The organism is Nakamurella flavida (assembly GCF_030811475.1).
Lineage (GTDB): Bacteria > Actinomycetota > Actinomycetes > Mycobacteriales > Nakamurellaceae > Nakamurella > Nakamurella flavida.
In genome coordinates this window covers 3,074,869-3,131,122 of sequence record NZ_JAUSQV010000001.1, presented here as the reverse complement: position 1 = coordinate 3,131,122, position 56,254 = coordinate 3,074,869, and the positions used below count along the sequence as shown (strand labels likewise).

The window sequence follows — 56,254 nt, the reverse complement described above, 5'->3', positions numbered from 1 at the left end:
CGGCGCAACGGCCTGGTGGACAGCCACCGCGGCAACGGCGGCGGGTTCTCCCTGGCCCGCGGCCCGGAACTGATCACCGTCGGCGAGATCATGCGGGCCATCGACGGTCCGCTGGTCAACGTGCGCGGGCAGCGCCCCAACGACATCGCCTACGACGGCTGCGCGGAACACCTGACGGAGGTGTGGATCGCCGCCCGGGCCGCCCTGCGCAGCGTGCTCGACACCGTCACCCTCCAGCAGATCCGCGACGGCGAACTCCCCGGGCCGGTCACCTCGTTCGCGGCACTCCCGGGAGCGTGGGACACCCGCTGAGCCCGTCCGGCCGAGCCGACGGAACCCGACAGCGCCCCTCGGCGCCACCCGGCACACCACGGAACATCGCGCAGCCCTGCAACACCGGCCCGGTCCACCACACAGACAGGGTGGTGGTGACGGCAGGACGACGAACGGGGTGCGCTGTGATGGTCGGTGCAGAGGTGGACGGCGTACAGGGGTGGACGAGGTGACCGCCCGTGACGAGCAGTGGTTCACCCGGCTGTTCGACGCCCATGCCGTGGCCGTGCACCGCTTCGTCGCCCGTCGGGCCGACCGCAGCGACGTCGAGGATCTCACCGCCGATGTCCTGACCGTGGCCTGGCGGCGACGGGCGGACATCCCGGCCGGCGCCGAGCTCCCGTGGCTCTACCGCACCGCCGGGTTCGTCGTGGCCAACCATCACCGCAAGGCCCGCCCGACACCGCTGGCCGTCGTCCCCGACGACGGCGATCCGGAGACCCCGCAGTGGTCCGACGGCGGCGACGACCTCCGCCGGGTGATGGCCGACCTGTCCCCCCGGGACCAGCGCATCCTGCTGCTGTCCGCCTGGGACGGGTTGTCCGGCGACGACCTGGCCGCCGTCCTGGAGATCTCCCGGGGCGGGGCCGCCGCCGCCCTGTCCCGCGCCCGGACCCGCCTGCAGCAGGCCTGGGACCGCGTCGACGCCGCGGGCTGATCCGCACCCGCCGCCCCGCCCCACCCGCGCTCTTCCCGACCCTCCACCTGATCCGCACCCGACGACAGGAGCCCCCGTGACCGACGACCGGACACCCGACCCGCAGTCCCCCGACACGCAGTCGGCCGACGCCTTCGACCGGCTCCGCGCGGCCGACCCGGTCGGTCCCGCCGCCCCCGATCTCGCCGCCCTGCGGCGCAGGGTCGACCGGCGGATCGCCGCTGGACCGACCCTGGAACCGGGCCCGGTACCCACCCCTCTGCCCCGGGACACCGCGCCCGGGGTCACCCCGCTGCGCGCACCGGCCCGCCGCTGGCAGCGGCTCGCGGCGGTGGCGGCCGCGGTGGCCGTGGTCGGTGGTGGCGCCTTCGTGGTCGGGCAGCAGACGGCCGGGCGGGACACACCCGTCGCCGCGGCCGGGTCGAACGCGGCCGTCCCGGAGTCCGCATCCGCCCTGCCCTCGGCCGCCACCGGAGGCCAGCAGAGCGCGTCCGCCGCGCCCGGGCTGCCGTCCGAGGCGGGTGCGATGTCCGCAGGCGCCGGCCAGGACAGTCGGTTGATCGGCTACGGCGGACGGCTGCACTTCGTCGACGGCGGGCTCCCCGCGGAAGGCAGCACCGGGAGCGCCTGGGTCTACGACGCCGCGGGGACCGGCGCGGCGGCGACCGCCGAGAGAATCGCTGGGGCGCTGGGTGTCCCGGGATCCGCGGTGGACGAGTACGGCGCGTTCACCGTCGGGCCGAACGACGGGACGGCGCCCTCGGTGAGCGTCGCACAGGACGGCACCGCGTCGTTCAGCTACACCGATCCGACCGTCGGCGGTGACTGCTCCGTCGCGGTGGAGCCGCTGCCGGCCCCGGCGGCCGAGGCGCCGGCGGGCAGCACCCCGTCGGTCGGCACGCCGCCCACCGGAACGTGCCCCGCGCCGATCACCGGCCAGGACGCCGTGGACCGCAGTACCGCGCTGCTGACCACCATCGGTCTCGACCCGGCCGCCTTCACCCTGACCTCGCCGGACGACCAGGTCAGTGGCGGCTACCGATCGGTGACCGCGTCCCCGCAGCTCGACGGGGTGAGCCTCGGGTACGCCTGGTCGTTCAGCTTCGTCGGGGATCGCCTCGCGTACTTCTCCGGACCGCTCGCACCGCTGGCGAGCCTGGGCGACTACGACCTGATCAGCCCGGCCCAGGCCGTCGCCCGGATGAACGACACCCGGTTCGGCGCCGCCGGCGGTGGGGCCATGCCCCTGGTCGCCACCGACACGGTCCGGTCTCCCGCTTCGGACGGAGCGGCGACGACTCCCGTCACCCCGCCGACCCCCGGCGCCCCGCTGCCCTGGTCCACCACCGAGATCACCCTCACCGCAGCCACTCCCGCCCTGACGACCGAGTACCGGGCCGACGGCACCGTGCTCGTGCTGCCCGCCTGGGCGATGACCGACAGCACCGGCGCGAGCTGGACGGTGCTGGCCGTGGTCGACGCGCAACTGGATCTCGCCGGCTGACACCGTTCCCCCGGGGCGCCCCGCCACCTCCACGCTACAGCGCACCGGGGGGCTTGCGGCAAGGCCGGGGAGCCCGCGCAGAATCGCGCACCGAGCCCCGGACCTGCGGCGATGCGCCCCGCGTCGGACCGGGTGGAGGGGGACGGGGGAAGCGTGATCGACGTCGTCATCGCCGGGGGTGGCCCGACCGGGCTGATGCTGGCCGCCGAGCTCCGCCTGCACCGACTGCACGTGGTGGTGCTGGAACGGCTCACCGGGCCGACGCCGATCGTCCGCTCGCTGGGCCTGCAGGCCCGCAGCCTGGAGGTGCTCGACCAGCGCGGCATGCTGGCGCCCTTCCTGGCGGTGGGCACCCGGCACCCGATCGGCGGCTTCGCCGGGGTGCCGGCACCGTGGCCGGCGGATCTGCCGAGCTCCCAGCCGTACGTCCTAGGCATCCCGCAGACCACGACCGACCGTCTGCTCGTCGAGCACGCGATCGAGGTCGGTGCCGAGATCCGTTGGGGGACCGAGCTGATCACCCTCGAGCAGGACGACCGAGGGGTGGACGTCGAACTGGCCGATGCCACCCGGCTGCGATGCCGCTTCCTGGTGGGATGCGACGGCGGACGCAGCACGGTGCGCAGACTGACCGGCATCGCCTTCCCCGGCGAACCCAGCCGGGTGGAGATGATCCTCGGCGAGGTCGAGGTGGCCGCGCCACCTGACGTCGTGGCCGCGGTGGTGGCCGAGGTGCGGCGGACGGAACTGCGGTTCGGGGTCGGGCCGTCGGATGACGGTGTGCACCGCATCGTCGTCCCCGCAGCAGATCTCGCGGCGGATCGCGACGTCCCCCCGACCCTGGCCGAGCTCCGGGAACGACTGCGGGCGGTCGCCGGTACCGACCTCGGGGTGCATTCCCCCCGCTGGCTCTCCCGCTTCGGCGACGCCACCCGCCTCGCCGAGCGCTACCGGCTGAGCCGGGTCCTGCTGGCCGGGGACGCCGCCCACGTCCACCCGCCCACCGGGGGGCAGGGCCTCAACCTGGGCATCCGGGACGCGGTCAACCTGGGGTGGAAGCTGGCCGCCGAGATCTCCGGATGGGCTCCGGCCGGGTTGCTCGACAGCTACCACGCGGAACGGCACCCGGTGGCCGCCGAAGTCCTGGAGACCACCCGGGCCGTCATGGCCCTGCTCTCCGCCGATCCGGGCCCCCGAGCGGTGCGCGGCCTGCTCGCCGAGCTCCTGCAGATCCCCGGGGTCAACCGGCATCTCACCGAGAAGGTGTCCGCGCTGGGCATCCGCTACGACACGGGTGACGGACACCCCCTGGTCGGTCGACGGATGCCGGATGTGCCGCTCGGCTCGGGCCGGCTGTACCACCACCTGCGCGACGCCCGGGGGGTCCTGATCGAGCGCGCCGGCGGCCTGTCGGTGGCCGGCTGGGCGGACCGCATCCACCACGTCACCGATCCCGGTGCCGATCTGGACGAGCCTGCCGTCCTCGTCCGACCCGACGGACACGTGGCCTGGGCGGGCGCCGAGCAGAGCGGTCTGGAGCTCGCCCTGCACCGGTGGTTCGGAGGTCCCACCCGGACCCCTCAGCGGCACCCGCCGGGTGCATGATCACCGGGTGGGCAACGAGGCACCCGGGACGATCGTCGGTCGCAGGCGCTCCCTGCCGCCCCGATCGCAGCGCTGGATGGCACTGGGAGCGGTGGCCGTGCTGGTCCTGCTGGTCTGGGACCTGTGGCGGGGCCGCGGCGGGTTTGCCGGGATGTGGCTGATCTATTTCGCCGGACTCTGGATCTACGCGCAACGCTCCCCCACCGTCGTCGACGCCGCCGGCATCCGCCGGCCGTGGCGGCTCCGTCGGTCGGTCACCTGGGCCGAGGTGGACGCCGTCGCCGCTCCCCAGCTCGGTGTCGAGCAGGTGCGCCTCGTGCTCACCACCGGCCGCACCCTCACCCTGGACGACATCCCCGCCGAGCACGCGGCCGAGGTCGCCGCCCTGGGCGGAAAGGAGTTGCGGCGCCCCGTCCCCCTGTCCCTCCCCCGCCCGGCTCCCCGCGAACCCACCGACGCCCAACGGGCCGCGGACCTGGACCGCCGTGCCCGGGCGCTGGCCGACCAGCGGGCCGAGCTGGACGCGCAGGCGCAGCTGCGGCCGCGGGGCATCCCCCGTCGACCGCCCCCGTCCTGACCGGGGGGCGGGGCCGGGTCGGTCAGTCCCGGCCGGTCCGCCCGGAGCGCTGTCCGATGACGGTGCCCTCGGCACGCTGCTCGTCCATCAGCAGGGCACTGACGTCCGCGTCGTCGACGGCGGCGTCCTCGTCCACATCGGCGTCCCGTCGGTCACCGCTCTCCCCGTCCGGGGACGGCTCCTGGTCGAGCTCGGGACGGCCGGACCCCTCCGGGTCCTCCTGGGCGGGGAGCTCGCCGAGGTGCCCGTCGACCGCCTGGCTGCGCCGTTCCAGCAGGGCCTCCTCCAGGTCCAGGTCGTGCTGCATGTCGTTCAGGACGTTCTCGGAGAGCTCACCGCTGTTGCGCAGACCCACGATGACCTCACGCTCGATGCCCAGCAGGGTGCGCCGCCAGTCCGACAGCACGGACAGCCGGCGGGCGAAGTCGCGGGACGCGTCGTCGTCCTCCCAGTTCCGCCAGTCGCGCAGCGAGGCCCACTTGCGCATCAGCTCGCCCTGCCGCTCGGACAGCTTGCCGTCGGAGCAGAGCGCGTCCACCCGGGCGTTGATCTCCTCGCTGACCTTGGTCAGCGCTGTGGTGCGTTCGGCGAGATCGTCGGCCCGGGTGTCCTCGACGATGCCCAGCCGCCGGATCACCCACGGCAGGCTCAGCCCCTGGAGCACCAGGGTGCCCAGGATGACGGTGATGGTGCAGACCAGCAGCAGGGAACGGAACGGGGTGTCCAGCGGGAGCGTCTGCGCGGCAGCCAGCGACACCACGCCGCGCATCCCGGCCCAGGAGACCGCCGCCACCCCCTTGCGGCCGACGTGCTCGTTCTCCTTCCCGGTGAGCCGACTGACGGCGTGGATCAGCCCGACCCAGATCGGCCGGCTCACGATGACCGTCAGCAGCACCGCGCCGATGGCCAGGAAGACGTTGTCGGTGCTGGTGTCCAGCCCCTGGATGATGCCGCGGAGCTCCAGTCCGATGAGCGCGAACACCCCGCCCTCCAGGACGAAGCGCAACGCCGCCCAGGTGGCCGTCTCGGTCAGCCGGACCGACGCCGCCACCTCCGTGGGCGACCGGTACCCGAGCACGAGCCCCGTCACCACGACGACGAGAACCCCGGAGGCGTGGGCCTCCTCACCGATCAGGTAGGCCGCGAACGGGGTGACCAGGGAGAGCGCGGTGATGGTCAGCGGTGACCCGGCGTGCCGACGGACGAACGAGAGGAACAGACCCAGCAGCACCCCGATGATCACGCCACCGCCCGAGGCCCAGGCGAACTCGCCGAGCGCCGGCGCCCACGCCACCGAGGTCGCCCCGATGGCCGCGATGGCCACCTTGAGGGTGACCAGGGAGGTCGCGTCGTTGAACAGCGACTCGCCCTCGAGCACGGTGAGCAGCCGGCGGGGCAGGCCGACCTTCCGGGCCACCGCGACCGCGGCCACCGCGTCCGGCGGGGCGACGATGGCCCCCAGGGCGAGCGCGGCGGCGAACGGCACGCCCGGCACGATCGCCGTCACCACGAAGGCGACGGTGAACGCGGTGAGCAGGACCAGCACCACGGCCAACTGCACGATCGGGCGGATCAGCCGGCGGATGGCCACCGCGGACGACTCGTAGGCCGCCCCGTAGAGCAGTGGCGGCAGCAGCACGTACAGCACGATCTCGGGGGAGACCTCGTAGCCGGGGATGCCGGGGATGAACGAGACGCCCAGGCCGATCAGCACCAGCAGGATCGGCGCGGGGAGGGAGAACCGGGTCGCCACCGAGGTGATCAGCAGGACCCCGACGATGAGTCCGATGGTCGGGAGGATTGCGGCCATGGCCTGATAGTGCCCCGCAGGGTCGTGCCCACCCGACCATCCGCGGCAATCTCACCCGATGGGACAGCCGTCCCGGCACCGGGAATGGACCGCACCGCAGCACGGTTGGTTCCGAATACGACATGCCGGACACCGCCCCAGCGGGTCCGATCCAGCGGGAACGATCCGCGCGGAGGTCCCCACGACGTCAGGAGCGCAGACACCATGCCCAAGGTCACCGTCGGCACCGAGGCCGGATCGCCGATCGAGTTGCACTACGAGGACTACGGCACCGGCAAGCCGGTCGTCCTCATCCACGGCTGGCCGCTGTCCGGCCGGTCCTGGGAGGCCCAGGTCCCCGCCCTCGTCGAGGCCGGTCACCGGGTCATCACCTACGACCGTCGCGGTTTCGGCCAGTCCACGCAGCCGTGGAACGGGTACGACTACGACACGTTCGCCGCGGACCTGAACACCCTGCTCACCGAGCTGGATCTCACCGAGGTCGCCCTGGTCGGCTTCTCGATGGGTGGCGGCGAGGTCGTCCGCTACATCGGTACCTACGGCAGCAGCCGGGTCAGCAAGGCCGTGCTCGCCGCCGCGGTCCCGCCGTACCTCTACCAGTCCGACGACAACCCGGACGGCGGCCTGGACGACGCCACCATCGGCGGCTTCGAGACCGGCGTGAAGACCGACCGGCCGAAGTTCCTCGACGGGTTCGTCAGCAACTTCTTCACCCCGGGCGGCGAGGGCTTCCTGTCCAAGCTGGTGACCGCGACCGGCGTGCGCGAGCTCGTCAGCGGGCCGACCCACGACTACGCCCTGTCCCTGGCGGAGGTCGCCTCGCCCAAGGGCACCCTGGACTGCATCGCCGCCTTCGGCCGCACCGACTTCCGCGGCGACGTGGCCAAGGTCGATGTGCCCACCCTGGTCATCCACGGCGACGCCGATCAGGTGGTGCCGTTCGAGGTCAGCGGCAAGCGGTCGCACGAACTGATCGCGAACAGCGAGCTGGTCCTCATCGAGGGCGGCCCGCACGGCATCAACACCACCCACGCCGAGGAGTTCAACGCGGCGCTGGTGAAGTTCCTGGCCGGCTGAGTCCCCCGCATTCCCGCCGGGCCCGGTGCGCAACTGCGCGCCGGGCCCGGCTGCGTCCGGGCCGCTCGTCGGGTAGGCAGGGCGGGTGAACGCCTTTCACCCCGATCTGCGCATCGCCCGGTTGCTCCCCCCGGTGTCCTTCGGCCCGGCGGTGGTGCGGCTCCTCCGGCACCTTCCCGAGCGGCCCGCCCCCGACCCGGGCCCCGACGTCCGGGCCCGGGAGATCACCGTCCCCGGGTACGACGGCGGGCCCGAGGTGTCGCTCCGCCTGCTCCGGCCCGCCGCCGCGAGCGGCCCGGTGCCACTGCTGCTGTGGATCCACGGCGGTGGGCTGATCATCGGCCGGCCGGAGCAGGACGAGCGCAGCAGCCTGGGCTTCGTCCGCGAACTGGGCATCGCGGTGGCCTCGGTCCGCTATCGCCTGGCCCCGGAACACCCGGCCCCCGCGGCCGTCGACGACGTGTTCGCCGGGCTGCGGGGCCTCCTGGATCGCGCCGACGAGCTCGGGATCGAAGCGTCCCGGGTCGCCGTCGGCGGGGCGAGCGCCGGTGGTGGGTTGGCCGCCGCCCTCGCCCATCGCATGCATGACACACGACGCGACGGCGAGCCGGCGGTGGCGTTCCAGCTGCTCGTCTACCCGATGCTGGACGACCGCACCGTCACCCGGCCCGGCCACCGCGTCCCGCACGTCCGGGCGTGGACGCCGCGGAGCAACCGGTTCGGCTGGACGTCCTATCTCGGACGGGAACCCGGCTCACCGGAGGTGCCGACGTACTCCGTCCCGGCCCGGCGCGAGGACCTCACCGGCCTGCCCCCGGCCTGGATCGGCGTCGGTTCGCTCGACCTGTTCCACGACGAGGACGTCGCCTACGCCCGGCGACTGCGGGACGCCGACGTGCCCTGCGCCCTGGACGTGGTCCCGGGAGCCTTCCACGGTTTCGACGCCCTGCTGCCGAGAGCCGCTGTCTCGCGGACCTTCTGGCGGTCGCAGGCCGATGCGCTGCGGGGTGCGCTGCTCCCGTGACCGCGTCCCGCCCGGATCAGACGGGCCGGTCCGCGAAGTCCGCCTCGACCAGGGCGCGGTCGTCGGGGTCGGCGATGGGGACGGCCACCGCGGCCACCCACTCCCACGCCGCTTCGTCCTCCCGGTCCAGTGCGGCCAGGGCGCGGGCCCGGATCTCGTGCGCGTACGCCAGGTCGAAATCGGCCAGCCCATGCTCCTCGCAGGCCCGCAGCGACCGGTCCGCCGAGCGCAGCGCCCCCTCCGGGTGACCGGTCAGCAGCAGGACCTTGGCCACGAGATAGGCGGCCCGGGCCTCGTTCTCGGGGCCGGCCCCGCGCGCGTGCTGCCAGTGGTGGGCGGCGGCGTAGGCGCTGCGCACCATGTCCTCGTCCTCGTCGGCCGATCTCGACGGCACCGTCAGGAGCGTCCAGGCGTGGTGGTTGGCGCTCACCGCCGCCCGCCGGTGCTCGTCCGGACCCGGTGTGGGCACATCGGCGGAGGACATGGCCGCAGTATGGCCGACCAGCCCCAGGGTTCGACGGGCAAGTCCGGTGGGCAGGGGGCTCGTTGCTCGGCGCGGGACGCGGTGCTCGCGACCGGTCGTGAGCACCGCACCCACGCGCGAGCAGTGCGCCCCCGGCCGAGCAACCGCCCGGCGTCACCCGGCGGCGAGCACGGCGCGACCCGCGGCCGCCAGCTCCGCGGCGGTGAACGGCAGCTGGGTCAGCGGGTCCAGGCCGGACAGGTTGGTCAGTTCCTGCTGCAGCAGCACCCAGCCCTGCGGTCCGGGCACGGCGACCTCCGTCCCGGTGGGGTCGTCCCGGAGCAGCACCGCACCGGATCCGTCCACCGCGGGACACCCCGCGGCGCACTCCGCGGGGGCGGAGCCGAGCAGCGCGACCTGCACCGACCCGGCCTGGGCGCCGGCGACGACGTCGAACGCCGTCCCGGACACCCCGCCCCGGGTGCACGGCAGGACGGCCGGCGCGACCTCCTGCACCACGCCCCCGCGGCCCGGGAGTGCGTCGACCACCGCCGCGGCGGCGGCGGGATCGAGCGAGGTCGACGCGCAGCGGTCCGAACCCGCAGCGGACCCTGTGGCAGCCGACGACGCGGCCGACGATGCCGCCGACGACGCCGCCGCGCTCCCGTTCGCGCCCGCCGGGGCCGAGCTGCTGCCGGCCGACGACTCCCCCAGGGACAACGCCCGCGCCCCCCCCTCGTCGGGCAGCTGGGCCTGGCCGGGAGCGGCCGCCGCGGCCGATCCGGCCGCGGAGCTCGCGGCCTCGACCAGCGTCCGGTCGGACGAGGCGGTGCTGGTGGTGGCCCCACCGGTGGCCCGCAGGGCGATCGGCACCAGCAACGCGACGACGGCGACCCCGGCGGCGGCCAGCAGGGTGGTGCGGAGCGTGCGGCGGCGGGCGTCCCGGCGCCGACCGGCCGCAGCGCGGACCCGCAGGGCGCTGACCGAGCTGGGCGGTGCGTCGGGATCGTCGGCGAGGTGGGTGAACAGCTGCCGCAGCGCCTCCTCGTCCGCGGCACCCGGCGGGGGCGTGGGGTCGGGCCCGGTCATCGCCCCTCCCCCTCGCGGCGCTCGGGGGTCGTCCCCGTCACGGCCAGCGCGGCCTTCAGCGCGGCCAGCCCGCGGGAGGTCTGCGACTTGACCGTCCCGTCCGAACACCCCAGCGCCTGCGCCACGGCCTTGACGTCCAATCCCTCGTAGTAGCGGAGCACCAGCACGGTGCGCTGCCCGGGCGGCACCTGCCGCAGCGCCTCCCGGACGGCGTCCCGATCGGCCAGGCCACCGGCGAAGTCGGCCAGATCGGCGGACCCGCCGGCCGACGGATGCGGTTCGGGCAGAAACTCCACCGCACGCTCCCGCCGCCAGGGTCGGCGTGACTCGTCGATCGTCGCCCGGACCAGGCACGACCGGACGTAGGCGTCCAGGGCGCCGCGATCCCGGATCCGACCCCAGGCGCCGTACAGCTTCACGAACGCCGTCTGGGTGAGGTCGTCGGCCTTGTGCCACTCCCCGCACAGCAGATAGGCCGTGCGTCGCACCGCATCGCGACGGGCGGTCATGTACTCGGCGAACGCCGCCTCCTCCTCGGTGCGCACTCAGCCCTCCTGCCTGCTCATCGGACGGAGGGGGGCCACCGAACGGTTGCACCGGCGGGCGATCCGGCTGCGCGGGGGCGGGGTCCGGCCCGTCGGCGGACGGACGCGGGCGTGCGGATGGGGCAGCATGACCTCTCGTGTCATCGACCGACTCCCCCCACCGTCCGCCCGGCCAGGGTGGAACCGTAGCGGCCACCGGGTCGCCCCGGACGGCGACCTGGGCCGTGCTCGTGCTGCTGGTCGTCGCGGTCGGCTGGGGATCCAGCTTCCCGCTCACCAAGGTCATGCTCGACTCGCTCGCGTCGCTGCCCTTCCTGACCACCCGGTTCACCCTCGCCGCGGTGGTCATGGTCGCGCTGTTCCTGCCGGCGCTGCGACGGCTGTCCCGGCGGGACCTGGGCCGGGGGGTCTGGCTGGGCCTGGCCTACGGCGGCGCGCAGATCGTCCAGACGTTCGGGCTGGAGACCACCCCGGCCAGCGTGTCCGGGTTCATCACCGGCCTGTACGTGGTGCTGACCCCGCTGTGGGCCGCGGTCCTGCTGCGGATCCGGATCCCGCCCCGGGTGTGGGTGGCCGCCGTCATCGCCACCGTCGGGCTGGCGCTGCTCGCGCTGAACGGGTTCTCGGTCGGCACCGGCGAGGCCCTGACCCTGGTGTCGGCCGCGCTCTACGCCCTGCACATCGTGGGTCTCGGCGTGTGGGCCACCGCCCGCAACGCGCTCGGTCTGGCCGTGGTCCAGGCGGTGGTCACCGCCGTGATCTGCGCCGCCGGGGCCGTCGTGCACGATCCCGGCGCGAACTTCCTGCCCAGCGGCGCGGTCGACTGGACGGTGCTGGTCTACCTGGCCGTCATCCCCGGGGCGGTGGCGCTGGTCGCGCAGTCCTGGGCCCAGGCCCATCTCGATCCGTCCCGGGCGGCGATCATCATGTCGACCGAACCGGTCTGGGCCGCGGTGCTGGCCATCACCTTCCTGGACGAGGAGCTCACCTGGCGGATCACCCTGGGCGGTCTGCTGATGCTGACCGCGATGGCCATCGTCGAGTCCGGGGCCCTGCGACTCGGCCGACGCCGGCACGGACGGGCCGGACGCGGAACGCCGTCAGGGGCACCACCGGACCGGTGATGCCCCTGACGGGCGGTGCGGACGGGTCGATCAGGCGCTGATCGGTGCCACGAAGACGATCTTGTCCTGCGTCGGGGCCACCGAACCGCCGGTGGGCTCCACCGAGACGGCGATCCCGGTCTCCCCGCCGGCCAACGAGGCCACCTGCTGCTGGGCCTCGCCCTTGGACGCGTCGACGAGCAGCCCCAACGACTTCGGCGCCGCATCCCCCTCCAACGCCCACAGCTGGTACTGGCTGCCCGCCGGGAGCTGCTCGAACGACGTCACGTCCAGCACCGCGCCGTTGCAGGCCCGGGACAGGATGACCTGGGCGCCCGCGCCGACCTGCGGGGTGATGACCTGCCGGCCCTGATCGGACAGCACGCAGTCGGACACCGCGACCAGCGGATCGGTGGGCGACGAGGACTGCTCGACGATGATCGTCGTCCCCGTCCCGATGACGATGGCCGCAGCGGCGGCGGCGATCCAGGTGGCCGGGCGCCGGAACCAGGGACGCAATGGGACGACCGGCGCCAGGTGGCCGTCGTCGTCCGTCCCGGCGGCCGGGGCCGGCGGGGTCGGGGCGACCGGTGCGGTGCTGGTGACGATCGGCTGGTGTGAGGTCAGCGGCGGCAGCTGCGGGGTCACCGCGATCTGGGCCATCACCTTGTCCCGCAGGCCGGCCGGCGGCGACTCGGCCGCGACCGATCCCAGCAGGGCGACGGTGGCCAGGAAGCTCTGGTACTCCGCGGCGACGGCCGGATCCTGCTCGGCGTACTCGCGGAAGTCGGCGGTCTCGTCCTCAGGGAGGGCGTCCAGCGCCATCGCCCCGGTGAGCAGGTAGAGGTCGTTGTTCATGGTCATGCTCCCACTCCCAGACAGTCGCGGAGCCGGATGAGTCCGTCCCGTAGGCGGGTCTTGATGGTCGGCAGCGGGGCTCCGAGAAGCTCGGACACCTCTCGGTAGGTGTAGCCGCTGTAGTACGCCAACGTGATGGATTCGCGCTGGAGGTCGGTCAGGGCGGTCAGACAGCGCTGGACCGCGCGACGCTCGAAGTTGGCCTCGACCGCCTCCACGACGGAATCGACATCGCGCTCGGTGGACGCCTGCGCGACCCGGATCTCCCGGTCGGTCGCCGCCTGGGCGGACCGCACCCGGTCGACCGACCGGGCATGGGTGAGCGTCATGATCCAGGAGGTCGCCGAGCCGCGGGAGGCGTCGAACCGGCTGGCCCGCCGCCAGATCTCCAGGAACACCTCCTGAGCCACCTCCTCGGCCTGCCCGGGATCGCGCACGATGCGTCGGGCGAGGCCGAACACGCGGGCGGAGTAGGCGGTGTAGAGCGCGGCGAACGCGTCCTGGTGGCCCAATGCCGTCTGCTGCAGCAGGTTCTCGTCCGACACCCGGGCGGTCGGTTCGGCGAAGCCGTCGGCCCCGCCCGCGGAGGAGGGGTCAGGGACGGCCGACAACCGTGGAGGCACCATCGGCCCATCCTTTCCTGTCCGCATCACGGGGAGGTCACCCGGTCGGGCGACCGTCCGGTCCGGCACACCCCCCGCTCACACGGAGATGGAGGATGGTGGTCGGTCGACGGACCCTTCCGGGCCCGCCATGAAGATGATTCGACCCAGGACCCGCGACGGATGGGCGCTATTCGGACATTTCGGAATCCTCTCGGAACCCGAGCGACGATCAGCACCACTCCGCACCGAACGGAGCAACGGCCCGTCCGACGGGGCCTTCGTCACGAAGCACATCTCAGCCGGCGTTCCCCCGACAGGGGGCCGTGCGGGCCTCAAGAAAAATTTCGATATATCCGGCCCACCGGGCCATCCGAGGAGAAGCCATGACCGAATCCCAGGGCGTGACCACAGGTCACCGGTCGACGCCGATCGCCGACCGTGAGAACGCGCCGCTGAGACCCCGACCTTGGCGGCCGGGCGTCGCGACGGCGGGACTGATGGGCCTGATCGCCATCGGTCTCGCCGTCGCGGTCGCTGAACTCGTCGCCGCGCTCGGTGTCTGGGTCGGCGTGCTGCACGTCAACTCCTCGCCGCTCGCCGCCCTGGGCGCCACCTTCATCCAGTTCACGCCGGAGTGGCTCAAGGAACAGGCCATCCAGGCGTTCGGCACCAACGACAAGCTGGCCCTGCGCGTCGGGATGATGATCACCCTGGCGATCCTGGCCGGACTGATCGGTGTCCTCGCCCGGCGCAGCCCGCGGCCGGCCGTCGTGCTCACCGTCGTCCTGCTCGCCGTGACCGCCGCCGCCGTGCTCACCCGCACCGGGACGGGCCCGATCGACGTGCTCCCGACCGCTGTCGGCGGCATCGTCGGGATCGTCTTCCTGGTCAGCGTGTTCCGCCGCACCGTCGTCCGCGACGACGTGTCGGTCGGCACCGTGACCGCGACCGCGGCGACCGCGGGGGGCACCACCACGGACACCGATCGCAGCGGCGCCGCCCACCCGATGCTGGCCGCCTCCCCCGCCCGTACCACCGATCGCCGCACCTTCTTCAGGATGGCCGGGGTCGGGGCCGTGGTCGCCGTCGCGGCCGGCGCCGTCGCCCGATGGATTCCCAGCACTGCCGAGGTCGCCGCCAGTCGCGACCGGGTCGCGCTGGGCGCAGCGTCGGACGTGCAGACCGTCGGCGACGTCGCCCTGCAGGTCGACGACCTCAGCCCGTTCGTCACCCCGAACGACGGCTTCTACCGCATCGACACCGCCTTCACCCTGCCCCGGATCACCGCCGAGGACTGGCAGTTGCGCATCCACGGCCTGGTCGACCGGGAGATCACCCTGAACTTCGCCGATCTGATGGCGCGGCCCATGCTGGAGCGCATGGTCACCCTGACCTGCGTCTCCAACGAGGTCGGCGGCAACCTGGTCGGCAACGCCCGCTGGCAGGGCATCCGGCTGGACGACCTGCTCGCCGAGGCCGGTCCGCAGGCCGGCGCCGATGCGGTGCTGTCCACCAGCGTCGACGGCATGACCATCGGCACGCCGCTGGCCGCGCTGACCGACGGCCGGGACGCCATCCTGGCCGTGGCCATGAACGGCGAGCCGCTCCCCGTCGAGCACGGCTTCCCCGTCCGCATGGTCGTCCCCGGCCTGTACGGATACGTCTCGGCGACGAAGTGGGTCGTCGATCTCGAGGTCACCCGGTTCGCCGACTTCTCCGCCTACTGGACCGACCGCGGCTGGTCGGCCCAGGGCCCCATCAAGACCGGGTCCCGCATCGACGTGCCGAAGAGCTTCGACCGGCTGCCCGCCGGCAAGGTGGCCGTCGCCGGCGTGGCCTGGGCCCAGCACCGCGGCATCTCCGCCGTCGAGGTGCAGGTCGACCAGGGCGACTGGGTGCAGGCCGAGCTCTCCGGGCTGGTCAGCGTGGACACCTGGCGCCAGTACGTCTACCAGTGGGACGCCACCCCCGGACTGCACACCGTGCGGGTCCGGGCGATCGACGACGCCGGCGAGGTGCAGACCGACCAGCTCGCAGGCGTCCTGCCCGACGGCGCCACCGGATGGGATTCCCGCACCGTCACCATCGTCTGACCGCCCCCGCCCGTCCTTCGTCCCCGCTGTTCCCGCGGTACCCACCGGCCCGGCCGATCCCGATCGGCCGGGCCGGCCGCGTTCCCCCGGCTGGACCGTGACCCGAACGGAAGTCGACATCCGCATCCGAAGACCGGCTCCGACCGGTAGCGGGATCACCGATTCCGCGTGATCAACCCCTGCGCCGCAGCGGATCTCACTCTGAGTCGATCTCGGCCCCCATCTGCTCCGTCGAGCGGTGTCGGCCGCGTCACCCGAATGGATTCAGATCTCGGCCCATCCGCCCGCCACGTACCGTCGAAGTACAGCTGTCAGACAGGGTCCACCACCTCACCGCCCCCGACACCACGGGCCGGCGCCGGGAAGTGGCCGGAACCGCGTCACGACGAATTCGATACCTGCTGCCAGACAACGGTTCTGCCCACGACGGGCGGACCCCACCGTCCGAGAGTCATCCCCCGTCGGCCCGAGATCCGGGCCGACACCCTCACAAGGAGATCCCCATGTTCACGAAGCGCGTCCTCTCCCTGGTCGCCGGGGCCGGCCTGGCCCTGACCCTGGCCGCCTGCGGCTCCTCCGCCGACACGGCCACCTCCGCGGTGTCCTCCGCCGCCGGTGCCGCCACCTCCGCTGCCGGTTCCGCCACCTCGGCCGCCGGTTCGGCCATGAGCTCGATGAGCTCCTCGGCCCCCATGTCCTCCTCGGCCATGTCCTCCTCCGCGCCGATGTCGTCCTCGGAGATGTCGAGCATGTCCGGCTCCTCCTCGGCCGCCTCCGGTGACGCCGCTGCCGCCACCCTCGTGGGCCCGGGCTGCGCCGACTACGCCGCCGCCGTCCCCTCGGGCGCCGGATCCGTCGACGGCATGGCCGCCGACAAGGTCGCCACCGCCGCCTCGAACAACCCCCTGCTGACCACGCTGGTCAAGGCCGTCTCCGGCCAGCTGAACCCGAACGTGGATCTGGTCAACACCCTGAACAACGGTGAGTTCACCGTCTTCGCCCCGGTCGACGCCGCCTTCGCCAAGCTCCCCGCGGAGACCGTCACCACCCTGGGCACCGACGCCGATCTGCTGACCAAGATCCTGACCTACCACGTCGTCCAGGGCCAGATCGCCCCCGACGCCATCGTGGGCACCCACACCACCGTCGAGGGCCAGGACCTCGAGGTCGCCGGCTCCGGTGACTCGCTGACCGTCAACGGCACCTCCGCCGTCATCTGCGGTGGCGTCAAGACCGCCAACGCCACGGTCTACCTGATCGACACCGTCCTCACCCCCCCGGCTTCCTGATCAACGCCCCCTGGAGGGGCTGATCGACCGGGAGAACCACAGAACCCGGGTCCGCGGCGGCGGACCCGGGTTCTGTGCTGTACGGCCCCGGCCGGGCGGAGGCCCGGCCCGGTGTGTCGTGCGCTGACAATCAGCGGCGGAGCTGGCCCTTGTCCTTGGCCTTCGCGATCACGTAGGTCACCCCGAACGCCACGGCGGCGACCACGGCCACCCAGAACAGCGCCTTGACCAGGAATCCCACGATGTTGCCGATCACGATCACCGCGATGATGATCAGGGCGATCGCCCCGACGATCTTGAGCGTGCGGTCCATGTCTTCTCCCTCTCCTCACGCGGCACCGTCGGCGCCGGCGGACGTCATCCCGTTCCCCACCACTGTGCACTCCCCGACAGGCCGCCGTCGTCCGGATCAACCCTGAACCCGCTCAGGGTCACCCGGGAGCGGCGCCCGTCACCAGCGTCGGCGGCCCAGGTGCCCGGCGAGGGCGTCCAACGCCCCGCGCACCGTGTCCGTCGAGCCGGCGAACGACATGCGCAGGAAGCTCGCCCCGTCCACCGGGTCGAAGTCGACCCCCGGCGCGGTCGCCACCCCGGTCCGGGCGAGCAGGTCCGCGCAGAACGCCTGCGAATCGTCGGTGAGCTGCGAGACGTCGGCGTAGACGTAGAACGCGCCGTCGGCCGGCGCCGTCCGGGTGATCCCCAGATCGGCCAGCCCGTCGAGCAGGATCCGCCGGTTCTCGGCGTACCGCACCACGTGCCCGTCGCACTCGGCGTAGGCGTCGAAGGCGCTCACCGCCGCGTACTGGGCCGGTGCCGGCGGGCAGATGGCCAGGTTGCCGGCCAGCGCGTCGACCGGGTCCAGCAGGTCTGCGGGCACCAACATCCACCCCAGGCGCCAGCCGGTCATCGAGAAGTACTTGCTGAACGAGTTGATCACGAACCCGGACCGGTCGGTGGCCCAGCTGCACGACTGCTCACCGGAATAGGTGATGCCGTGGTAGATCTCGTCCGAGATCAACCGGATGCCGCGCTGCGCGCAGGCCGTCGCCAGCGCCGCCAGCTCGGCGGGCTGGACCATGGTGCCGGTGGGGTTGGCCGGGCTCGCCAGCACGAGCCCGGCCAGACCCAGCCCGTCGAGCATCTCCACTGTCGGCTGGTACCGGGTCTCCGGTCCGCACGGCAGGTCGACCACCTCACATCCCAGGGCCTGCAGGATGTTCCGGTACGCGGGGTACCCCGGTCGGACGAGACCGACCCGGTCCCCGGCGTCGAACGCCGACAGGAACGCCAGCAGGAAGGCCCCGGAGGAGCCGGTGGTCACCACGACCTCCGCCGGATCGACGGCCAGGCCGTACCAGCGCGCGTAGTGGCCGGCGATGGCCTCCCGCAGCGGCAGGATGCCGGGGGTCTCGGTGTACCCGAGGACATGGGAGTCGAGCGCACGGCGGGCGGCATCCAGCACCGGTCGCGGCGCCGGGGTGGACGGCTGACCGGCGGTGAGGTTGTGCACCACCGCGCCGGTCTCCGCCCGCCGGGCCGCCGCGGCCAGCACCCGCATGACGTGGAACGGGGCCACCTGCGACCGGGCCGACGGCGCGAACGGGGCCGGGCGGTCGGTGGGGTCCGGACGGGGCGCAGGATCAGGGGTGGTGGTCACCGGGTCATCCTGCGCCGGGGCGGGGATCCCGCTGTGGTCGCGTCCGTCACGGGGTACCGGGGACGGCCACCAGCCCCTCCTGGGCGGCGAGCGCGATGTCGGTGCGGTGATGGGCGCCGTCCAGGCGGATCCGGTCGACCGCGGCGTACGCGGCGACGCGGGCCGCGGCCAGGTCGTCCCCGGTGCCCACCACCGACACCACCCGCCCCCCGGTCGACCGGACGGTGCCGTCCGCATCGCGTCGGGTGCCCGCGTGCAGGACGAGATCGCCGTCCAGACCGGTGACGGCGCCGCCCAGGGTGGGCGCCTGCGGATACCCCGGCGCCGCGACCACCACGGTGACCGCGGACCCGCCCCGCCACGCCAACGGTTCGGCGGTGTCCAGGCGACCCGTCGCCGCGGCCATCAGCAATGCGCCCAACGGGGTGTCGAGCAGTTCGAGGACGACCTGGGTCTCCGGGTCGCCGAAGCGGCAGTTGAACTCGATGACCTTCGGACCGTCCACCGTGAGGACCAGCCCGGCGTACAGCAGACCGACGAAAGGCGTTCCCCGGCGGCTCATCTCGGCCAGCACCGGGTCGACGACGTCCCGCATCACCGTGTCGACCAGCCCGACCGGCGCCCACGGCAGCGGAGCGTAGGCACCCATCCCGCCGGTGTTGGGGCCCGCGTCACCGTCGTCCCGGCGCTTGAAGTCCTGGGCCGGCAGCAGCGGGACCGCCCGCTCCCCGTCGCAGACCGCGAACAACGACACCTCCGGCCCGGCCAGGAACTCCTCGACGAGCACCGGATGCCCACCGTCCAGGACGGCCCGGGCGTGCTCGGTGGCGACATCGAGATCGGGGGTGACGACCACGCCCTTGCCTGCGGCCAGGCCGTCGTCCTTGACGACGTACGGAGCCCCGCAGGCGGCGAGCGCTCCCGACACCCCGTCCGGGTGCGTGACGGTGACCGCCTCGGCGGTGGCCACCCCGGCCGCGGCCATCACGTCCTTGGCGAAGGCCTTGGAACCCTCGATGCGGGCCGCCGCCGCGGACGGGCCGAACGCCGCGATCCCCCGGGCCGCGAGCGCGTCGGCGGCCCCGGCGACCAGGGGCACCTCCGGACCGATGACCACCAGATCGACGCCGAGCCGCACGGCGAGCTCGGTGATCGCCGTCGGATCCGCCACGTCGACGGGATGGGTGTCGGCGAGCACGGCCGTCCCGGCATTGCCCGGGGCCACGGCCAACGCGGTCACCGCCGGGTCACGTCGCAACGCCCGCAGCAGGGCGTGTTCGCGGGCTCCGGAACCGATGACGAGAATGCGCACAGGGCACCCTAACGCCCGCCCCACACCCGGTCGGCCGGCACCGGGACGGAGCAGGATGACCGGATGGATCCCCGCCGCGCCCGCGTCTTCGGTTCCTTCGCCGCCGACTACGACCGGTGGCGGCCCGGGTATCCGGACGCCGCGGTGGACTGGCTGGTGCCCCCGGGGGCGCACGAGGTCTCCGACGTCGGTGCGGGGACCGGGAAGCTGACCGGCAGCCTGCTGGCCCGTGGGCTCCGGGTGACGGCGGTGGAACCGGACCCGCAGATGCTCGCCGTGCTCGCCGATCGACATCCGGGCGCCCGCGCGGAGCGGTCCGACGCCGGTCGGCTGCCCCTGCCCGACGCCGCGGTGGATGCCGTCCTGGTGGCGCAGGCCTGGCACTGGTTCGGCAAGGAACAGGCGCTCGACGAAGCCCGGCGGGTCCTCCGGCCGGGCGGCTGGCTGGGTCTGGTCGGCAACGCCCCGGACCCGGACGACCCGTTCGAGGTGGCGCTGGACCGGCTGCGGCCGGACCACGACCGGCGGTCCGCCGGGCCCGACGAGGCCGACTGGGACCTGCCCGGCGTGCCCGCCGAGGACGTCGAGACGAGCCGGTTCGCCTGGACCGACCACACCACGGCCGCCGATCTCCGCGCCCTGTCGGCCACGTTCTCCATCTACGCGGTCATGCCCGAGGACGAGCGGGAACGCGAGCTGGATGCGGTGGTGGAGCTCGCCGGGCGGTACGCCGAACCGGACGGGACCGTGCGCCGCCGACAGGTCGCGCACTGCGCGCGGGTGGTCTTCCCGCGCCGCTGACCCGGCGCAGGCCCTCCCCGCACCGGCTCAGTGCCGGTGGGGGTGGTGGCTGTCCGGGTAGTGCGGGTGACTGTGGGTCTGCGCAGGATGGGTGTGCTCGTGGCGGTGCCGGACCGCCCGACCGCTCCCCGCCGCCGTCCCGACCCGCCCGTCCCAGGCCCCACCGTCTCCGGGCCCGTGCTCGTGGTCGTGATGGTCGTCGTGGGTGTGCCAGTGCTCGTGGGTCAGCACCTCGTGGGTGTGCGGGTGGTCGTGCCGTTCCTGCAGGTGCAGCCAGACCCCCACCGCCATCAGCAGTCCGGCGGCGACCAGCGCCCAGGTCACCGCCTCGCCGAGCACGACGGCCAACACCGCTCCGAAGAACGGGGCGACCGAGAAGTAGGCCCCGGCCCGGGCGGTGCCGACGTGCCGGAGACCCACGATGAACAGCACCAGGCTGACGCCGTAGGCGACGAGCCCGACCGCCATCGCCCCGACGGCCGCACCCACCGGCGGCAGGGCGGCACCGAGGGTGAACGCCAGCAGCAGGTTTACCGGCCCGGCGACCAGACCCTTGACCGCGGCGAGGAAGGACGCGTCGGTCAGGGCGACCCTGCGGGTCAGGTTGTTGTCGATCCCCCAGCACAGGCAGGCCCCGAGGACGGCCAGCGACGGGAGCAGCGACCCGACCTGCACCCCGCCGGCCACGGTCAGCACCACCGCCCCCGCGACGATCAGCAGCATGCCCAGGGCGACGCGGCGGTCGACGTTCTCCCGGAACACCACCCACGCCAGCACCGCAGTGAACACGCCCTCGGCGTTGAGCAGCAGGGATGCTCCGGTGGCCGGCAGCTGGGTCAACCCGACCATGAGCAGCACCGGGGCGAGCATCCCGCCGGCCACCACCGCGCCGGCCAGCGGCCACCGTTCCGCCCGGGTCAGCCGCACCTGCGGAGAGCGCCGGACGACGCGGTACAGGCCCAGCCCGATCCCGGATCCGGTGTAGAGCAGGCCGGCCAGCAGCCACGGGTCGACTGCGCCCAGCAGCTGCTTGGCCAGCGGGGTCCCGGCCCCGAACAGCACCGCGGCGACGAGGGCAGCCTGCACCCCGGGGTGCGTGAGGGCGCCCCGTCCGGCCGTCATCGGGCTGCGATCAGTTCTGGTCGAGGACGTCGTGCAGGACGATCGTCTGATCCCGCCCCGGTCCGACACCGATGGAGGAGATGCGTGCCCCGGAGATCTCCTCCAGGTACCGGACGTAGCTCTGCGCGTTGGCCGGCAGCTCGTCGAAGGTGCGGCAGCCGGAGATGTCCTCGAACCAGCCCGGCAGCTCCTCGTAGATCGGGGTGGCGTGGTGGAAACCGGTCTGGGTGAGCGGCATCTCGTCGACCCGCTCGCCGTCCACGTCGTAGGCCACGCAGACCGGGACCTTCTCCAACGAGGACAGCACGTCCAGTTTGGTCAGGAAGTAGTCGGTGATGCCGTTGACCCGCGAGGCGTAGCGGGCGATGACGGCGTCGAACCAGCCGCAGCGGCGCAACCGGCCGGTGGTCACGCCGATCTCGCCGCCGGTCTTGCGCAGGTACTCGCCCCACTCGTCGTGCAGCTCGGTCGGGAACGGACCCGAGCCCACCCGGGTCGTGTAGGCCTTGAGGATGCCGAGCACCGAGGTGATCGCCGTGGGTCCGAGCCCCGAGCCGACGGCGGCGCCGCCCGAGGTCGGGTTGGACGAGGTCACGAACGGATAGGTGCCGTGGTCGACGTCCAGCAGGGTGCCCTGGGAACCCTCGAGCAGGATGTTGTCGCCGCGCTTGACCGCCTCGCCCAGTTGCAGGCGGGTGTCGGCGATGCGGTGCCGGAAGCCCTCGGCCTGCTCGAGCACCTGGTCCACGATGCGCGCCGGGTCCAGGGCCTTGCGGTTGTAGATCTTCACCAGGATCTGGTTCTTGATGTCCAGGGCCGCCTCCACCTTCTGCCCGAGGATGGACGGGTCGAGCACGTCCTGCACGCGGACGCCGAGTCGGGCGACCTTGTCCTGGTAGGCCGGGCCGATGCCCCGCCCCGTGGTGCCGATCTTGGCCTTGCCCAGGTAGCGCTCGGAGACCCGGTCGATGGCCACGTGGTACGGCATGATCAGGTGCGCGTCCGCCGAGATCAGCAGGTTCTCCGTGTTCACGCCGCGCTCCTCGAGCCCGGCCAGTTCGGTGAGCAGCACACCCGGGTCGATGACGACGCCGTTGCCGATGACGTTGGTGACGCCGGGCGTGAGGATGCCCGAGGGGATCAGGTGCAGCGCGAAGGACTGCCCGTCGGGCAGCACCACGGTGTGCCCCGCGTTGTTCCCGCCCTGGTACCGCACCACCCACTGGACGCGTTCGCCGTACAGATCGGTGGCCTTGCCCTTGCCCTCGTCGCCCCACTGGGCTCCGATCAGGACCATCACCGCCATGACACACTCCCCACTGTCCGACGCCGCGAGACCATGATCGGCCGACGACCCTGCTGGCTGCGGCCCCGCGACGGGGCGGGGAGCGACGGCACGGCCGCCCGATCCCCGCACGACGCACCTGGTCGGCGCGCGTGCCGATGGAAGGGTAATGCGTGATCGAAGTCCTGGTGATGTCATGCCTAGCCGGAACGGGTGCTCCGACCGGACGCATCGACCTCGGGGACGCCCGGGCGGCGGAACTGGCGGCCCTGACGGCACGGACCGGGACGCCGGTCCATCCGGTGGGGCCCCGCCCCGGCAAGGACATCGATCCCCTGCTGCGCGGACGGGTGCTGGTCGTCGGGGACGACGCCGACCTGGCCGCCGTGGCCCTGCGGGTGCTGCGCCGGAACCTGCTGGGCTCGGTCGAACTGGCCTACGCGCCGGCCCGGCCCACCGCGCTGACCCGGCTGTGGAACCTGCCGGTGGGTCCCGACGCGGTCCGCACCGCCGCGACCGCTCCGGCGCACCCCGTTCCCCTCGTCCGCGACGACGTCGGCGGGGTGCTGCTCGCCGAAGGATCGCTGACCCCCCTGCTGGGCGCGACCTACGTCGACGAACACAAGGTGCTGGCGGGCCCGGCCCTGCGTCTGCAGGTACGACCCGACCGCGCCCGCGGACTGCTGGTCACCGTCGAGCGTCGAGGTGCCCTGCCGTGGACGCGGCGCCGCACCACGACCGCGGGCCGGGCGGTGCAGATCGGCAGTGCCGCACCGAGCCTGGTGACCAGCGACGGCGTGGAGCACCCCCGCCGGATGGACCGGTGGACCTTCTACCGGCACACCGAGGATCTCCTGCTGGTCGGCGCGGACCCGGCCGCGCCGGCCGGGCCGGCGGCGCGCTGAGACGGGGTCTCCCGCAGGGACCGAGCCTCAGGGCAGGAGGTCGGTGGGGATCTCCGGATCGGCATCGAGCAGGAACGCCCGGAGCCGCTCGACCTCATCGGTCTCCTCGAACAACACGGCGGCCTGGGCGAGCGCGGACAGGCAGCGCAGGAATCCGCGGTTGGGTTCGTGGGACCAGGGCACCGGCCCCGCCCCCTTCCACCCGTTGCGCCGCAACCGGTCCAGGCCGCGGTGGTATCCGACCCGGGCGTAGGCGTACCCGGCGACGTCGTCCCCACGGTCCAGCGCGGCCTCGGCGAGGACCGCCCAGGCCAGGCACGACGTCGGGTGGCGGCGGGCGACGTCCTGGGCGGTGTCACCGGCCGCGAGCTCACCCGCGGCGGGGTCGACGGGCAGATGGACCGGGGGCGGGCCGAGCAGATTGGGTCCGGGCATGGGCCCATCCTGCCCGCTCCGGCAGCAGCACCGAACCGGTCACCAGCACCGGCACCGGCACCGGCTCTTCACCCGCGCCGGCACCCCGCCCGCGCCGGCCGGGCGGTCCAGCCCGCCACCCCGCCGCCGCGTCGCCCCACCCACCACCCGGGCCGCCGGCCCCGTTCACATCGCGAACTGTGCCGCCATGGCCGCGTCGACCTGGCGGTACCGCTCACCCGCCGAGGCCACGGACTCGGCCAGCGAACGCAGCACGATCTGCCGCTCGGCGGCGGAGGCGTCCCAGCGGGCCTTGAGCGAGCGGTAGGCCAGCAGCGTGTCGGCCTGCATGTCGGCCGTCGCCCCGAGCGTGGCGTCCAGCTCGGCGAGGTGCTGCTCGATGCGACCCCAGGTGGCCACCAGAGAGTCGTACCCGTTGGTGAGAGCGGCGTAGTTGACCGCGATGGTGGCCATCAGGCGGACGCCGGGATGGCGGCGGCCGTGGCCGACTCGGCCTCGCCGAAACGCTGGGCGGAGGAGATCAGGGTGGTGCCCTGGCTCAGCAGAGCGTCCTTGAGGGTGACCGCGGTGGCCAGGTAGCCCTGCACCGCCGCCACGAACCGCGGCGCGGCCTCGCTGGACTGCCAACCGGCCTGGATGGACCCGAGCAGGCCGTCCATCGTGGCGATCTCGCGGGCGAGCGCCGACCCCGTGTCGCCGACCGCACCTCCGGCCGCGGCGATCCGCTCCGTGGTGATCGAGAACCCTTCCATCTGTTCGGTTCCTTCCGTCCGGCGACGGCCTCTCCGTCGTCCGGGCCCATCGTGCGCAGCGGAGGGCGGTGGCGGAACGGGCCGGCCGCGTCCGGGGACAGGAATCGGACAGGGGGACAACCTGCCCCCGGCGGCATCCGTGCCGGTCGTCGCGTCGGTACCCAGGGTTAGGCTGATCAGGGCAGCAACCGGTCCCCGCCGCGGCCACGGTCCTCCCGTGGACGCGGCACCGACCCGGGCGCACGTGCCGTGGTGAGCCCCGGCGCAGCAGCGCGGGGGTCCAGCTGCCCGACCACACCACCAGGAGCCCCATGACGTCGCCCGCCCCCCTCCGCGTCCTGGTCACCGGAGCCTCCGGCTTCGTCGGCTCGCACCTGGCCCGCGCGCTGGTGGCCGACGGCCACCACGTCCGGGCGATGACGCGCCGTCCCGAGAAGTACACCGGCGCCGGTGATCCGGTGCGGGCCGACGTCTCCGAGCCGGCCACCCTGGAACCGGTCCTGGACGGCGTCGACGTCGCCTACTACCTGGTGCACTCGCTCGGCTCGGCCGATTTCGAACGCGAGGACGCGGAGGCGGCCACCGACTTCGGCCACGCGGCCGCCCGGGCCGGTGTCCGGCAGATCGTCTACCTGGGCGGGCTGGGCGACCCGGGGGAGAACCTGTCCGCGCACCTGCGGTCGCGTCGCGACGTCGAGTCGTTGCTGGGCCTGGGCGGAGTGCCGGTGACGGTGCTGCGGGCGGCCGTCGTGGTCGGCCACGGCGGCATCTCCTGGGAGATCACCCGGCAGCTGGTCGACCACCTGCCGATGATGATCGCGCCGCGCTGGGTGGAGACCCGCACCCAACCCATCGCTCTGTCCGACGTCGTCCGCTACCTGGTCGGCGTGCTCGGCCGCCCGGAGGCGTTCGGCCGGGTGTACGACGTCGGGGGGCCGGAGATCATGCGGTACAGCGACATGATGCGGCGTGCGGCGCGCATCCAGAAGAAGCGGTCGCTGCCGATGATCCCGGTGCCCCTGCTGACCCCGCGCCTGTCGTCGGGCTGGCTGGCCCTGGTCACCGACGTCGACCTGGAGACCGCGCGCAACCTGATCGACTCGATGACCAACGAGGTCATCGCGCACGACACCAGCATCCGCGAGCTCGTCCCCGGTGAACCCGTCGGGTACGACGACGCCGTCCGGGCCGCCCTCGACGCGCGGGCCCGCGAGCAGGAGGACGCCCGCCCGGGCGCTCCAGCCACCCGGTCATGACCGGTCCCGCCGCACGCCGCCCACTGGTCGACCGGTTCGGTCGGCTGCTCCGCCCGGCCCTGGTGGACCGGGTGGAACGTGACCACCAGCAGAGCGCCCGGGCCTTCCTGCGCCGCCGGATCGTCGTGGCCGTCACCCTGGTCGTCGGCGCGACCCTGCTCGGCCTGTCCCTGTCCGTGGATCCCACCGATCCGCGCTTCTACCCGTTGACCATCGCGCTCGCCGCGACCTGGGTCATCGGTGGCGTGCTCAGCGGGCCGCTGCACCTGGGGTACATGCCGTTCCGGGGTCGGCTCCGCCGCCCGGTCATCACCCCGATCGCGTTCGGGCTCGCCACCGCGGTGCTCTTCATCGTCGGCGCGCTGATCGTGCGGCAGATCCCCCCGCTGGCCTCGCTGACGGACGCCGTCCTGGACCAGGCACGCGGGCGATCGCTCGTCCTGGTCGCCCTGATCACCCTGATCAACGGCATCGCCGAGGAGATCTTCTTCCGGGGTGCGCTCTTCGCGGCCATCGGAGTCCGGCATCCGGTCGTCATCTCCACCGTGGTGTACGGCCTGGCCACGGTGGCGTCCGGAAACCTGATGCTGGTGTTCGCCGCGCTCACCCTGGGTCTGCTGTTGGGCCTGCAACGTCGGGCCAGCGGCGGCATCCTCGGGCCGATCCTCACCCACGTCACCTGGTCGACGACGATGCTGTTCGTCCTCCCGCCGCTGTTCTCCGCGGTGGGCTGACCGGCCACCCGGCCCTGGCCGCCGTCGGACCTCCCGCGTACGTTTCCCAGGATGCGCACCGAGAACGCCCTGGAGGCGCGGGCGACCGACACCATCGGCCCGCTACGGATCCGCCTGCTGGCCGCGGCCAGCGCCAAGCAGGCCGTCGTCGTCCTCGGGGGCGACGCGGACGCGCCGGCGTTCCACGTGTTCACCGTGGCGGACGTCATGGGCGCTCTCGCCGGGCTCACCGGCGGCACCAGCCTGACCGAGGCGCTCGACCTGTCCGGTCGGCCGCCCGTCGCGGCGGTGTCGCTGCGGACGGCGACGGATGCCGACGTGGGTCGACCCGTGGTCGAGAACGGCCGGCTGCTCGGTGTCGTCGCCGGCGAGGTCCTGCGCGCCGAATCCACGGAGGACGAGATGGGCCGCACGATGACGCCGCCCGCCAGCACCCCGGCCGACACGGCGGCCGAGCCGGCGGACAAGCCCAGGCGCCGGTGGGGATTCCTGTCCCGGTCCGGCAGCCGCGACGACTGACCTCGTGGACGGGGCTGCGCGCTGGGTGGCGAGCGCGTTGATCGGTCACCCGGAGATCGCCGTGCTGCTGGCGGTCGGGTCGGGTTTCGCGCTCGGGCAGGTCCGGGTGCGATCGGTGAGCCTCGGGGCCGTCACCGGCACCCTGCTGGTGGGGGTGGCCCTGGGCGTCGTCGTGCGCCTTCCGGACACCGGCGCCGGCCGTACCACTCTGGTGGTCGACGGCCCGGCCCGGAACATCTTCTTCCTGTTGTTCCTCTTCGCGCTGGGCGTCCGGCTCGGGCCGCAGTTCGTCGCGGGTCTGCGCGGAACGGGAGCTCCGCAGGCCCTGTTCGCGGTGGTCCTCGCCGTGGTCGGGTTCGCCACCGTCCTGGGGGTGGCCGCCGCGTTCGGGTTGAACCCGGGTCTGGCCGCCGGTGTCGCCGGGGGCGCCCTCACCCAGTCCGCCATCGTCGGGGTGGCGCAGGGATCCATCGCCGGCCTCGGCGCGGACGCGTCGACACTCCAGGAATGGAGTGATCTGGTGCCCGTCGCCTACGCGGTCACCTACCTGTTCGGCACCGTCGGTACCGCGCTGTACTGCGCCAACATCGCCCCCCGCCTGCTGGGCATCACCGCGCTGCCCGCGGCGGCCGCCGCGCTGGAGGAACGCCTCGGCCTCGCCGGGTCGGCTCCCGACGTCCACTCGGCCTACCTGGACGTCACCCGGCGCGCGTATCTCCTCACCGCGCTCCCGGACGGGGTGCGCACCTGCGGCGACCTGGAGACCTACCTGGAGACGCGCGCCGGGGGCGGGCAGCGGGTCTACGTCGCCAGGGTGCGCACCGGGGACACGGTCCGGGACGCCGACCCGGGGACCGTCCTGGCCGCCGGCGGGACGGTGGCCCTCACCGCCCGGCGGATGGACCTGTTCGCGGACGCGCTCGCCCCCGTCGCGCACGAGACCGACGACCGCCGGCTCCTGGACTTCGGCATCGAGGACCTGTGGGTGATGGTCTCGCATCGCGGCGCGGCCGGTCGGACCGTCGGGGAGCTGCGGACGGACGGGCGGTTCCGGCGGATCTACGTGCGGGCCCTGCGCCGCGGCGGTCATGACGTCCCGCTGGCCGATCCCGTCACCCTGCACGCCGGGGACGAGGTCCGGGTCCAGGGACCGCAACCGTTGCTCGAGCAGACCATCCCCTCCATCGGGCACGCCGAGCGCAGCGACGACCGGTCGGGCATGGTCGCCATCGGGCTGGGGATCGCGGCCGGCGCTCTGGTCGGGGTACCCGCCCTGCACGCCGGCGGCATCCCCGTCGGTCTGTCGACCAGCGTCGGCGCACTGCTCGCCGGCCTCCTTCTCGGCTGGTTCCGCACCCGCCGGCCGATCACGGCACGGATCCCCGCCGCCACCGACTGGTTCCTGGAGTCGGCGGGCCTGGCGTTCTTCATCGCGATGGTCGGCATCTCGGCCGGGCCGTCGTTCCTGTCCGGCCTCACCCGGTACGGCGTGGGCATCCTGCTGGCCGGGGTGGTGGTGACCCTGGTGCCGCTGCTGGTGATGACCGCACTCTCTCGCTGGGTGTTCCGGTTCGACCCCGTGCTCACGCTGGGGATGCTGGCCGGGGCGCGGTCGTCGTCGGCCGCCGCCGGCGCCGTGCGGGACGCCGCCCGCAGCTCGGCGCCGATGCTCGGGTACACCGTCCCGTACGCCGTGGCCAATGTGGCGCTGACGATCGGGGGCGCGGTGGTCGTGGCGCTCACCGGATGAGAGTCGCGCGCGTCGAACCCGTCCGTCCCACCCCTGCGTGCTGCAGTGTTCACGCACAGTCCCGGAGAGCCGGAGGTCCCGTCCGATGCCCGACCGACCGTTGACCCGCGCGGAGATCCGCGCCCTGCAGACGCTCTCGCCGTTCGAGCTGCGGGAGAAGTTGCGGGAGATCGCCGGCGCGCACGAGGGCCGGACGGCCTTCCAGCAGCTCAACGCCGGTCGTGGCAACCCCAACTTCGTCGCGCCCACCCCGCGGGAGGCGTTCTTCCGCCTGGGCTTCTTCGCCCTGGAGGAGTGCCGGGCCGCCGTGTCCTGGGATGCCGAACTCGTCGGCGTCCCGCAGAAGACCGGCATCGCCGATCGGTTCCGGACCTGGTTGCGCGACCACACCGGCGAGTCCGGGGTCGATCTGCTCGCCCGCCTCCTGGACTGGGGAGTCCAGGAGTGCGGGTTCGACGACGACGCCTTCGTCTGGGAGATCGCCGACGCGGTCATCGGCGATCACTACCCGGCCCCGGACCGGATGCTCCACCACACGCAGGACGTCGTGCGGCGGTACCTGCTCCAGGAGATGGGCCCGGGCATCGGCCCGGTGGACCTGTTCGCCGTCGAGGGCGGTACCGCGGCGATCTGCTACGTCCTGGACTCCCTGCTGGCCAACCGGCTGGTGCGGCGCGGTGACCGGGTGGCCGTGATGACGCCCATCTTCACGCCCTACCTGGAGATCGCTCGGCTCGACCAGTACGACTTCGAACTCGTCCGGATCGGCGCCGACGCCCGCACCCCCGACGGGGAGCGGAGCTGGCAGTTCCCGGACGACGAGATCGACCGGCTGCGGGACCCGTCGGTGAAGGTCCTGCTCTGCGTCAACCCCACCAACCCGACATCGGTGTCGGTCGACCCGGCGACGCTGCAGCGGATCGCCGCGGTGGTCGCGGAGGACAACCCCGACCTGATCGTGGTCACCGACGACGTCTACGGCACCTTCATCGACGGTTTCACCTCGCTGGCCGCCCACCTGCCGCACAACACCCTGCTGATCTACTCGTTCTCGAAGTACTTCGGCGCGACGGGTTGGCGCCTCGGGGTGATCGGGCTGCACCCCGACAACGTCCTGGACCGCCTGCTCGATCGGCTGCCCGAGGCGGACAAGCAGGCACTGGACACCCGGTACGCCTCGCTCACCCTGGAGCCCCGCGCCATCCGGTTCGTGGACCGCCTCGTCGCCGATTCCCGCAACGTCGCCCTGAACCACACCGCCGGGCTGTCGCAGCCGCAGCAGCTGATGATGCTGCTGTTCTCGGCCTACTGCCTGCTCGACCGGGACGACCACTACAAGGCCCAGGCGCAGGCGCTGATCCGGCGCCGGCTGGCGGACCTGATGGCCGGCATGGACCTGACGATGGCGCCGGACCCGCTCCGGGTCGGCTACTACGTCGAGCTCGATCTCCTGCACCACGCCGAGCAGGAGCACGGCACCGACTTCACGGACTACCTGATCGCGAACCACGAGCCGACCGACATCCTGTTCCGGCTGGCCCGGGAGAGCGGGGTCATCGCCCTCAACGGTGGCGGGTTCGACGCGCCCCCGTGGTCGATCCGGCTCTCCATCGCCAATCTCCGCGACGACGAGTACCGGGAGATCGGGTCCGCCATCCGCACGGTGAACCAGGAGTACGTCGACGAATGGCGGGCGAGCGGTCGATGACGCCTCCCGCCCCGGCCCACCGGTGCCGGGGGTGAGCACCGTCATCGCGGTGGTGCTGGCCCTGATGTCCGCGGTGCTGGCCGCCGTCGGCACGGTCATGCGCCATCAGGCCACCGTGCGCACCGGGGGCATCGGCCGCGCCTGGGTGCTGGGTGCGGTGGTCTCGGTCGGCGCGTTCGCCCTGCAGGCGGCCGCCCTGGTGATGGGCGAGGTCCTGCTCGTCCAGCCGCTGATCGTGCTGTCGGTGCTGTTCGAGCTGTTCATCCAGGTCTGGTGGACCCGGCGGCCCGCCACCGCCTGGCAGTGGACCTGCGGGGCGGCCGTGGCCGTCGGGGTGGGCATCTTCGTCGTCTTCGCGCGGCCCCAGCCCGCCGTGCACGGCCGTCAGGCCTGGATCCTGGACACCGTCGTCATCGGTTTCCTGCTCATCGTGCTGACGCTGTACCTGACGGCCCGCCGAACCCGGGGGAACACCTCCGGACTGCTCTTCGGTCTCGTCGCCGGCTCGCTGTTCGGGTTGGTCGCGGTGCAGATCAACTCGCTGTCCGACCCCTTCCGCGGGCTGACGCAGACCCTCGCGAACCCCACCCTGTGGATCTGCGTCCTCACCGGCGCCGCCGCCATCGTCGCCCAGCAGCGGGCCTTCGGCCGGGGATCGTTGGAGGTCTCCTACCCGGCGATGGTCTCCGCCGAACCGGTGGTCTCGATGATCCTGAGCCTCGCCGTGCTGGGCGAGAAGCTCTCCTCGCACAGCGTCGGCACCTACGTGGGCATCACCGGCGTGGCGATCATGATCCTCGGCGTCGTCGGACTGGCTCAGGCCAACGCCCGCGAGGAACGTCGGGCGGCCGCTCCTCGCCGGGTCCACTGAACCCTCGTGCCGCCGCGCACCCCGCATCCACCGGCCCCGGTCAGCAGAGAGCCCCGGAGCGGCATGCTCCGGGGCTCTCGATGCTCGCGCCTGGTCGGGCATCGACCGGGCCGGGCTGGACCATCGCGAACGACGGCCTCACTGTGATTCTCGTCCCCCGGCCCCTGCCCGTTACGCAGGACGGAGCAAACCCGACAAACTTTGACAAAGCGTTACCAGGCCGTCCACCGCGGGCCGCCTCAGCCCTGCCAGGCGGCCACCCAGGTGCGCTGGCCGATGATGCCGGACGGGTTGATGCCCTGGCTCTGCTGGAAGGCGACCACGGCGGCCTTGGTCGCATCGCCGTAGTAGCCCGTCCCGGTCAGCCCGTACCCGCGCGAGCCGAGCTGTCGTTGGAAGCACTGCAGCTCACGTGCCGTGTCGCCCTCGACGAACTGCCGCTCGGGCCAGGCCGGTGCGGAACCCGTCCCGACCTGGCACGCCTCGTCGCTCGCCGGGACGTAGCCGGTCGCCGGGGCGGCTGCCGGAGCGGGAGCCGGAGCCGCGGCCCACGCCGCTGCCCAGGTCTTCGGGCCGATGTACCCGACGACGTTGAGGCCCGCCTTCTCCTGCAGGGCCAGCACCGCGGCCTGGGTGTTCGGACCGAAGTAGCCGGTCCCGGTCAGCCCGTAGCCGAGCGCGCCCATCTGACGCTGCCACGACTTCAGCTCCTCGGACGAGTCCCCGAGCCGGAACTGACGCCCGGGGTAGGCCGGTGCACCGTTCGTCGGCGCCGGGTCAGCGGCGGGCGCAGGATCGGACGGGGCCTCGGACCCACCGCCGCCGCCCTGGTTGCCCGGGACGGGCGGCTGCACCTTGGATCGGGCGTCGCCGTCCTCGGACAGGCCGACCAGACCGGCACACACCCAGGGGCTCCACCCGCGGTTGCGGTAGAGGATCAGCGCGCGGTAGTCCTGCTCGGTCGCCGACGCCTCGTGCGGATAGCCGCTGCCGCCCACGGAACGCCAGGTGCTGAGGTCGAACTGGTAGGCGCCGTAGTAGCCGTTGCCGGTGTTGATGTCGTAGCGGTTGGTCGATTCACACATCCGGAGCTGGTACCAGTCGTCCGCCGACGGGTCGGCGGACGCGGTGCCTCCCCCGACGAACAGGGCGGTGGCCGCGAGTGAACCGATCGCAGCAACCATCGCCAGGCCTCGACGCATGAGCGCCTCTCTGCAAGTCGCACTCAGTGGTCCGCGGCTACTGTGAGTAGCTAGCCATGAGCCGCCGACGCCGCTTCCCCTTGTCCGGCACCGGTGGTGACCACTTCCCCGCTCGACTCTCCATGCTGGGCGCCCCGGAGGCACGTCAGACCGGAAGGACCCGCAGAGCGAGGGGCCGCGGGATCGGCAGGCCGTCAGGGCGACGGCATGAGTCCCAAGCTAGTTCACGAGTCCCACTTGTCACAAGATCCCCGTATAACACGAGCAACCTCCGCGGCCCCGGAACGTCGGTCCGACACGCCGGACCACGGAGATGAGTCCGCCCGGACCGCCGGGACTCCCTGGGGAATCCGGCGATCCGGGCGGGATCGCGTGATCGACGTCCGCCGATCAGCAGCTCACAGCATCAGGCAACGGGGCTGTCAGGCACCGTGTCGATCAGGCGCCGTGTCGATCAGGCGCCGAGGGACTTGCCGGCCGAGCCCAGCTGCTGGCAGGCCTCACCGATGCGGGCGGCCATACCGTTCTCGCCGAGCTTGAGGTAGGCGCGCGGGTCGTAGGCCTTCTTGTTGCCGACCTCGCCGTCGATCTTCAGCACGCCGTCGTAGTTGGTGAAGAAGTGGCCGACCAGCGGGCGGGTGAACGCGTACTGGGTGTCGGTGTCGATGTTCATCTTCACCACGCCGTAGGACACCGCCTCGGCGATCTCCTCGGCGGTCGAGCCGGATCCGCCGTGGAAGACCAGCGCCAGGGGCTTGCTGCCCTCGGCCAGGCCCAGCTTCTTGGCCAGGGCCTCCTGGCCGTCCTTCAGCACGGACGGGCGCAGCTTGACCCCACCGGGCTTGTAGACGCCGTGCACGTTGCCGAAGGTGGCCGCCACGATGTAGTTGTTCGCCTCCGGGACGCCCAGCGCGTCGATGGTGGCGATGAAGTCGTCGGGCGTGGTGTACAGCTTGTCGTTGATCTCGTGCGCGACGCCGTCCTCCTCACCGCCGACGACACCCACCTCGATCTCCAGGATGACCTTGGCCGGGGTGGTCAGGGCCAGCAGTTCCTTGGCGATCTCGAGGTTCTCCCCCAGCGGCACGGCCGAGCCGTCCCACATGTGGGACTGGAACAGCGGGTTGCCGCCGTTGCGCACGCGCTCGGCGGAGATGGCCAGCAGGGGCTTGACGTAGGTGTCGAGCTTCTCCTTCTGGCAGTGGTCGGTGTGCAGCGCGACGGTGACGCCGTACTTGGCCGCGACCACGGTGGCGAACTCGGCCAGCGCGACCGCGCCGGTGACCATGTCCTTCACGTTGGAGCCGGACGCGAACTCGGCACCGCCGGTGGAGACCTGGATGATGCCGTCGCTGCCGGCGTCGGCGAAGCCCTTGATCGCGGCGTTCACCGTCTCCGACGAGGTGATGTTGATGGCCGGGTAGGCGAACCCGCCCTCCTTGGCCCGGTCGAGCATGGCGGCGTACGTCTCGGGAGTGGCAAGAGGCATGAACGGTCCTTCCGCGGTCGGGACGCCGGCGCACGGTGTGTGCGGACGCCCGGATGGTGTGTGACATCTGAGCCGACCCGTCGACCCGGTCCGGGTGGTGACGGCCAGCGTGGGCAACCCGGGGTCAGGTGCGGTCGGGGGCCAGTATCGCGCATGGGCCGCCGGGGCGGCTCGCGCAGGGTCCCACCGTGCCGCCGACACCTAGTTCGTGGACCGCCCGGAGGGCGGTGCGGTGGTGCCCCGCACGATCAGGTGCGGGGTGATCTCCGCGGTGTGCGACGGACCCGGGTCCGGCGTCAACTGGTCGAGGAGCAGCCGCGCCGCCATCCGGCCCTGGTCCCGCACGGGTTGGGCGACCGTGGTGAGGTCGAAGAGATACCCCAGGTCGTGGTTGTCCACGCCCACCACGGACAGATCGCCCGGCACGTCCAGGCCCAGTCGGCGGGCGGCGTGCAACACCCCCATGGCGACCTCGTCGCTGACGGCCACGACGGCGGAGGGCGCCGGGGTATCACCCGCCACCACCGACCCCCACATCCGCTCGAAGGCGATGCTGCCACCCTCGACCGCGAACCCGGTCGACGGGCACCAGCCACCGTCGATCGGCGCGCCCGCCCCGGCCATCGCGGCCCGGTAGCCGGCCGCACGATCCCCGGCGACGGTGAACCCGAACGCCTCGGCGGGGTCGCTGCCCAGGAAGGCGATGCACCGGTGGCCCAGGCCCAGCAGGTGCTCGGTGGCCAGCCGGCCCACCAGCACGTTGTCCACCAGGACGGCGGGCACGGACTCGATCATCGATCCGACCGTGACCACCGGGACCCGCAGCGCGAGCAGGGTCTGCACCGACTGCAGACCCAGCGGCACGTTCAGGGCCAGTACCCCGTCCACCCGCTTGTCCAGGCTGCGGACCCCGGGAGCGGCGGGGCCGTCGTCCACCGAACCGTCCAACGGATAGAGCAGGACGTCGTACCCACGCCGACTGAGCACCTCCTGCGCACCGTCGATGACGGCACCGAAGAACCAGCGGGACACCCAGGGGGCCAGGACGGCGATGGCCTGGGTCCGACCGGTGGTCAGGGCGGCGGCCGACGGCGAGGCGACGTAACCCAACTGGGCGGCCGCATCGATGACCCGCACCCGGGTCGGGGCGGACACCCCGCGCAGCCCGCGCAGTGCCCGGGACACGGTGGCCGGGGAGACGCCGGCGAGGGCGGCCACCTCGACGATGGTGTTGGCCGTGACCACCCGGCCGCCCACGGGCGACCCGAAGGCGACCGTGGCCTCCCGGCCCGGCGTGCGCTCACGGGGAGCGGACGCCGGACCGGGCGCCGTCCGGGATACCGAGTCGGGCTGGGCGTTCTCGTCCAGCTCCGGCACGGTCCGGCTCACCCCTTGACGCTGCCCGCGAGCAGGCCGCGGACGAAGAAGCGCTGGAGGCTGAAGAACACGATCAGCGGCACGATGATCGAGATGAAGGCGCCGGCGGAGAGCAGCTCCCACGACGAACCCCGGGTGCCGGACAGGTCGGCGATGGCCGCGGTGACCGGGCGCAGGTTCGGACTGGGGGCGAACACCGTGGCGACCAGCAGGTCGTTCCACACCCACAGGAACTGGAAGATGCCGAAGGCCGCGATGGCCGGTACCAGCAGCGGCATGAGCACGACGAAGAAGATCTTCACGTGACCGGCGCCGTCGACCCGGGCCGCCTCGATGATGGAGGCCGGGACCTCCTTCATGAAGTTGTGCAGGAGGAAGATCGCGAGCGGCAGGCCGAAGATCGTGTGCGAGATCCACACCGGCCAGAACGAGTTCTGCAGACCGAAGTTGACGAAGATGGTCTGCAGCGGGATCAGCGCCACCTGCAGCGGGACGACCTGCAGCGCGAAGACCGCCACGAACAGGAAGTTCCGCCCCTTGAACGGGATCCAGGCGAAGGCGTAGGCGGCCAGCAGGGCCAGGAAGATCGGGATCAGCACCGCCGGGACCACGATGACGATCGTGTTGAGGAAGAAGCTGCCGAGCCCGCCCTGGGCGTTGAGCGCCTGGTCGTAGTTGGTCAGCGTGAAGCCCGGGTTGGTGATGATCGACCACCACCCGCTGGTGTTGATGTCCTCCACCGGTCGGAACGAGGTGATGAACAGCCCCAGCGTCGGGATGGTCCAGAGGATGGCCAGGACGATGGCCAGCCCGGACGCCCACGGCGAGGTGAGCTTGGTCTTCGCCTCCTGGGCCCGCAGCTGCCGCTTGAGCTGCCGGGAGGAGACGGGCTCCTCGACGCGGACGTCGGTCTGCGGAATGACGGGAGCTGTGGTCATCGAACTTCCTCCGCGAGCCGCATCTGCCGGACGTTGTAGACGATCACCGGGATGATGATCACGAACAGGACGACGGCCAGTGCGGCGCCGATGCCCTTCCCGCCCTCACCCTGGCGGAAACTCTGGGTGTAGAACTCGTTGGCCACGATGGACGTGCCGTAGTTGCCGCCGGTCATCGTCCGGACCACGTCGAACGCCTTGAGCGAGCCCATGGCGATGGTGGTCAGCACGACGACCACCGCGGGGCGGATGGTCGGCACGGTGACTCGGCGGAACAGCTTGAAGCCGGTCGCCCCGTCGATCTGCGCGGCCTCGACGATGTCGTCCGGCACCGCCTTGATGGCCGCGGACAGGATCGTCATCGCGAAGCCGGCGTTGATCCAGATCATCACCACGATGAGGAAGAACGTGTTCCACGGTTGCGTGATGATGAATTGATAGGGGTCCGCGCCCAGCCAGACCAGAACCTGGTTGGCCAGGCCGATCTGCGGGGAGCCGCCCTGGCGGTACTCGTAGACGAACTTCCAGATGATGGATGCGCCGACCATGGAGATGGCCATGGGCAGGAACACCAGGGCCTTGGCCGCCTTCTCGAAGCGGGTCCGGTCCACCAGCACGGCGTAGATCAGGCCGAACAGGGTGGAGACGACCGGGACGAGGACGACCCACCACACGGTGTTGAGCAGCGTCTTCTGGAAGGCCGGGTCGGTGAACACCCGGGTGTAGTTGTCGAAGCTGAAGCCCAGCTCGGTGAGCCGCTGGCCGGTGTTGGGGTTGATCACCGGACCGCCGTCGGGGCCGACGGCGTTGACGCTGACCTGGAAGGAACGGACCACCGTTCCCGCCGCCGGGTAGAACAGGCCGACGGCCAGCAGGATGGCGACCGGGCCGAGGAAGGCCGCGACGATGACCCAGTTGGGAACCTTCGGGCGGTCGATCGCGAAGAGCAGGACGGCCATGATGACGCCGAAGATCACCACGGCCAGCACCATCGAGATCAGCTTGTCGCCGACCGAGGTGGGGTTGAGCAGAAAGTCCATTCCGTTCCTCCTCCAGGCTGAACGTGGAACGGCGGGCCCGGTCCGGGCGATGCTCCGGACCGGACCCGCCGTCATCACATCAGCGCGTCCGTGGGGTCAGCTGGTCGGCCAGGCGGCGTCGATGTTGGCCAGGGTGGTGGCATCGTCCTGACCGGTGATCCACGCCGTGAACTGCTTCCACTCGGCGTCCGAACCCACCGGGGCGGGCATCAGGTCGGAGGCGTCGAAGCGGAACGTGGTGTCGGTGCTCTGCAGGGTCTTGAGCGCCTCCTGCTGGACCGCGCTCTCCACGCTGCTCGCCTGCAGGCCCAGGTTGGAGGAGATCCAGCTACCGGCCTTGGCCCGGGCGTTCGCGTACTCCGGGGTGGTCAGGTAGTACTCGAACGCCTGCACCTCGGGGCGGTCGGCGAAGGCCGCGTAGAAGGTGCCGCCGCCCAGCACGGTGGTGCCGAACTGGTCGTTGGCCGGCGGGAAGTAGAAGGCGTTGATGTCGCCGTCCGGGCCGATGGTCTTGCCCTTGAAGTTGGAGTCGAAGTTCGCGGCCTCACGGGCGAAGGTGCACTGCCCGTTGAGCAGCGGGGTGCTCACGTCGTTGAACTGGGTGGAGGCGATGGTGGCGACGTCGCCGAACCCGCCGTTGACGTACTTCGGGTCCTTGAGCAGGGCGCCGACCTTGGCCAGCGCGTCCGCGATGGGGGCGTCGGCGAACTTGACGTCGTGGCTGACCCACTGGTCGTAGACCTCGGGGCCGGCGTAGCGGAGCACGTACTCCTCGAGCCAGTCGGTGATCTGCCAGCCGGTGGCCTCACCGGAGGCGATGCCGATGCACCACGGCTTCTCGCCGGTGGCGGCGATCTGATCGGTCAGCGCGGTGAGCTCGTCCCACGTGGTGGGGACGGTGTAGCCCTTGTCCGCGAACGTCTTCGGGGAGTACCAGACCAGCGACTTGAAGTCGGCGTTGTTCGGGATGCCGAACGAGATCCCGTTGACCGTGCCGTAGTTCAGCCAGTCGGACGGGAAGTACTTCTGCGCATTGGTCTTGACGAAGTCCGGCAGGGGCTTGACCGCACCGGTGTTGTTGACGATCTGCGACAGCAGACCCGGCTGCGGGAAGATGCCGAGGTCCGGCGGGTTGCCACTGGCGACGCGGACGCCGACCTGGGCCTCGAACTCCTTGGAGCCCTCGTAGTTCACGGTGACCCCGGTGCAGGTGGTGAAGTCCTTGTAGGCCTCGATGTACGGGGTGTCCTCGGGGGACACGATGGTGCTGTACACGCCGACCGACCCGCTCAGGTTCGGGTACTGCGCCTTGACCGCGTCGCACCAGCCGCTCTCGGCGGGCTGCGGTCCGGTGGCACCCGCGACACTGCTGGCCGGGGCCGACGAGCCGCCGGCCGCACTGCCGGCACTGCTGGCGGTGGGCGTGGTCGTCGAGCCGCCACACGCGGACAGCAGCAGGGCCGCCGCACTGACCCCGACGATCGCCGTGGTGATCTTCCTTGCCGGTCGAGAGTTCACTCGGCTGTTCCTCCGCTTCGTTGCTGGACAGGGCCTTGTGTGAAGCCGTTCACATTCACACGCCCTACGCATGGAAGCGTTTTCTCTCCTGTTGCGCAACCCAGGGCGGCGCCAATCCGGTAACAGTTCCGTAACCTGATCGAGGCCACCGAACCGACCCGAGGAGCCACCCCGGTCACGCTGCGGTACGCGCTGCGATGCCCGACCCGCCACGGGATATCGCCCGATCCCTGCCCGGGTGACCCGACCACGGCGCACCGCCCGCGCGCGACGGGGTGCTCGTCGGGGGCCAGGCCGGACCCGGAGTCCTGCCGCCGGACACCGCGGGGCGCCGGGCCTGACCGACCGGCACCCACCCGCCGGTCTGCCAGGATCGGGGGACGGCCCGGCCACGGACCGGCAGTACCGGCGTACCGGCAGAAGGGCAGTCGTGAGCATCGAGGACGAGGACTCGAGCTCCGCCGAGGCGGAGAGCCTGGTCGAACGGACCCTGGGCACGCTGGCCTCGCTCAACCCGCTCCGGGTGCCCGCCGGATCGCCGGAGCCCGAGCCGGACCGGCCGTCCGACGTGCCGGCCTCCGAACCGCCCGCCCCGGTGACCATCGACGACCTCTACCGCACCCATCGGATGGGGATGGTCCGGCTGGCGATCCTGCTGGTGGACGACCAGGCCAGCGCCGAGGACGTCGTCCAGGAGGCGTTCGCCGGGTTGTTCCGCAACTGGGGCGGCCTGCGCGACACCCAGGCGGCCATCGGCTATCTGCGGACCGCCGTGGTCAACGGCTCCCGGTCCATGCTGCGGCGGCGCCGCACCGCCCGGGCCTACGTGCCCCCGCACGCCGGGACCGCGCGCTCCGCGGAGTCGCTGGCCATCCTGTCCACCGAGCACCAGGCCGTGGTCTCCGCGCTGGCCGATCTGGCCCCCCGGCAACGTGAGGTGCTGGTGCTCCGCTACTACGGCGGACTGTCCGAGGCGGAGATCGCCGAGGCCACCGGGTTGTCCAAGGGCACCGTGAAGTCGACCGCGAGCCGCGCGGTCGCCAAGCTGGGCGACCTGGTGCGGGACCGGTCGTGACCGGCCCGCGGTGACCGGGGCCGAGCGCGGCCCGCACCGGCGGCCGGACCCGTCCAGCGGACCGGCCCCCGCGGCCGACCCGGAGCAGGTGCTGGCGCAGGCCCTGCGGGCGATGGCCGGCGGCCCGCGCGGCGCGGCCGGGTCCCCGCCGGGCGCGGCCCCGCTGTCGCCTTCCGCCGCGCGGCCCAGGGGGGAGGATGCCCGGCGTTGGACGACGGCCCAGGTCCTGCTGCTGGCCGCGGTGGTCGGGCTCACCCTCGGCGTCGTCGCCGGCCTGCTGTCGCTGATCCTGGGCTGAGCGTCACCGTGCCGGAATCACCGCACCGGCTCATCGCATCGAGAACATCGACCCCGGGTTGAACAGCCCCTGGGGGTCCAGGGCGGCCTTGATCGCGCGATGCACCGAGAGCCCCACCGGGCCGATCTCCCGGGCGAGGAAGTCCTGCTTGATCCGGCCGATCCCGTGCTCCCCGGTGACCGTGCCGCCGAGCTCCGTACCCGCGGTGAGGATGCGGTCGAAGGCGCGGTGGGCCGCGGCGACGTGCGCGGGGTCGGCCGCGTCGTAGACCAGGGTCGGGTGCATGTTGCCGTCGCCGGCGTGACCGACGACGGCGACCACCACGCCCTCCTCCGCGGCGATGCGGGCGCACGCGGCGATCAGCGGGGCGATGGCCGTCCGGGGCACGCACACGTCGTCGGTCAGCCAGCTGCCCAGGGTCTCCAGCGCGGTGAGGACGTCCCGGCGGGCCTGCAGCAGCATCCGCCCCTCGGCGAGGTCGTCGGTCACGAAGCTGAACACCGCCCCCGCCGCCAGGCACACCCGTTCCAGGTGTTCCATCTCGGCCATGCCCAGGGCCCCGCCGGCATCGGACTGCCCGAGCAGCAACGCGGCCGGGGTGTCCTCGTCGCCCAACATCCGCACGCCGGTGTGCCGCTCGACGGCGGTGATCGACGTCGCGTCCATGATCTCCAGCAGCGAGGGCACCAGACCGGCCCGGACGGCTCCGGTGACGGCGGCGCCCGCCTGCTCGGCCGAGGAGAAGGCCGCGACCAGGGTGCAGGGCGCGGCCGGGAGGGGCCGGAGCGACAACGTGGCCTCGGTGATCACCCCGAGGGTGCCCTCCGACCCGACGATCAACCGGGTCAGGTCGTACCCGGCGACACCCTTGACCGTCCGCCGCCCCGTGCGGAGCACCTCACCAGAGGCCAGCACGACCTGCAGTCCGAGCACCGCGTCGGTGGTCACGCCGTACTTCACGCAGCACAACCCGCCCGCGTTCGTGGAGAGATTGCCGCCCAGGGTGCACCAGTCGTAGGAGGACGGGTCGGGTGCGTAGAACAGGCCGCGGGACTCCACCGCCCGCCGCAGATCGCGGTTGACCACGCCGGGCTGCACCACGGCGAGCCGGTTGGCCTCGTCGACCTCCAGGATGGCGTCCATCCGCGTCATCACCAGGGTGACCGCTCCGTCCACCGCGTTGGCCGCCCCGCTCAGGCCCGACCCGGCCCCCCGCGGGACGATCGGCACCCCGGCCTCGGCACAGGCGCGGACCACCGCGGCCACCTGGCCGGTGTCGGTGGGCAGGACCACCGCCCCGGGCGTGCCGGCCGGGGCCAGCGGCATCATGTCCCGCGCGTAGGACGCCGTGACGTCCGGATCGACGGCCACCCCGCCCGGACCGACGGCCGCGCGCAGGGCGTCCAGCAGACCGGGCGGGAGCGTGTGACGCCGCCCGTCCGCGGGGCTACCGGGCAGGGTCGGGTCCGCAGCGGCGAGGACGTCCATGGCGCGACGCTAATCCCGCCCGGGCCGCTGCGCACCCGTGCCGGGAAAAGGTTGCCTCATCGGTCGCGGGTGGGCTGTTGGTCACGATTCCGGGACGGAATGTCCTCATCGGATACCCTCTGTGACCGTGACCTCTTCCGATCTCGCGCTCCTGCCCGGTTGGCTCGACCCGTCCGTCCTCATCGGGAACATGGGTTCGTGGGCGGTGCTGGGCATTCTGCTCATCATCTTCGCGGAATGCGGGATCCTCATCGGGTTCTTCCTCCCCGGCGACACCCTGCTGTTCATCGCGGGTCTGCTCGTCGCCACCTCGCACAACGGCGGGGCGGGGATCGACATCAATCTCGGCCTGTTCATCGGGCTGCTCGCCCTGGCCGCATTCATCGGGAACATGGTCGGTTACGGCATCGGATACAAGGTCGGGCCGGCCGTGTTCAAGCGCCCCGATGCGAAGTTCCTCAAGCCCGAGTACATCGAGAAGTCCTCGGCCTTCTTCGCCAAGTACGGGAAAATCACCATCGTGCTGGCGCGGTTCGTGCCCATCATCCGCACCGTGGCCACCGTGATGGCCGGTGCTTCCCGGATGGATCCGAAGATCTACACGCTGTACTCCGCCATCGGCGGCGTGCTGTGGGTCGGCGTCGTCACCGTCGCCGGGTACTTCCTCGGCCAGATCGAGTTCATCCGTGACAACGTCGACCTCATCGTCATCCTCGCGGTCGTCGTGGTGGTCTGCGCGGGCGCGGTCCCCGCCCTGCTGCACTGGTTCCAGCGTCGCAAGGCCTCCGGGACCGCCGGCGCCTGAGCCCGGCGGGGCCGGTCAGGCCGGCTCGCACCAGCTTTCCGGGAGCGAGACCGTCACCCCGAAGAAGGTCGGCTGCTGCGCGCAGGTCTCCCCGCGCACCTGGTTCGCGAAGTCCAACGCGTGGTCCCGCTGCTGCCAGCCGAAGAACACCAGCGTGGCCGCGATGGCCAGCACGACGATCTTCCCGATGACCTTCTTGATGATCACCGCGAGCACGAGTGCGAGCACGGCGATCCCGATCAGCACCCAGAGGGCGGTACCGCGCAGGGCGTCGAGGCCGATATCCATGGGCCGAAACCTACCGGCCGGATCCGCCCCGACCGGGCCCTGCGACCTGACGGTCCGCTGAGGAACGGCGCCTCACCAGGCGGTCGACAGATCGGCGTGCCGCCGGATCCAGGCGTGCATGACGATGCCGGCGGCCACCCCCACGTTGATCGACCGGGTCGACCCGAACTGGGCGATCGAGACGGCCAGGCCCGCGGCGGAACGGGCCTCGTCGGTGAGGCCGGACGATTCCTGGCCGAACAGCAGAACGGAGCGGCGGGGCAGGTTGCACGTCTCCAGGGGCACCGCGCCGGGCAGGTTGTCCACCGCGACCAGCACGGCGTGCTGCGCCCGCACGACCTCGGCCAGCCCCGCGATGTCGGGGTGGTGGTGCAGATGCTGGTAGCGGTCGGTGACCATCGCCCCGCGCCGGTTCCAGCGTCGTCGGCCCACGATGTGCACCGACCGCGCGCCGAAGGCGTTGGCCGTCCGGACCACCGTGCCGATGTTCGCGTCGTGCCCGAAGTTCTCGATCGCCACCGAGAACTCGTGCCGACGGGGGTCGAGATCGGCGACGATCGCCTCGCGCCGCCAGTAGCGGTAGGCGTCGACGACGTTGCGGGTGTCCCCGCCGGCCAGCAGCTCCGGATCCAGCCGGGGGTCGTCGGGCCAGGGCAGCGGGTGGGGTCCGACCCCGACGGGCACGGCCGCCGTCCACTCGGTGGGGCCCGGGGCGTCCGGGCCGTCAGTGCTGTCCGTGCCGTCCGCCGGTCGATCTGCCGGTGGTTCGGTCACCGCAGGCTCACGACAGCCCCAGATCGGCCAACCCGAACAGGGACCGGTAGCTCAGCCCCTCGGCGGCGATGACCGCGTCCGCGCCGGTCTCCCGGTCGGCGATGGTGGCCACGCCGACCACCTCGGTGCCGATCTCCCGCAGGGCGCGCACGGCCTCGAGCGGGGACGCGCCGGTGGTCGTCGTGTCCTCGACGACGAGCACCCGGCGACCGGTCACGTCCGGGCCCTCGACCCGCCGCTGCATGCCGTGCGCCTTGGCCTCCTTGCGGACGACGAACGCGTCGATCGGCCGGCCGGGGGCGTGCATGATCGCGGTCGCCACCGGGTCCGCGCCGAGGGTCAGCCCGCCGACCGCGTCGTACGCCCAGTCCGCGGTGAGCTGCCGCAGCAGCGCCCCGATGAGCGGGCCCGCCTCGTGGTGCAGGGTCGCCCGGCGCAGGTCGACGTAGTAGTCGGCCTCCCGGCCGGACGACAGGGTGACCCGGCCGTGCACGACCGCGAGCTCGCGGACCAGCTCGGCCAACCGGGCGGCCGCGGCGGCGTCGGGTACGGGGGCGGCCGGCGCGGGCCCGTCCGGGTCGGAGGTGGTCGGGGACGACTCGGCGGCGTTCACCCGGTCAGCCTGGCACACGGCCCCGACCGTCCCGTCGACCCCCGGGCGCCCACGGCGCCCACGTGACGGGTCCCGTCCGACCCGTCGGGTACGGTCCGCGCCAAGGCAGGAACGGCCCGCCCCCGGCTCCGTTCCGGACGACGCGGAGGAACGAGATGGCCCAGCACCACCCGCACCACCCGCACAACCTCGGCATCGAGATCTCGATGATCCCGTTGGAGGATCTCGACGTCTGCGTCCGGGAGGTCGAGTTCCGGCAGGCGGGCTGGCCGGTGGTGTTCGTGCACGGCAACGTCAGCTCGTCCCCGTTCTTCTTCCCCACGATGCTCGCCCTGCCGGACCAGTTCCGGCCGATCGCGATCGACCTGCGCGGGTTCGGCGGGACGGACACCCGTCCGGTGGACGCCACCCGCGGCCTGCGCGACTTCGCGGACGACGTCCGGGCCGTCCTGCAGGTGATGGGCCTGACCGACGTGCACCTGGTCGGCTGGTCGATGGGCGGCGGGGTGGTCATGCAGATGGCCATCGACGAGGCGGACCGGGTCGCCTCGGTCACCCTGATCAACCCGGTGTCGCCGTTCGGGTTCGGCGGCACGACCGGTACCGACGGACGTCTGCTCGCCCCGGACGGGGCCGGTTCGGGTGCGGGCACGGTGAACCCGGAGTTCGTGGCCGCCCTGGCCGGTGACGACATCCCGGACGAGAGCCCCAGCTCGGCCCGCAGCGTGCTGCACAGCTTCTACGTCGCCCCCGGCTGGCACTCCGACCACGAGGAGACGTTCGTGACCTCGATGATGTCCACCGCCGTCGGGCCGGACAACTACCCCGGCGAGGCGGTGCCGTCGACGACCTGGCCGGGGACGGCACCGGGCCGCCGGGGTGTGCTGAACGCGCTGGCCCCGGTCAACCTCGACCTGTCGCCGTTCGCCGACATCGACCCGGCGCCGCCGGTGCTGTGGGTGCGTGGCGAGCTCGACCCGATCATCTCGGACGCCTCCAGCCTGGACCTGGCCCAGCTGGGCGCGCTCGGCGTGGTGCCCGGCTACCCCGGCCTCGAGGTGGCCCCGCCCCAGCCGATGCTCGCGCAGACCCGTTCCGTGCTGGATTCCTACGCCTCGGCCGGTGGGGCGTACGAGGAGGTGGTGATGCCCGGGGTCGGCCACTCCCCGCACATCGAGGCGACCGAGGAGTTCACCGCGACCCTGGCCCGCTTCCTGGATTCCGCGCAGGCCGAGCTGACCGAACCGGTCGACCTCGGCTGACGGTCCGCCGCACCCCGGCGGCTGTACCGCCGCCGGGCGGCGATCAGGTCCGGTTCGCCGACTTCACCCGGGCGGCGATCCGGCGTACCAGGGAACGCGGCGCCAGTCGGGCCGCCACCGCCAGCGACCGGTACAGCGCACCGGGGATCGACAGCGCGCGACCGGCGGCCAGGTCGGCCAGCGAGGTGGCGACGAGGTGGTCGACGTCCACGTACATCCAGCCGGGGGTGGTGGCCATGTCGATGCCGGCCCGCTGGTGGAACTCGGTACGCACGAACCCGGGACACAGCGCCTGCACGTGCACGCCCGTCCCCCGGAGGCTCATCGCGATGCCCTCGCTGAACGACACCACCCAGGCCTTGTCGGCCGAGTAGGTGGACCCGCGCCCCGGGAGCAGCCCGGCGATGGAGGCCACGTTGATCACGCCGCCGCTGCCGCGGGCGATCATCGCCGGCAGCGCCGCGTGGGTCAGGTGCAGCACGGTGGTCACGTTGACGGCGAGCTGGTGGTCGAGCTCGGCCGCGCTGGCGTCGGCGAAGGACGACCCCAGGGCCAGGCCGGCGTTGTTCACCAGCAGGGCGATCGGGCGGTCGGGGTCGGTCAGCCGGGCGGCCACCCGTTCGCGGCCGGCGGGATCGGCGAGATCCGCCGGGAGCACCTCGACGGTGCGGGCTCCGGCGGCCAGCAGCTCGGTGCGGCGCTCGGCCAGCCGGTCCGCGTCCCGGGCCACCAGCACCAGGTCGTGACCGGTGGCGGCGAGTCGGCGGCAGAACGCGGCGCCGATCCCGGACGTGGCTCCGGTGACCAGGGCGGTGGGAACGGCGGTGCGGGCGGGGACGGCGGCGCGGGTGGGCGCGGCGGACGAGGGGACGGCGGGTGCGGGGACGACCATGCCGCCCGACGCTAGCTGTAATGCCCACGAGGGTTGTTGACAGTTGGGTCTGGTGATCGGGGAGACCTCCGGGTGAAGGTGTGGGTGCTGACGCCTCACCGACAACCCGGAGGTCTCGATGTCCCACGCTAATGCCCGTCTGACCGTTCACGGCCGTGCTGAGCTGATCCGGCGGGTGATCGAGCAAGGACGCCCGGTGGCCCACGTGGTGGTCGAGATGAACATTTCCCGCGCCACGGGCTACAAGTGGTTGGCCCGTTGGCGGGCCGAAGGTCCGGCCGGACTGATCGATCGATCCAGTCGGGCGCACCGGCTGCCGGGCCGGACCCCGCGCGGACTGGAGGACAAAATCCTGGCGGTGCGCGCCGCGCGCAAGCTCGGACCGGCCCGGATCGCACCGTTGGTGGGTTTGGCGCCCTCCACGGTGCACGCGGTGCTGCGCCGTCACGGCATGCACCGACTGGCCTGGATGGACCGCCCCAGCGGGGTGGTGATCCGCCGCTACGAGCGGGCTGCTCCCGGGGAGCTGCTGCACGTGGACGTCAAGAAGCTGGGCGCCATTCGGCAGGGCGGAGGGTGGCGGGTGCACGGACGCGGATCGCTCGAGCACCTCGCCGCGCAGGCCGCCCTCAAAGCCGGCCGGCGAGCCGGCTACGACTACGTGCACTGCGCGATCGACGACCACACCCGACTGGCCTACGCCGAGATCCACCCCGACGAGAGCGCGGTGACCTGCGCGGCTTTCCTGCGTTCGGCTGCGGCCTGGTTCGCCACCGTCGGCGTCACCGGCATCCAACGCGTGATGACCGACAACGCTCTGGCCTACCGGCGGAGCCAGGCCTGGCGGCAGGCGCTGGCCGACGTGGGCGCCCAAGCCCGCTTCACCCGCAACTACCGACCCCAGACCAACGGCAAAGCCGAACGGTTCAACCGGACCCTGGCCGAAGAATGGGCCTACGTCAGGCCCTTCGCCAGCTCAGCAGAACGCGCTGCGGCCTTGCCCGAATGGCTCCACACCTACAACCATCACCGCAACCACACCGCCCTGGGCGGAAACCCACCCATCAGCCGCACGACCGTCAGCAACCCACCTGGGCATTACAGCTAGCCGAGCCGGGACGGGGTGCGCCGGACGCGGTTATCGTCGGTCGGGTGCATGGACCGCTCCCCCTCCCGCCGATCCCGACCCCGCTGCGCGGGACCCGGTGAGCCGTGATCGCCACCACGGTGCCACCGCCGTCCCGGAGAAGACGTGCGTGGCCTGCGGCCGCCGCATCGAGTGGCGCAAGAAGTGGGAACGCGACTGGGCGAACGTCCGGTACTGCAGCGACGCGTGCCGGCGGCGCGGCGTGAGCACCGTCGACCAGCAGCTGGAGACCGCCATCATCGAGATGCTCGACGCCCGGACGGGCACCATCTGCCCGTCCGAGGCCGCCCGCGCCGTCGACGCGGAGGGCTGGCGGGATCTCATGGAACCGGCGCGCCGGGCCGCGCGCCGACTGGTGGACGCCGGTCAGGTGGAGATCACCCAGGGCGGCCACGTCGTCGACCCGTCCACGGCCAAGGGCCCGATCCGGATCCGTCGGGTGCGCTGAGAAGCGCACGCGTTCCGTCCGACCGACCGACGCCGGTCTACTCCGTCGTCACCACGGCGGACGGCCCGACCAGTACCTCGAAGACCGGGCGGACGTCCTGCATCGCCCCGCTGGGCACGATCGCCGTGCGCGGAACGGTCTGCGCCCAGCGCACCGGCACCTGGTGGATCAACCCGGCCGGGTCGTCCGGCACGTGCCGGTAGGGCCCGCTGACCGTGCCGAGCCGCAGGGTCGTTCCGCCGTCCTCCGGCACGGCGACCGGGTCACCGAGCGGCAGCGCGAGGAGCGCGGCGAGGCCGATCAGCGGTCGCTTGGGCCGGCGCGGGCGGCCGCCCTCCACGAGATCCCGCACCCCGTCCAGATCCCGGCCGGATGCGTCGACCAGCACGCCGGTCTCGGCCCCCAGTCCGACGAACCCGCCGGCCAGTTGCGCCGCCAGGGTCGTCGGCGAGTCGGCCCGGACCACCCACAACGGTTCGCCGACCGCCCCCGGCACCTCCGGCAGACCGGCGTCGGCGGGCGGCCAGACGTACTCCAGACCCGCCAGGTCGTCCGGCAGTCCGGGATCGTCGGCGAACGCGGCGTAGAACGCCGGGTCCTTGGCCAGCAGCTTGCCGCGATGCGAACGGTGCAGCGCCTCGTCGCCCACCCAGCTCGGCAGCAGACCGCGGGCGGCCAGCCCGGCCTGGTCGACGCCGGCCATGTCCGGGGCGAACTCCAGGATCTGCGCCGCCGTGCTGTCGCCGAACCCGCGTTCGGTCCACACCTGCGCGGTGACGAGCCCGTAGACGACCAGTGCCGGGGTGCGTCCCCGCCACATCACCACCGCGGGGTGCGTCCGCCAGCCGTACTCGGGCAGTTCCAGCGCCCGCAGGATCTGCAGGGTCTCCACCCGCTGCTTGCCCAGCCGGGGGCTGTCCAGAGCCTCGGCGCTGGCACGGAAGTCGGGGTACGGGAGGAAGGTCTGCACGTCCCCCAGTGTGCTGTGCCCCGCTCGGATCGTGCCCGTCAGCGGGAGGCCACGGCGCCCTTGCGCGGCGGCAGCGGCAGGAAACCGGACGTGCGCGCGACGTACTCGGCGTACCCGGGCTTGGACTTCGCCATGCGCTTCTCGGTCAGCGCCTTGCCCGTCTTGGCCACCAGCAGGTAGGTCATGAGCACCGGGGACAGCACGGTGAGCAGGGTGATCCACGAGGCCAGCGCGGCCAGGAAGATGCCCCACCAGACGCAGGCGTCGCCGAAGTAGTTGGGGTGCCGGGTGTACCGCCAGAGCCCGCGGTCCATCACCTGCCCCTTGGTCGCCGGGTCCTTCTTGAACGCGGCGAGCTGGGCGTCCCCGACCGCCTCGAAGAACAGCCCGACCGCCCACACCGCGACACCCAGCCACAGCGTCCAGCGGGCCGGTCCGGGCAGCAGCAGCCCGACCTGCACGGGGAACGAGACGAACCACATGGCCAGCCCCTGGGGCAGCTGGACCTTGCGCACGATCACCGCCGGGCCGGAGTCCTGCAGCATCTCGGTGTAGCGCTCGTCCTCGGGCAGTCCGTGGTTGCGGATGAGGATGTACGCGCCGAGCCGGCCACCCCACAGCGTCACCATGATCACCAGCGCCCAGCGCAGCAGCCCGTCGCCGTGGCCCGCGGTGACCAGGAGGGAGACCCAGGCGATGACGACGAAGCCGGGCCCCCAGACGGCGTCGATCACCGAGTACTTGCCGGTGATGCGGCCGATCAGGAACGACCCGCCCATCACCAGCGCCACGGCGACCAGGGTGAGGCCCAGGGACAGCAGCAGGGTGCCCGTCGGGAAGCTCATGACTCCCACACCCGGCGGGACGGTTCCATCGACGCCTGCCCGGTCGGGTCGGGCCGCACGGCGAGGATCTGGTCCACCCCCATCCGGTTCTCGGCGAAGGCCAACGCCCCGCCGACGAGGTACAGCCGCCACACCCGCGCGCCGACCTCACCGATCATCGTCACGACCTCGTCCCAACGGTCCTCGAGGGTCCGGGCCCAGGCGCTGACGGTCCAGTCGTAGTGCTCGCGCAGGGCGTGCACGTCCCGGATCTCCAGACCGCTGCCGTTGATCAGCGAGACCGTGGTGCCCAGCGGCTTCATGTGCATGTCCGGGGCGATGTAGGTCTCGATGAAGGCGCCGCCGCCGGGCCGGGTCTCGCTGCGCGACATCTGCTGGACCAGGGCCCGACCGCCGGGCCGCAGCACGTCGTGCAGCAGCTGGGTGAAGGCCGGGTACTCGGCGTCGCCGACGTGCTCGCCCATCTCGATGGTGGAGACGGCGTCGAACCCGCGGTACCGCTGGGCCAGCGGCCCGCCCTCCGCCAGGTCGCGGTAGTCGGCGTGCACCACGGTGACCCGGTCGCCCAGCCCGGCGTCGGCGACCCGCTTGGAGACGTACTCGTACTGCTGGCGGGACAGGGTCACCCCGACCGAGGTGGTGCCGAAGTGCTGCGCCGCATGGCAGATGAGCGAACCCCAGCCGCAGCCGATGTCCAGGTGGCGGGCGCCCGGGGTCAGTCCGAGCTTGCGGCAGATCAGGTCGAGCTTGGCCTGCTGGGCGTCGGCCAGATCGCCGTCGGGCCCGTCGGTCCAGTAGCCGCACGAATAGGCCATGGAGTCGTCGAGCAGCAGCTCGTAGAAGTCGTTGGAGAGGTCGTAGTGGTGCGCGATGGCGGCGCGGTCGCGGGTGCGGGAGTGCCGACGGCCGGACAGCTGGGCCTGGCCGGGGGCGGGCGGGCGGGGGCCCAGCGCCCCGAGCCGCACCGCCGTCCCGATCAGCGACGGCACCTTCCGGACGCCGATGGACGGGGCGTCCACCGCGCCGGACCGGTGGGCGGCCCACACCGTGGACAGGCCCTGGGCCAGGTCGCCCTCGATGTCCAGGTCGCCGCCCACGTACGCCTCGGCCAGGCCCAGCTCACCCGGGCTCCAGAGCAACCGGCGCAGCGCCCGCCGCGACCGCACGTGCAGCACCGTCGCGCCGGCCGGACCGGCCTCGCTCCCGTCCCAGGCCCGGATGCGCACGGGCAGCGGACCGCCGACGACCGACCCGACCAGGGTGGCGAGGCGATCGGCGGTGGTGGTGCGGCGACGGGTCACGACGGGCCTTCCGTTCTTCCGGGACTGCGGTGCTCCGGTGACCGCATCCCGACCGGGGCGTCACGCTGAGCGGCAGCTTCTCACCCAACGTGTGCGGGCGGTGTCGGCCCACGGCCGCCACGGCCGGTGATCCGGTGCCGCGGCCCCGGTGGATGGGGCCGCGGGATCAGGAGGCCGCGGACTCCGCGGATTGCTCCGTGCGCTCGCGCTCGATGAGCTCGAGCTGGTGCCGGGTCGGCGTGGGCCGACTCGGCCACCACACCGTGTCGCCCAGATCGACGGTCAACGCCGGGACCAGCAGCGTCCGCACGATCAACGTGTCGAGCAGGACGCCGAACGCCACGATGAAGGCGATCTGCGCGAGGAAAAGGATGGGGATGACGGCCAGCGCGGCGAAGGTCGCGGCGAGCACGATGCCCGCACTGGTGATCACCCCGCCGGTGACCCGCAGCGCCCGGAGCACCCCGTCCCGGGTGCCGTGCAGCGCCGACTCCTCCCGCGCCCGGGTCATCAGGAAGATCGAGTAGTCGATGCCCAGTGCGACCAGGAAGACGAAGGCGAAGAGCGGCACCGCCGGGTCGGCGCCCGGGAAGTCGAACAGGTTGTTGAACACCAGCGCGGCCACCCCCAGTGCGGTGCCGAAGGACAGTACGGTCGCCGCGACGAGCAGCAGCGGGGCCACGATCGACCGCAGCAGCGCGATGAGCACGAGCAGCACGGCGAGCAGGATCGCCGGGATGATCACCCCGAGATCGCGCTCGGCGGTGTCCAGGGTGTCCAGCTGGATGGCCGTCGTCCCGCCGACCAGGATGTCGGCGCCGTCCGGGAGGGCGTGCAGCACGGTGCGGGCCTGTTCGACCGTGGCCCGTGCCTCCGCGGAGTCCGAGGCCGCGGTGAGGGTGGCCTGGATCTGCACCCGGCCGTCGACCACCAGCGGCGCGCCGTCGCCGCCCGGCTGGGCCGAGACCACCGTCGGATCCGGGGCCAGGCCGGCCACCCCGGCCAGCGCGGTGCGCACCTCGTCCACCGACCCCTGCGGGGCGATGATCACCACAGGGTTGCCGGACCCGCCGGGGAAGTGCTCGACGAGCTGGTCCTGCCCGGCGATGGAGTCGACGTCGGTGAGGAAGACGTCGGTCTGTGCCGTGCCGGACGACTTGAGCGTGGGCACGGCCAGACAGGCCAGCGCGAGCACGACGGCGGTGACGACCCAGATCTTCCGCGGGTTGCGGCCGACGAACGCGGCGATGCGCCCCCACAGGCCCAGCTTCCCGGCGTTCCCGGTGACCTCGGGCTGTGCCGCAGGTGCCGCGTGCCGCCCGGCGGACCCGGCGGGTGCACCGGACCCGGCGACCCGGGCGAACGCGTGCGGGATGCGCGGCCAGAACAACCACCGTCCGACCATGAGCAGCGCCGGCAGCAGGGTGAGCGCGGCGACCAGGGCGCAGGCGATGCCGATGGCCCCGATGGGACCCAACGACTTGTTGCTGTTCAGATCGGACAGCAGCAGACACAGCAGGCCGATGATCACCGTGCCGGCGCTGGCCGCGATGGGCTCGACGCAGGCCCGCCAGGCCCGGGCGATGGCGGTGAACCGCGACTCGTGGCGGAGCAGCTCCTCGCGGTACCGGGCGACGAGAAGCAGCCCGTAGTCGGTCGCGGCGCCGACGGTGAGGATGAACAGGATGCCCTGGCTCTGCCCGTTGAGCCTGATCACGTCGTTGTCGGCGAGCAGGTACACCACCCCGCCGGCCGCGGCCAGACCGCAGATCGACGTGAACAGCACGACGAACGGCAGGGCGATCGCGCGGTAGACCACGAACAGGATGACCAGCACGACGGACAGCGCGACGAGCAGCAGGATGCCGTCGATCCCGCCGAAGGCGGCCGACAGGTCGGACACCAGCCCGGCCGGGCCGGCCACATGGGCCTGCCCGCCCGCGGCGTCGGCGAGGGCGGCCGCGCGGACCGCGTCCACCACGTCACCGAGCGGGCTCTCCCCGTCGGCGTCGCGGGCCTGGACGGCGTCGGCAGCCAACGGCACCACCGCGAGCGCGGCCAGCCCGTCCTGGGACGGGACGACGGTGATCGGCGCGGTCACGCCGCCCGAGGAGGCCAGGTACCGCCCGACGGTGCCGAGGTCGACGCCGTCCCGGGTCACCGGGGTGCCCGGAAGATCCTGGGCGAAGGCTCGCCAGGCGGCGAGCTGGTCCGCCGTGGCCGGGGTGTCGGTGGAGAACACCACGAACGCCGGCAGGGTGGTGGCGTCGGTGAATCCGGCGGCTGCGTTCTGCGCGAGGACGGCTTCCGCGCCCGCGGGCAGGAACGCCTCCTGATCGTTGGACTGCACCGAGGACAGCGACCCGATGGCCGGGCCGCCCACCGAGGCGATCCCCAGCCAGACGGCCACCACGGCGAGCAGACCCAGCGCGCGGAGCACGCTGCGCTTCCCGGAGGGCACCCGGCCCGCCGGCGCGGCGGCCGGGACCGCGGCGTCCGGCTCCGGCACATCGCCGCCGCGCGCGTGCCGGCCCTGCTCGTCCTGCTCAGGCAGGTGGTGACCCGGCACGTTCTCTCCCGACCTCGGACCCGGGACCCGTCGCCCCGAATTACTCAGCAGGCTGAGTATCGACCTGCGGGCCCCCCGTCCGCAACCGGCCCCGCCCTCAGCTCCCCGGGGTGAAGGTCATCACCGGCTCGCCGCGGGAGGTCAGACCGCTGCCGGTCCGCACGCAGGCTCCTCCGCTCGGCCGCCCGTCCCCACCGGACGCGACCAGCTGCCGCACGCACGACCGGGCCGCCAGCTGGGCCCAGTAGTTCGGATGCAGGGACTCCTGCTGCATGTAGGGACCCAGGACCGTCACGGTGCGGATCTGGTTGGCCCACTCGCTGACGTCGACGGCGCCGGCACTCTGCCAGGTGGCCGCCCCACCGCTCTCCCCCACCAATTGCGTCGTGGTCGAACACAGCTGCCGGTCGGTGAGCCAGCCGCTGAGGTCCAGGACGACGGATCCGGGGACGGCGGCCTGGGCGAGGCCCTGCCGGGTGGCCTGTTGGACCGCGGTGATGAACGTCGTCCCCGCCCAGGTGGCGTCGACGTCGTAGATGCCGCAGCCGCCGGTGGACTGCCGGCTGTAGGTCTCCTCGTACCGGAATCCACCGCCGAGCACGAGCGGGTCCGGGTCGAGGTTGACCACAAGCGTCCAGGAGTCGTCGCTCCGTCCGGCCTGACGCATCGCCTGCTGCACGTTGCGCAGACCGGTGGCGATCTCCCCGGCCACGGCGGCGATGCGCGCGGGGCTCGCCTGGTCGGTGACCGTCGGATCCTGCGAGCAGTAGCTGTAGTAGACGAGGTAGTCCTCCACGCAGGTCTGGATGACCGGGGCGAAGTCGAAGTTGTTGCCGCCGATGGACACCACGACCGTGCGGACGTCGTTCCCGGCCTGGACGAACTGCTGGAGCATCAGCGCCTGGCCCTGCTCGCCGGGGCCGTCGTCGTAGAAGTCCAGCCCAGGCTTGAACGCGCCGGACTCCTTCTGCGTGGTGGTCTGCGCCCCGGAGCAGGCCAGGTTGAGGCTGTTGACCGGACTCCCCGGGGTGGTCGGTGTCCCGGCATCCGCGATGTGGATCATCGCCGACTTCGACCGGTGGCACAGCGGGATGAGCTCGCGGTCGTCCAGGGGCGAGTCGAAGTAGGCGGTCGGGCCCAGGGCGTCGGTCAGGGTGGAGCTGCCGCCGGAGTTGCCGGCCCACCGGCCGGCCTCGCCCGAGATGAACGAGTCGCCCAGGCTGACCACCCACGGGGCGCCGGCCGTGGCCCCGGGGAACGTCGTCGGGAGGGGCACGGGGGCCAGCTCCGCCGCGGTGAGCTCCGACGCCGGCGGACCGGCCAGCGGGGCGAAGGTGGTGCCGTCGGCCCGGCGCGGGGCGGGAGCGTCGACGGCCAGCCGCTGGCCCGCGTAGATCGTGTCCGCGTCGGTGAGCACGTCGTCGTTGCGATCGAGCAGCGTCGCCGCGCCGCCGGGGATGCCGTGGTCGAGCGCGATCTGGCTGAGGGTGTCCCCGCGCCGCACCAGGTAGTCGCCGCCGACCTTGTCGTCCCGTCCCCCGCCGGGCACCGCCGTCGTCATCAGCAGAGTGACCACGGCCAGCGCGCGCCAGGGGATGGGCATGATCGGCAGTGTGCGGGACGGGTACGACATCCGCCCGCCGGATGGCTGCCGATCCGTGGGGGCCCTGCCGGCCGCCCACGACAGGAAGACCCCCGCGAGAGCATCAGCGGCGACAATGACACCCGCCCCGCCCACGACCGCGGCGGGGACGACCCCGAGGAGGCAGACCACCCGTGACGTCCCCGGATCCCGCCGCCCATGCCGGCCCCGACCCCGCGCACTGGCCGACCGGACGCCTGCTGGTCACCGCGGCCCGGGCGATCGAGCAGACGTGGAACAACCGCTTGCGCGACGAGGGGGTCAGCCACGCCGGGATGGTGCTGCTGTCCTCGCTGCTCGGGGGCGCGATGAGTCAACGGGCGTTGGCCGACAGCCAGCACGTCACCGAGCAGACCATCGGCCGCACGGTCGCGCACCTGGAGTCCTCCGGTCACCTGCGCCGCAGCAGCGATCCCGGGGACCGCCGGCGACGGGTGGTCGAGCTGACCTCCGCCGGCCGCACCCTGCTCGAGCACCTGTCCGACTCCGGCGAGCGGCTGACCGACGATCTGCTGGTCGCCGCCGAGGTGGAT

The 56,254-nt window shown here is 72.6% G+C and carries 55 protein-coding genes (2 of these 55 running past the window's edge); 25 read left to right on the top strand and 30 right to left on the bottom strand.

Going from position 1 to position 56,254, the window contains the following annotated elements:
• From J2S58_RS13795 to J2S58_RS13775, 5 genes are all read left to right on the top strand, one after another.
• Positions 1 to 312, top strand: the 3' portion of a protein-coding gene (locus J2S58_RS13795) for an RrF2 family transcriptional regulator (protein ID WP_205257708.1). It extends 144 nt beyond the left edge of the window; 312 of the gene's 456 nt are visible here — the last part of the coding sequence; its start codon lies off the left edge, out of view; its stop codon occupies positions 310 to 312.
• Positions 313 to 502: 190 nt separating this feature from the next.
• Complete coding sequence (locus tag J2S58_RS13790) at positions 503 to 991, top strand: RNA polymerase sigma factor (protein WP_205257707.1); 489 nt, start codon at positions 503 to 505, stop codon at positions 989 to 991.
• A 76-nt stretch (positions 992 to 1,067) separates the two neighbouring features.
• Positions 1,068 to 2,495 (top strand): hypothetical protein, encoded by a 1,428-nt coding sequence (locus J2S58_RS13785; RefSeq protein ID WP_205257706.1) that lies wholly within the window; start codon positions 1,068 to 1,070, stop codon positions 2,493 to 2,495.
• Between the two features lie 153 nt (positions 2,496 to 2,648).
• The gene (locus tag J2S58_RS13780) at positions 2,649 to 4,100 is read left to right on the top strand and encodes an FAD-dependent monooxygenase (protein ID WP_205257752.1); all 1,452 of its coding nucleotides are present in this window, start codon (positions 2,649 to 2,651) and stop codon (positions 4,098 to 4,100) included.
• Positions 4,101 to 4,176: 76 nt separating this feature from the next.
• Positions 4,177 to 4,677, top strand: coding sequence for a hypothetical protein (locus J2S58_RS13775; RefSeq protein ID WP_306828599.1), 501 nt, complete (start codon positions 4,177 to 4,179; stop codon positions 4,675 to 4,677).
• A gap of 22 nt (positions 4,678 to 4,699) precedes the next feature.
• On the opposite strand, the gene J2S58_RS13770 is transcribed toward J2S58_RS13775, so the two are convergent.
• Positions 4,700 to 6,487 carry a Na+/H+ antiporter gene (locus J2S58_RS13770; protein ID WP_205257704.1) on the bottom strand — a complete coding sequence of 596 codons (1,788 nt, stop codon included), beginning with the start codon at positions 6,485 to 6,487 and terminating at the stop codon, positions 4,700 to 4,702.
• Between the two features lie 204 nt (positions 6,488 to 6,691).
• Here J2S58_RS13770 and J2S58_RS13765 point away from each other — a divergent pair, with 204 nt between their 5' ends.
• Entirely contained in the window at positions 6,692 to 7,564 is an 873-nt protein-coding gene (locus J2S58_RS13765) for an alpha/beta fold hydrolase (protein ID WP_205257703.1), read from the top strand.
• Positions 7,565 to 7,649: 85 nt separating this feature from the next.
• The gene (locus J2S58_RS13760) at positions 7,650 to 8,588 is read left to right on the top strand and encodes an alpha/beta hydrolase (protein ID WP_205257702.1); all 939 of its coding nucleotides are present in this window, start codon (positions 7,650 to 7,652) and stop codon (positions 8,586 to 8,588) included.
• A 16-nt stretch (positions 8,589 to 8,604) separates the two neighbouring features.
• Here the strand turns inward: J2S58_RS13760 and J2S58_RS13755 are convergent, their stop codons facing one another.
• From J2S58_RS13755 to J2S58_RS13745, 3 genes are all read right to left on the bottom strand, one after another.
• A complete protein-coding gene (locus tag J2S58_RS13755) occupies positions 8,605 to 9,072 on the bottom strand; it encodes a hypothetical protein (protein WP_205257701.1) in 468 nt (155 codons plus the stop codon).
• A gap of 153 nt (positions 9,073 to 9,225) precedes the next feature.
• Positions 9,226 to 10,140, bottom strand: a complete 915-nt coding sequence (locus J2S58_RS13750; protein ID WP_306828595.1) for a hypothetical protein — start codon at positions 10,138 to 10,140, stop codon at positions 9,226 to 9,228.
• Positions 10,137 to 10,685, bottom strand: a complete 549-nt coding sequence (locus J2S58_RS13745) for a SigE family RNA polymerase sigma factor (protein ID WP_205257699.1) — start codon at positions 10,683 to 10,685, stop codon at positions 10,137 to 10,139. Before J2S58_RS13745 ends, J2S58_RS13750 begins: the two co-directional genes overlap by 4 nt.
• A 224-nt stretch (positions 10,686 to 10,909) precedes the next feature.
• Here J2S58_RS13745 and J2S58_RS13740 point away from each other — a divergent pair, with 224 nt between their 5' ends.
• Positions 10,910 to 11,809: a DMT family transporter gene (locus J2S58_RS13740; protein WP_205257698.1), complete on the top strand. Its 900-nt coding sequence runs from the start codon at positions 10,910 to 10,912 to the stop codon at positions 11,807 to 11,809.
• A 30-nt stretch (positions 11,810 to 11,839) separates the two neighbouring features.
• On the opposite strand, the gene J2S58_RS13735 is transcribed toward J2S58_RS13740, so the two are convergent.
• Together J2S58_RS13735 and sigK are read right to left on the bottom strand one after the other, a co-directional pair.
• Positions 11,840 to 12,652 (bottom strand): anti-sigma factor, encoded by an 813-nt coding sequence (locus J2S58_RS13735; RefSeq protein ID WP_205257697.1) that lies wholly within the window; start codon positions 12,650 to 12,652, stop codon positions 11,840 to 11,842.
• Positions 12,649 to 13,272, bottom strand: a complete 624-nt coding sequence (sigK, locus tag J2S58_RS13730; RefSeq protein WP_205257696.1) for an ECF RNA polymerase sigma factor SigK — start codon at positions 13,270 to 13,272, stop codon at positions 12,649 to 12,651. The genes J2S58_RS13735 and sigK overlap by 4 nt, the downstream gene beginning before the upstream one ends.
• A gap of 362 nt (positions 13,273 to 13,634) precedes the next feature.
• On the opposite strand from sigK, the gene J2S58_RS13725 reads away from it, so the two are divergent.
• Both J2S58_RS13725 and J2S58_RS13720 read left to right on the top strand, forming a co-directional pair.
• Positions 13,635 to 15,344, top strand: coding sequence for a molybdopterin-dependent oxidoreductase (locus J2S58_RS13725; protein WP_205257695.1), 1,710 nt, complete (start codon positions 13,635 to 13,637; stop codon positions 15,342 to 15,344).
• Between the two features lie 503 nt (positions 15,345 to 15,847).
• On the top strand, positions 15,848 to 16,633 hold the full coding sequence (locus J2S58_RS13720) for a fasciclin domain-containing protein (RefSeq protein ID WP_205257694.1): 786 nt from the start codon (positions 15,848 to 15,850) through the stop codon (positions 16,631 to 16,633).
• A 130-nt stretch (positions 16,634 to 16,763) separates the two neighbouring features.
• Here the strand turns inward: J2S58_RS13720 and J2S58_RS13715 are convergent, their stop codons facing one another.
• From J2S58_RS13715 to purD, 3 genes are all read right to left on the bottom strand, one after another.
• Positions 16,764 to 16,946 carry a hypothetical protein gene (locus J2S58_RS13715; protein ID WP_205257693.1) on the bottom strand — a complete coding sequence of 61 codons (183 nt, stop codon included), beginning with the start codon at positions 16,944 to 16,946 and terminating at the stop codon, positions 16,764 to 16,766.
• A gap of 138 nt (positions 16,947 to 17,084) precedes the next feature.
• Entirely contained in the window at positions 17,085 to 18,191 is a 1,107-nt protein-coding gene (locus tag J2S58_RS13710) for a pyridoxal phosphate-dependent aminotransferase (protein WP_205257751.1), read from the bottom strand.
• A 145-nt stretch (positions 18,192 to 18,336) separates the two neighbouring features.
• On the bottom strand, positions 18,337 to 19,602 hold the full coding sequence (purD, locus tag J2S58_RS13705) for a phosphoribosylamine--glycine ligase (RefSeq protein WP_205257692.1): 1,266 nt from the start codon (positions 19,600 to 19,602) through the stop codon (positions 18,337 to 18,339).
• A 63-nt stretch (positions 19,603 to 19,665) separates the two neighbouring features.
• Here purD and J2S58_RS13700 point away from each other — a divergent pair, with 63 nt between their 5' ends.
• Positions 19,666 to 20,403: a class I SAM-dependent methyltransferase gene (locus J2S58_RS13700; RefSeq protein WP_205257691.1), complete on the top strand. Its 738-nt coding sequence runs from the start codon at positions 19,666 to 19,668 to the stop codon at positions 20,401 to 20,403.
• Positions 20,404 to 20,430: 27 nt separating this feature from the next.
• On the opposite strand, the gene J2S58_RS13695 is transcribed toward J2S58_RS13700, so the two are convergent.
• Together J2S58_RS13695 and J2S58_RS13690 are read right to left on the bottom strand one after the other, a co-directional pair.
• Positions 20,431 to 21,525: a DMT family transporter gene (locus J2S58_RS13695; protein ID WP_205257690.1), complete on the bottom strand. Its 1,095-nt coding sequence runs from the start codon at positions 21,523 to 21,525 to the stop codon at positions 20,431 to 20,433.
• A 10-nt stretch (positions 21,526 to 21,535) separates the two neighbouring features.
• Complete coding sequence (locus J2S58_RS13690) at positions 21,536 to 22,831, bottom strand: adenylosuccinate synthase (RefSeq protein WP_205257689.1); 1,296 nt, start codon at positions 22,829 to 22,831, stop codon at positions 21,536 to 21,538.
• 152 nt (positions 22,832 to 22,983) lie between these two features.
• On the opposite strand from J2S58_RS13690, the gene J2S58_RS13685 reads away from it, so the two are divergent.
• Entirely contained in the window at positions 22,984 to 23,715 is a 732-nt protein-coding gene (locus tag J2S58_RS13685; RefSeq protein WP_205257688.1) for a hypothetical protein, read from the top strand.
• A gap of 27 nt (positions 23,716 to 23,742) precedes the next feature.
• Here the strand turns inward: J2S58_RS13685 and J2S58_RS13680 are convergent, their stop codons facing one another.
• The 3 genes from J2S58_RS13680 to J2S58_RS13670 form a co-directional block, all read right to left on the bottom strand.
• Positions 23,743 to 24,150: a DUF3151 domain-containing protein gene (locus tag J2S58_RS13680; RefSeq protein ID WP_205257687.1), complete on the bottom strand. Its 408-nt coding sequence runs from the start codon at positions 24,148 to 24,150 to the stop codon at positions 23,743 to 23,745.
• 165 nt (positions 24,151 to 24,315) lie between these two features.
• Positions 24,316 to 24,603 (bottom strand): WXG100 family type VII secretion target, encoded by a 288-nt coding sequence (locus tag J2S58_RS13675; RefSeq protein ID WP_205257686.1) that lies wholly within the window; start codon positions 24,601 to 24,603, stop codon positions 24,316 to 24,318.
• Positions 24,603 to 24,902 (bottom strand): WXG100 family type VII secretion target, encoded by a 300-nt coding sequence (locus J2S58_RS13670; RefSeq protein WP_205257685.1) that lies wholly within the window; start codon positions 24,900 to 24,902, stop codon positions 24,603 to 24,605. Before J2S58_RS13670 ends, J2S58_RS13675 begins: the two co-directional genes overlap by 1 nt.
• 311 nt (positions 24,903 to 25,213) lie before the next feature.
• Between J2S58_RS13670 and J2S58_RS13665 the strand changes: the two genes are divergently transcribed.
• From J2S58_RS13665 to J2S58_RS13640, 6 genes are all read left to right on the top strand, one after another.
• Positions 25,214 to 26,158, top strand: a complete 945-nt coding sequence (locus J2S58_RS13665) for an NAD(P)H-binding protein (protein ID WP_205257684.1) — start codon at positions 25,214 to 25,216, stop codon at positions 26,156 to 26,158.
• A complete protein-coding gene (locus J2S58_RS13660) occupies positions 26,155 to 26,892 on the top strand; it encodes a type II CAAX endopeptidase family protein (protein ID WP_205257683.1) in 738 nt (245 codons plus the stop codon). The genes J2S58_RS13665 and J2S58_RS13660 overlap by 4 nt, the downstream gene beginning before the upstream one ends.
• 51 nt (positions 26,893 to 26,943) lie before the next feature.
• Positions 26,944 to 27,411 (top strand): hypothetical protein, encoded by a 468-nt coding sequence (locus J2S58_RS13655; RefSeq protein WP_205257682.1) that lies wholly within the window; start codon positions 26,944 to 26,946, stop codon positions 27,409 to 27,411.
• Positions 27,412 to 27,415: 4 nt separating this feature from the next.
• On the top strand, positions 27,416 to 29,161 hold the full coding sequence (locus J2S58_RS13650; protein ID WP_205257681.1) for an aspartate-alanine antiporter-like transporter: 1,746 nt from the start codon (positions 27,416 to 27,418) through the stop codon (positions 29,159 to 29,161).
• 85 nt (positions 29,162 to 29,246) lie between these two features.
• Positions 29,247 to 30,869, top strand: coding sequence for a bifunctional aspartate transaminase/aspartate 4-decarboxylase (locus J2S58_RS13645; RefSeq protein WP_205257680.1), 1,623 nt, complete (start codon positions 29,247 to 29,249; stop codon positions 30,867 to 30,869).
• A gap of 31 nt (positions 30,870 to 30,900) precedes the next feature.
• A complete protein-coding gene (locus tag J2S58_RS13640; RefSeq protein WP_205257679.1) occupies positions 30,901 to 31,740 on the top strand; it encodes a DMT family transporter in 840 nt (279 codons plus the stop codon).
• A 239-nt stretch (positions 31,741 to 31,979) separates the two neighbouring features.
• On the opposite strand, the gene J2S58_RS13635 is transcribed toward J2S58_RS13640, so the two are convergent.
• From J2S58_RS13635 to J2S58_RS13610, 6 genes are all read right to left on the bottom strand, one after another.
• Entirely contained in the window at positions 31,980 to 32,924 is a 945-nt protein-coding gene (locus tag J2S58_RS13635; protein WP_275889493.1) for a peptidoglycan-binding protein, read from the bottom strand.
• A 472-nt stretch (positions 32,925 to 33,396) separates the two neighbouring features.
• A complete protein-coding gene (gene fbaA / locus J2S58_RS13630; RefSeq protein WP_205257677.1) occupies positions 33,397 to 34,431 on the bottom strand; it encodes a class II fructose-bisphosphate aldolase in 1,035 nt (344 codons plus the stop codon).
• 201 nt (positions 34,432 to 34,632) lie between these two features.
• A complete protein-coding gene (locus J2S58_RS13625; RefSeq protein WP_205257676.1) occupies positions 34,633 to 35,820 on the bottom strand; it encodes a LacI family DNA-binding transcriptional regulator in 1,188 nt (395 codons plus the stop codon).
• The gene (locus J2S58_RS13620) at positions 35,817 to 36,746 is read right to left on the bottom strand and encodes a carbohydrate ABC transporter permease (protein WP_205257675.1); all 930 of its coding nucleotides are present in this window, start codon (positions 36,744 to 36,746) and stop codon (positions 35,817 to 35,819) included. The genes J2S58_RS13625 and J2S58_RS13620 overlap by 4 nt, the downstream gene beginning before the upstream one ends.
• Complete coding sequence (locus J2S58_RS13615) at positions 36,743 to 37,786, bottom strand: carbohydrate ABC transporter permease (protein WP_205257674.1); 1,044 nt, start codon at positions 37,784 to 37,786, stop codon at positions 36,743 to 36,745. The genes J2S58_RS13620 and J2S58_RS13615 overlap by 4 nt, the downstream gene beginning before the upstream one ends.
• Positions 37,787 to 37,882: 96 nt before the next feature.
• The gene (locus J2S58_RS13610; protein ID WP_205257673.1) at positions 37,883 to 39,304 is read right to left on the bottom strand and encodes an ABC transporter substrate-binding protein; all 1,422 of its coding nucleotides are present in this window, start codon (positions 39,302 to 39,304) and stop codon (positions 37,883 to 37,885) included.
• A gap of 523 nt (positions 39,305 to 39,827) precedes the next feature.
• Here J2S58_RS13610 and J2S58_RS13605 point away from each other — a divergent pair.
• Together J2S58_RS13605 and J2S58_RS13600 are read left to right on the top strand one after the other, a co-directional pair.
• A complete protein-coding gene (locus J2S58_RS13605; RefSeq protein ID WP_344470528.1) occupies positions 39,828 to 40,379 on the top strand; it encodes an RNA polymerase sigma factor in 552 nt (183 codons plus the stop codon).
• Between the two features lie 10 nt (positions 40,380 to 40,389).
• A complete protein-coding gene (locus J2S58_RS13600; RefSeq protein WP_205257672.1) occupies positions 40,390 to 40,677 on the top strand; it encodes a hypothetical protein in 288 nt (95 codons plus the stop codon).
• A 30-nt stretch (positions 40,678 to 40,707) separates the two neighbouring features.
• Here the strand turns inward: J2S58_RS13600 and J2S58_RS13595 are convergent, their stop codons facing one another.
• On the bottom strand, positions 40,708 to 42,165 hold the full coding sequence (locus J2S58_RS13595; protein ID WP_205257671.1) for an FAD-binding oxidoreductase: 1,458 nt from the start codon (positions 42,163 to 42,165) through the stop codon (positions 40,708 to 40,710).
• A 127-nt stretch (positions 42,166 to 42,292) separates the two neighbouring features.
• Between J2S58_RS13595 and J2S58_RS13590 the strand changes: the two genes are divergently transcribed.
• Positions 42,293 to 42,970, top strand: coding sequence for a DedA family protein (locus J2S58_RS13590; RefSeq protein WP_205257670.1), 678 nt, complete (start codon positions 42,293 to 42,295; stop codon positions 42,968 to 42,970).
• A gap of 15 nt (positions 42,971 to 42,985) precedes the next feature.
• Here J2S58_RS13590 and J2S58_RS13585 read toward each other — a convergent pair whose 3' ends face one another.
• The 3 genes from J2S58_RS13585 to pyrE all read right to left on the bottom strand — a co-directional run bounded on the left by J2S58_RS13585 (position 42,986) and on the right by pyrE (position 44,555).
• Positions 42,986 to 43,258 (bottom strand): hypothetical protein, encoded by a 273-nt coding sequence (locus J2S58_RS13585; protein WP_205257669.1) that lies wholly within the window; start codon positions 43,256 to 43,258, stop codon positions 42,986 to 42,988.
• 72 nt (positions 43,259 to 43,330) lie between these two features.
• A complete protein-coding gene (locus J2S58_RS13580; RefSeq protein ID WP_306828571.1) occupies positions 43,331 to 44,032 on the bottom strand; it encodes a TrmH family RNA methyltransferase in 702 nt (233 codons plus the stop codon).
• Positions 44,033 to 44,039: 7 nt separating this feature from the next.
• Positions 44,040 to 44,555: an orotate phosphoribosyltransferase gene (gene pyrE / locus J2S58_RS13575; protein WP_240189209.1), complete on the bottom strand. Its 516-nt coding sequence runs from the start codon at positions 44,553 to 44,555 to the stop codon at positions 44,040 to 44,042.
• Positions 44,556 to 44,800: 245 nt separating this feature from the next.
• Between pyrE and J2S58_RS13570 the strand changes: the two genes are divergently transcribed.
• Entirely contained in the window at positions 44,801 to 45,907 is a 1,107-nt protein-coding gene (locus J2S58_RS13570; RefSeq protein WP_205257666.1) for an alpha/beta fold hydrolase, read from the top strand.
• A 43-nt stretch (positions 45,908 to 45,950) separates the two neighbouring features.
• Here the strand turns inward: J2S58_RS13570 and J2S58_RS13565 are convergent, their stop codons facing one another.
• The gene (locus tag J2S58_RS13565; RefSeq protein WP_205257665.1) at positions 45,951 to 46,799 is read right to left on the bottom strand and encodes an SDR family NAD(P)-dependent oxidoreductase; all 849 of its coding nucleotides are present in this window, start codon (positions 46,797 to 46,799) and stop codon (positions 45,951 to 45,953) included.
• Between the two features lie 118 nt (positions 46,800 to 46,917).
• Between J2S58_RS13565 and J2S58_RS13560 the strand changes: the two genes are divergently transcribed.
• On the top strand, positions 46,918 to 47,907 hold the full coding sequence (locus tag J2S58_RS13560) for an IS481 family transposase (RefSeq protein WP_306828568.1): 990 nt from the start codon (positions 46,918 to 46,920) through the stop codon (positions 47,905 to 47,907).
• A gap of 97 nt (positions 47,908 to 48,004) precedes the next feature.
• Positions 48,005 to 48,394, top strand: a complete 390-nt coding sequence (locus J2S58_RS13555; protein ID WP_205256596.1) for a DUF2256 and DUF3253 domain-containing protein — start codon at positions 48,005 to 48,007, stop codon at positions 48,392 to 48,394.
• Positions 48,395 to 48,431: 37 nt separating this feature from the next.
• Here the strand turns inward: J2S58_RS13555 and J2S58_RS13550 are convergent, their stop codons facing one another.
• From J2S58_RS13550 to J2S58_RS13530, 5 genes are all read right to left on the bottom strand, one after another.
• The gene (locus J2S58_RS13550) at positions 48,432 to 49,364 is read right to left on the bottom strand and encodes an MSMEG_6728 family protein (protein ID WP_205256597.1); all 933 of its coding nucleotides are present in this window, start codon (positions 49,362 to 49,364) and stop codon (positions 48,432 to 48,434) included.
• A gap of 38 nt (positions 49,365 to 49,402) precedes the next feature.
• Complete coding sequence (locus J2S58_RS13545) at positions 49,403 to 50,209, bottom strand: DUF1295 domain-containing protein (protein ID WP_205256598.1); 807 nt, start codon at positions 50,207 to 50,209, stop codon at positions 49,403 to 49,405.
• Positions 50,206 to 51,510 carry an SAM-dependent methyltransferase gene (locus J2S58_RS13540; RefSeq protein WP_205256599.1) on the bottom strand — a complete coding sequence of 435 codons (1,305 nt, stop codon included), beginning with the start codon at positions 51,508 to 51,510 and terminating at the stop codon, positions 50,206 to 50,208. The genes J2S58_RS13545 and J2S58_RS13540 overlap by 4 nt, the downstream gene beginning before the upstream one ends.
• 166 nt (positions 51,511 to 51,676) lie before the next feature.
• Entirely contained in the window at positions 51,677 to 54,079 is a 2,403-nt protein-coding gene (locus J2S58_RS13535) for an MMPL family transporter (RefSeq protein ID WP_306828563.1), read from the bottom strand.
• Positions 54,080 to 54,176: 97 nt separating this feature from the next.
• Positions 54,177 to 55,682 (bottom strand): LysM peptidoglycan-binding domain-containing protein, encoded by a 1,506-nt coding sequence (locus J2S58_RS13530; protein WP_205256600.1) that lies wholly within the window; start codon positions 55,680 to 55,682, stop codon positions 54,177 to 54,179.
• Between the two features lie 173 nt (positions 55,683 to 55,855).
• Here J2S58_RS13530 and J2S58_RS13525 point away from each other — a divergent pair, with 173 nt between their 5' ends.
• A protein-coding gene (locus J2S58_RS13525; RefSeq protein ID WP_205256601.1) for a MarR family winged helix-turn-helix transcriptional regulator crosses the window boundary here: on the top strand, positions 55,856 to 56,254 show its 5' portion. Its footprint extends 108 nt past the window's final position; only the first 399 of its 507 coding nucleotides appear in the window; its start codon is at positions 55,856 to 55,858; its stop codon lies off the right edge, out of view.

Bases quoted from the DNA above. Each gene is read 5' to 3' on its own strand.
- J2S58_RS13585 (WP_205257669.1), bottom strand. From the start codon at position 43,258: ATGGATATCGGCCTCGACGCCCTGCGCGGTACCGCCCTCTGGGTGCTG.
- J2S58_RS13570 (WP_205257666.1), top strand. From the start codon at position 44,801: ATGGCCCAGCACCACCCGCACCACCCGCACAACCTCGGCATCGAGATC.
- J2S58_RS13660 (WP_205257683.1), top strand. From the start codon at position 26,155: ATGACCGGTCCCGCCGCACGCCGCCCACTGGTCGACCGGTTCGGTCGG.
- fbaA (WP_205257677.1), bottom strand. From the start codon at position 34,431: ATGCCTCTTGCCACTCCCGAGACGTACGCCGCCATGCTCGACCGGGCC.
- J2S58_RS13595 (WP_205257671.1), bottom strand. From the start codon at position 42,165: ATGGACGTCCTCGCCGCTGCGGACCCGACCCTGCCCGGTAGCCCCGCG.
- J2S58_RS13695 (WP_205257690.1), bottom strand. From the start codon at position 21,525: ATGACGGCCGGACGGGGCGCCCTCACGCACCCCGGGGTGCAGGCTGCC.
- J2S58_RS13775 (WP_306828599.1), top strand. From the start codon at position 4,177: ATGGCACTGGGAGCGGTGGCCGTGCTGGTCCTGCTGGTCTGGGACCTG.
- J2S58_RS13545 (WP_205256598.1), bottom strand. From the start codon at position 50,209: ATGAGCTTCCCGACGGGCACCCTGCTGCTGTCCCTGGGCCTCACCCTG.
- J2S58_RS13615 (WP_205257674.1), bottom strand. From the start codon at position 37,786: ATGGACTTTCTGCTCAACCCCACCTCGGTCGGCGACAAGCTGATCTCG.
- J2S58_RS13755 (WP_205257701.1), bottom strand. From the start codon at position 9,072: ATGTCCTCCGCCGATGTGCCCACACCGGGTCCGGACGAGCACCGGCGG.
- J2S58_RS13620 (WP_205257675.1), bottom strand. From the start codon at position 36,746: ATGACCACAGCTCCCGTCATTCCGCAGACCGACGTCCGCGTCGAGGAG.
- J2S58_RS13715 (WP_205257693.1), bottom strand. From the start codon at position 16,946: ATGGACCGCACGCTCAAGATCGTCGGGGCGATCGCCCTGATCATCATC.
- J2S58_RS13670 (WP_205257685.1), bottom strand. From the start codon at position 24,902: ATGGAAGGGTTCTCGATCACCACGGAGCGGATCGCCGCGGCCGGAGGT.
- J2S58_RS13665 (WP_205257684.1), top strand. From the start codon at position 25,214: ATGACGTCGCCCGCCCCCCTCCGCGTCCTGGTCACCGGAGCCTCCGGC.
- J2S58_RS13710 (WP_205257751.1), bottom strand. From the start codon at position 18,191: ATGCGGGTGCTGGCCGCGGCGGCCCGGCGGGCGGAGACCGGCGCGGTG.
- J2S58_RS13565 (WP_205257665.1), bottom strand. From the start codon at position 46,799: ATGGTCGTCCCCGCACCCGCCGTCCCCTCGTCCGCCGCGCCCACCCGC.
- J2S58_RS13635 (WP_275889493.1), bottom strand. From the start codon at position 32,924: ATGGTTGCTGCGATCGGTTCACTCGCGGCCACCGCCCTGTTCGTCGGG.
- J2S58_RS13690 (WP_205257689.1), bottom strand. From the start codon at position 22,831: ATGGCGGTGATGGTCCTGATCGGAGCCCAGTGGGGCGACGAGGGCAAG.
- sigK (WP_205257696.1), bottom strand. From the start codon at position 13,272: ATGGTGCCTCCACGGTTGTCGGCCGTCCCTGACCCCTCCTCCGCGGGC.
- J2S58_RS13725 (WP_205257695.1), top strand. From the start codon at position 13,635: ATGACCGAATCCCAGGGCGTGACCACAGGTCACCGGTCGACGCCGATC.
- J2S58_RS13680 (WP_205257687.1), bottom strand. From the start codon at position 24,150: ATGCCCGGACCCAATCTGCTCGGCCCGCCCCCGGTCCATCTGCCCGTC.
- J2S58_RS13770 (WP_205257704.1), bottom strand. From the start codon at position 6,487: ATGGCCGCAATCCTCCCGACCATCGGACTCATCGTCGGGGTCCTGCTG.
- J2S58_RS13560 (WP_306828568.1), top strand. From the start codon at position 46,918: ATGTCCCACGCTAATGCCCGTCTGACCGTTCACGGCCGTGCTGAGCTG.
- J2S58_RS13655 (WP_205257682.1), top strand. From the start codon at position 26,944: ATGCGCACCGAGAACGCCCTGGAGGCGCGGGCGACCGACACCATCGGC.
- J2S58_RS13700 (WP_205257691.1), top strand. From the start codon at position 19,666: ATGGATCCCCGCCGCGCCCGCGTCTTCGGTTCCTTCGCCGCCGACTAC.
- J2S58_RS13720 (WP_205257694.1), top strand. From the start codon at position 15,848: ATGTTCACGAAGCGCGTCCTCTCCCTGGTCGCCGGGGCCGGCCTGGCC.
- J2S58_RS13735 (WP_205257697.1), bottom strand. From the start codon at position 12,652: ATGACCATGAACAACGACCTCTACCTGCTCACCGGGGCGATGGCGCTG.
- J2S58_RS13765 (WP_205257703.1), top strand. From the start codon at position 6,692: ATGCCCAAGGTCACCGTCGGCACCGAGGCCGGATCGCCGATCGAGTTG.
- J2S58_RS13675 (WP_205257686.1), bottom strand. From the start codon at position 24,603: ATGGCCACCATCGCGGTCAACTACGCCGCTCTCACCAACGGGTACGAC.
- J2S58_RS13750 (WP_306828595.1), bottom strand. From the start codon at position 10,140: ATGACCGGGCCCGACCCCACGCCCCCGCCGGGTGCCGCGGACGAGGAG.
- J2S58_RS13645 (WP_205257680.1), top strand. From the start codon at position 29,247: ATGCCCGACCGACCGTTGACCCGCGCGGAGATCCGCGCCCTGCAGACG.
- J2S58_RS13530 (WP_205256600.1), bottom strand. From the start codon at position 55,682: ATGCCCATCCCCTGGCGCGCGCTGGCCGTGGTCACTCTGCTGATGACG.